We start from the raw sequence: 55784 nt of genomic DNA, 5'->3' as shown, positions 1-55784 counted from the left end.
CGGCAGGCTCACGCACTTCATGCGGCGTGACGAACTGGAAGCGGCCTGGACGTGGGTCGAACCGATCCTCAACGGCTGGAAGGAACTCGGCGACCGTCCGCGCGGCTATACGGCGGGCACCTTCGGGCCGGCGGCATCCAGCGCGCTGATGGCGCGGGAGAACCTGGCCTGGTCAGAAGAGGCCTGATGCAATAAGCATGGCGATGCGGACCGCTTCCGGTCACCGCATCGCCGTGCGCACCGTTCGCTTCTCCCACCAGACGGCACTGGCCGCCATCACGGCGGACAGCACCACGATTCCCCCGAGAATGCCCGCGAGCCGCAACGCGGCGGGCGTCGGGTCGGACGACCAGTGGTGATCCTGCACGAACACCATGATGAAGGCGATGCTGAACTGCCGGCCGACATAGCTCGCACCCAGCGCCCCGGTCTGCACGTGACAGCCGATCCACACGCCAACGCACAGCGCAATCATGCAGAGCCACGGTGAATCGCCGAGCAAGGGCAACAGCGCGAGACTCACCGCCCCTGCCAGCAGGCAGCCGATGAAGCGCTGGATCATGCGCTCCGCAACGGGCTTTCGCGTCGGCTTGCCGAGCGCCGAGGCCGGGAGGATCAGCACGGCGACGGCAGTCACCATGGCCTGCGCGAAGCCGGGCAGGTTCCACGCATAAGCCAGCGCGGCCAGGATCATGACCGCCCATGCGCTCTGCCAGGCGAGCCTCCGGCGCATTTCACGGGCCACCTGCGCGGCGCGTGCAACGTGTGAAGCCGACACGGCCTGCACCGCCTGCGCCGCGTCCGAAGGCATCACGGTGATGGCCTGCGTGCCCGCGCCATCGACGCGATCCACCGTGGACGCCGCCTGCGCGCGCGGCACCGGCGCTGCGCCGCGCCTGCGGCGGAAGTGTTGCAGGCCCGCGTGAAACAGTGCCGACACCGCCACGCACGCGCACGTCCCCACCACCACTTCCGCAACGCGCAACAGCGCGAACGAAGCCGTCGCGGAAGCGGACACGAGCCGATGCGCCTCGAAGGTCACCATCATCGACGTCACCGCGCCCAGGACCCACGCATAGCCCGCATCGGACGCGAGCGCGCGATACACCGAGACGCCCGCGATCACGCCGAGCAGCGGCACGAAGATCCACGGCACGTCGCCGATCACCGGCCCGGCAAGCGCGCCGATGATGGCCCCCGCCACGGTCCCGACCACGCGATGCACGCCGCGTTGAGCGCAGGCCGAGAACTTCGACTGCATGACCGCGAAGCCGCTGATGGCGGCCCACCAGATGTTGGTCAAGTGAAACGCGTAGGCCAATGCGACGGCCAGCGCCACCGAGAGCATGGCCTGTGTCGCGAAGAGTGCGCGCGCGGGCGTCGGGCGGAAGGCGGCGAGTTCGCGTCCCAGCGACACGAAGGCGTCGCGCACCGTGCGCGCGACGTCGGCGCCCAGGGCCATGCTGCGGGACTCGATGGAAGGGGTGCTGCGGGGTGAATCGTCGGTCGGCATCGTGCTCGGGATCCGTCTGGCGTTTAGCTTGAGCGTAGTCGCCAGCGGAGCCGAGCGCAAAACAATTGACGAGAGAATTGCATCGGGCGTTGCAGATGCGCCATCGGCGACGCATCGTAGCCGCGGCGCAGCGAGTCAGGAACGCGATGTCAGAAGACGGATGCCGGCCGCGCCGAACACGAGCGCGAGGCAGCCGTCGAGGCCGCGCTGCATGCGCTGGTAGATGCGTCGCGCGGACGGCATCGAGAACAGCGCGGCATAGCCGCCGAACACGCTCGCGCCGATACACAGGCAGCCCGCCACCACTATAAGCATATGACCGGGCCCCTCACCCGCCGACGAGCCGAGCGCCGCTACCGACATCCACACGAGAATCGCCTTCGGATTCGTGAGATGCAGCAACGCGCCGCGCACATAGAGCGCGCGGCCGCCAAGATCGCGCGCGGGCGCGGCGGAAGAACGCACCGGCGGATGCAGCGCCGCGCGTCCCGACTTGAACGCCAGCCACAACAAGTACAGTCCGCCGCAGATTTTCACGCCCGTGAGAAAGCCCGAATACGCGGTGAGCGCCGCCGACAGCCCGAGCGCCGCGAGCATCGCCCAGAAGCACGAGCCGGACATCACGCCCGCCGCGAACGCGAACGCGGGGCGGCGGCCGGACTGGCTTGCGATCGACATGATCGCAAGATTGCTCGGCCCGGGGCTCGCGGTGCCGACGAAGTACGCCGACCAGGCAATCAGCAGGTTCGCGCTGAACAAGGCGTGAAGGGTCATGGCTTGGGCGTCTCCGTTTCAATGTCGGGTGAATTGTCGCGAAGGCGCGGCGGCGGCGTCCATGCATGCATGGCGCCGGAACCGGCAGGCCAATTTCTACCCCTCGACGTCCAGCTTCACCTCATAGAGCGACTTGCCATTCAGGTCGTGCAGCGAGACGGTCATCGCGCGGCTCACCGGGTCGATCCTCGCGCGGCCATAGAACTGTTGCAGCGCCGCGGGCGAACGGTTCTGCGGATTGTCCTTCGGCACGCTCACATAGCGCAGTTCGGGACCGAAGGTCGTGTCGAGCTCGTTCGGGCCGAAGGTGCCCGCGTTGATCGGCCCGCCGACGAATTCCCAGAACGGCTTGAAGTCGGTGAACTTCGCGCGCGACGGATCGTAGTGCGTTGCCTGGGCATAGTGGACATCGGCCGTGATCCAGACGACGTTTTCGATGTTCTCCTGCTTGATGAAGCGCAGGATCTCCGCCAGCTCCAGTTCGCGGCCGAGCGGTGCGCCGTTGTCGGCGTTGGCCCAGGCTTCGAAGGTGCCTTTCGGGACATCGGGGTTCGCATCCGGCACGACGAGCGAGATGGGCATGTCGCTCGCAATCACCTTCCAAGTCGCGCGCGAAGCCTTCAGCGATGCCTTCAGCCACGCCGTCTGCTGCGAGCCGAGAAACGCGGCGTCCGCATCGAGACGCGTCTGCCGGTTCGGCGAATTGGCGCCGCGATACGAGCGTTCATCGAGCATGAAGACGTCCAGCAACGGACCGAACTGGAAGCCGCGATACACCTGCTCCGGATCCAGTTGATTGATGCGGTACGGGTTGTATTCGAACATCGCCTGCTTCGCGCGGGCTTCGAGCAGATTGATGGCGCGCGTCTGATAGCGCTTCTCCGCCGCGCCAATCTGCTGTCCCGGATACCAGTTGTTGCGCACCTCGTGATCGTCCCATTGCACGAGGAACGGCACCTCGGCGGCGAAGCGGCGCTTGTTGCGGTCGAGCTGGTTATAGGCGAAGGCGGCGCGATAGTCGTCGAGCGTTTGCGCGACGTGCGACTTGCCTTCGGTCACGAGGTTGGTCCACAGCGTGCCGTCCGGCAGTTTGACTTCGGCTTCGATCACGCTGTCCGCGTAGATCTGATCGCCCTGATGAATGAAGAAGTCCGGGGCTTCAAGGCGCATGGCTTCGTAGATGCGATAACCGCCGAAGCGTTCGTTGATGCCCCAGCCCTGCCCGGCTTCATCGCCGGAAAAGACGAAGCAGACCGGCTTGGCCGCATCGAGCGACGAGGTGCGCAGGCGTCCTGTCGCCGGTTCGCTGATGGCCTTGCCATCGACGAGATCCTGGAAGCGCACGCGATAGAACAGGTCCGCGCCCGGCGGCAGGCCGGTCAGGTCGACGCGCGCCGTGAAGTCGCTGCCCTCCAGCGCCGCCGGCCCGATGCGCCGCTGGAAGGTGCTGAAGTTCTCGCTCGTCGAGTACTCGACGATCATGCGCGCCGGCCGGTCCGTGCGGCTCCAGACAATGCCGCTGGTTGCGGTGACGTCGCCGCTCATCACGCCGCCGGGTAGTTGCGGACGCAACTTGTCGGAGGCGATGACGGCGGGCGCGACCCCTTGCGCCAGTGCATCGGCCAGACCCGCGCCGCTGAGCGCGAGTCCGGTGCCGGAGACAAGACCCTTCAACAAGGTGCGTCGGGACGGTTTGACGATGCGATCCGGCATGGCGAGCTTCCTCTCGAACGGTACGATGGGGCAGGGGTGCGCTGCGTCGAACCGGTGATGGTAAAGCGCAATGGTGTCGCTTTTGTTGCAGCAGCCGCGTCGTCAGGCTCGCGGTTCGTCGCGATCAGCACGCGGCGATTGCTGTGACGGCTCACTGCGTCGGCCATGCGCTCCTGCCAGAAGCGCCACGCAAAGGACCGCGCACGGCCGATGACGATCAGGTCCGCGTCGAACTCGCGCGCCGCCTGCGCGATCGTGCGTGCGATCGTCGCGCCGCTAGGCAGGTCGATCGTGACGCACACGCCGTTCACACTCGATGCAAGTATCGCCTGCAACGTGCGCTTCTCGACTTCACGCACCTGTTGCTCGATGCAGGCCATCGACGTGCCGAAGTCGTGTTGCACCGACGAGAGCGCCCAGAACGGCAAGCGGTCCACGACATGAAGCGCCGTCAGGCGCGCATTGCTTTCGCGGGCGCGCGCGATGCCGAGCGCAAGCGCGGCATGGCTGAGACTCGGGCCCACGGCTACCAGGATATGTTGCTGCATGATGTCGCCTCCTTGCAATGACCTGCCTCAGTGGATGAGCCACGCGCGCTTCACGGCATCGAGCACGATCGCCTCGGTGCAGGTGATGTGACCGTCCGCGACGACCGCTGTCTCGCACAGCATGAGCACCTCGCGTCTGATGCGCTCGTCGCGCACGTCCTTCGCAAGTTGTTCGACGACGCGCGCATCGACCCGGCAGGCTTCGTCCCACGTCAGATAGGAAGACTGTGTCAGGTCCTCGCACACCTCTCGCACGACCTCGTGCAGTTCGCCCGAATGCAATCCGAGCCGTCTGTAAAAGCCGCGCCGTTCGAGCGCTTCGATTTCTTTACCGCTGATATGTCCGTCCGCGATCAGCGACATCACGACGATGCGCGCCGCCGCACGCGGGCTGTCCGATGGATAGTGACGCATGGCTCTACTCCTCGATCAAAGTGCTGTAGGAAAGGCCGTACGGATGAGTGGAAGAAGCGCACCGCCTTTGCCTTGCATCGTAGGAACGCAGAATGAGCGGAAGATGAGCGCGATACCCCCACGGTATGGCCTCAGTCCCCATCGGTATTGGACGGCTGGCGCATCGCGCTCTTACTCTCCGGCATGCCAATCACAACGGAGACTTCATGAGACCGCCTCTCGATATCGCGTCGCTGATCGACCGCGAACGCGTCCGTCCTTTCCAGTGGACGATCTTCCTGCTCTGCTTCCTCACCACCTTGTTCGATGGCTTCGATACCCAGGCCATCGCCTATACCGGGCCGGCGATCGTCACGGCATTCGGACTCGCACCCGGCGATCTCGCGCCGATTCTCATCGCGGGCACGCTCGGCATGACCCTTGGCGCGATGACGCTCGGGTTGCTCGGCGACCGCGTCGGAAGGCGTCCTGCGCTGCTCGGCGGCGTCGCGCTGTTCAGCCTTGCTTCGCTCGCGACGGCCTTCGCGAGCGATACCACGCAGATCCTCGCGCTGCGCTTCATCGCCGGGCTTGGCATGGGCGGCTGCACGCCGGTTCTGCTCGCGCTCGCGGCCGAATACGGACCGGCGCGGCATCGTGGCGCCATCATGACCGGCGTGCTGCTCGGGCTGCCGGCCGGCGCGATGCTCGGCGGCCTGCTCGCCGCGCGCATGCTGCCCGTGATCGGCTGGCAGGGTGTGTTCGTCGCGGGCGGCGCGGCGCCGCTCGCGCTGCTTGTCTTGCTCTGGTTCGTGCTGCCCGAGTCGCTCCACTTTCTCGTGACGCGTTCACGCGACGATCATCGCGCCGTTCGTGCGGTGCTGGCGCGCATCGTGTCGCAACCGCTTGCTCCTGATGCGCGCTTTGCCGTGCATGAAGCCGCCGCGCGCGCGAGCGTCGGCGCGCTGTTCCGCGAAGGCAACGCGCGCAACACCGTGGCGATCTGGGCCGTGTACTGCTTCAACTGGATCGCGTGGTTCATGTTCCTTTCGTGGCTGCCGACGGTGCTGAAGGCCTCCGGCCTGCCCGCCGCGCAAGCGCCGCTCGGTACGGTCGTGGTGAACGCGGTGTTTATCGTCTGCGCGATTCCGCTCTCCATCCTGCTACCGAAGATCAGCACGCGGCGCTTGTTGATCGCGCTGCTGGCGCTGGGCATTGCCATTGCGCTCGGCCTGGCCTATGCGGGTACGTCTTGGGGATGGGTGTTCGCGCTCGCGGGCGCGGCGGGGCTTGGCATCGGCGGACAGCAGATCGCGCTGAACTATCTGGTGGTCAGCGCCTATCCGACGACCCTGCGTGCCACCGCCACCGGCTGGGCCATCGGCATGGGGCGTGTGGGGGCGATCGTGGGCTCGGCGGTCGGCGGCATGTTCCTGAACCTGGGCGGACCGAGCGGCTTCTATCTCGTGCTCGCCGTGCCGCTCGCGGCCGCGTTGCTCGCGGTGATCGCGATCCGCACCGGCGAAGGTCAGGCGGATTCATCGATGGCTACAGCGCATTGAGCGACTGTTGGCTGAGGCCGCACAGGCTTAGCGGGTGCGTTGGGCTGCATGAGACAGCACGTTTTCTCGTCTCAAGACGTGAGCCCTGTTGCGCAAGGCTCAAGCGCTTTGCGCGAAGATTGGCACGCCGCATGCATGAGAGATCGCGTCACATCGCGGCTGCCTGCCACTGACGCGATGCGACCGGGCCGGCTGCCTTGCGCACCGGCCCGTTTTTTTTTGCGCTGCGCGTGCAGCACATTGCTGCATCAAAGGCCGGTTCTCGGATCGTAAGGACGCGCCGGATGATGCGCGATGTTCTCGAACTGCGGACGCATTGCATCGCTGAAGGTCTGCTTCTGCTGATTGTTCAGCGAGCCGTAGAAGGTCAGCCATGCCTTCGCCGACTGCCCGGACAAGGGCGCGTCCTGCTGCGCCGTCTTCTGGTCGAGCGCGTGCAGTGCGGAAAGATCGAGGATCGGCTGCTTCAGCAAGGCCTGCATGCGCAACTGCATCTGGTCGGCGTTCATGCGCTCGGCGGCATGACTGTCACGCATGGCATCGAGCGCGGCTTGCCATTGCACTTCCTGATCGGGCGTGAGACTCAGTTGATCATGCAGCGTACGCAGGTTGACCGGCTGCACGTGGATGGCAGTGTCGCTCTCCATCGGCAGCGCTTGCGCATAGACCGGCGCGGAGCCGACCCCGAGTGCAAGCGCAGTGACCACGCTCACGACGGACAGCTTGAGCAGCAATGCGGTACGCGCGCCAAGGTGCGTATGCGCGGCATGTTGTACGTTGACGTTCTGGCTCATGTCGGTTCCCCTTTTCCTCGTTCGATGTTCGGATGGAGTTGCGCGCTTTCGCTGTTGCAACCATGAGGACGAGTGTAGGGAGTGTGAATGAGCGAAGAATGAGGGCTTTGCATTGCCCCCGAAAACCCTCACCTTTGGCCGGTTTGCGGGCGGCGCAAACCCTTTATATAAGGGGCTTTGTTCGAGCGAGTGCGGCCCGATCCCGAATACGCTCACCTTTAGACGTCTGCCAGACGGATAAGACTCAGATCACGTTCAACATCGACAACGCCGTTTCCTGCAACGGCTGCAGCACACGAGCGAGCGCCGCCTCGCGCGTTTCCTTTCCGATCGGCATGTTGGCCGACAGCGCGGCAACCACTTCGCCATGACGGTTCTTCATCGGCACCGCGACGCCGCGCACACCCATCTGCAATTGCTGCTCGATTTCCACATAGCCCTCGACACGCGAATGGCGAATCTTGTCGTAGAGCTGCGCCTTGTTGGTGATCGTGAGCGGCGTGAAGGGTTTGAACTCGGTGTCGTCGAGCCATTGACGCACGGCTGCTTCCTCCCGATACGCAAGCATCGCAATGCCGCCCGACATCAATGCGGCCGGCACGCGCGCGCCGAGCACGAAGCCGGTGGTCATCACGCGCGTGGAGCCGTTGCGCGCGATGATGACGAGGTCCCACTCGTCGAGCACGCTCACGTAGACCGATTCGTGGATCAGCGCGCTCAGCTGTTGCAGATACGGCTGCACGATGCGCGGCAGACGCGCCGACTCGAAGTAGGACCAGCCCATGCGCAAGACGCGCGGCGTGAGACTGAAGAGCTTGCCATCCGTCTGCACATAGCCAAGATGCGCAAGCGTCAGCAGATAGCGGCGCGCGGCCGTGCGCGTGAGGCCGGTGCGCACGGCGGCCTGGGTGGGCGTCATGCGGGCGTGCTGATCGTCGAAGGCTTCGAGGATTGCCAAGCCCTTCTCCAGCCCCGCAATCCAGTCGCGCTTGTCGAGTGCAGGTTTAGTCATGCGGACATGCTTGTTTAGTTATGGAACAACGGCTGTTTCGGACGCAGAGGGTGCGCATTGGCTAGTGCTAACCCCAAAAGCGTTCGATTAACGCACACACGCGTACGATAATCGCGCAAAATCTATCACAGAATGTTGATTGAAAGGGGTTGCGCTCTTATTCTCCAATCACTTTCAGAGCGACGCGTGTTTCAAGACTCGACTCTCCGCCGCTCGGCCAGTTTCCAGGCTCAACTCCATAAACCTATTTCGGAGACATTTCTATGGCTAGCCCGATGGAAGACGCGCACAGCGGCCGCCAGGCGAAAAAAGCGACGGCGAGCGGATGGATCGGCTCGGCGCTCGAGTACTACGACTTCTTCATCTACGCACAAGCGGCAGCACTGATTTTCCCGCAATTGTTCTTCCCGTCGGGCAATCCGAAAGTGGCGATCATCGCGTCGCTGGCGACGTACGGCGTGGGTTACGTGGCGCGTCCGATCGGCGCATTCGTGCTCGGCCATCTGGGCGACACGCACGGCCGCAAGAACGTCCTCTTGATCTGCATGTTCCTGATGGGCTTCTCGACGATGGCCGTCGGTCTCCTGCCGACGTATCACCAGATCGGCATGTTCGCCCCCGCGTTGCTCGTGGTGCTGCGCCTGGTCCAGGGTTTCGCGGTCGCTGGTGAGATCTCGGGTGCAAGCTCGATGATTCTCGAACACGCGCCGTTCGGACGCCGTGGCTACTACGCGAGTTTCACGCTGCAAGGCGTGCAGGCCGGCCAGATTCTCGCGGCCGCCGTGTTCCTGCCGCTCGCCACGTTCATGCCGGAAGACATGTTCAATGCGTGGGGCTGGCGCGTGCCGTTCCTGCTGTCGGCATTCGTGCTGGTGGCCGGCTACATCATCCGCAAGGAAGTGCATGAAACGCCGGCCTTCACGTCCGAAGGCGCGCACGGCGACCTGCCGAAATCGCCGATCAAGGAAGCGTTCGCCAACAGCTCGCCCGACATGGTCCGCGTGGTCTGCATGGCGCTGATGAACGTGATCCCGGTCGTCGCGACGATCTTCGGTGCGGCGTATGCGGTGCAGTCTTCGTACGGCATCGGCTTCCACAAGAGCGTGTATCTGTGGATTCCGGTGGTCGGCAACATCGTTGCGGTGCTGGTGATTCCGTTCGTCGGCAACCTGTCGGACAAGATCGGCCGACGCCCGATGATGATCGGCGGTTCCCTGGTCTCCGGCCTGCTGTCGTTCGGCTATCTGTATGCGATCAGCATCCACAACGTGCCCCTCGCGTTCCTGATGTCGCTGCTGATGTGGGGCGTCGTGTATCAAGGCTATAACGCGATCTTCCCGAGCTTCTACCCGGAACTGTTCCCGACCCGCTCGCGTGTTTCGGCCATGGCGATTGCGCAGAACATCGGCACGACCATCACGGCTCTGCTGCCCGCGCTGTTTGCCGCAGTGGCGCCGCCGGGATCGAACAACATCCCGCTGACGGTCGGCGCGATTGCGTTCGGCGTGACGATCATCGCCGCGATTGCAGCGTACTCGGCACGTGAGACGTATCGCATCCGCCTGAACGATCTGGGCAAGAAGGACGCGGTGCCGATGAGCGAACAGGAGTACGAGCGCCTGCGCGCCGACTCGATGAACGTGGAGAAGGTCGCCAAGGCGCGCCACGCGTAAGACAGGTTGTGCTGGAGTGATTGGACGGGCCCTTGCGTTGCAGGGCCCGTTTTTTTATGCTCAGCGCTCGATTCTCACGCCGGACAGACGCTCGCATTGTTCGATCAGCGCATCCTGCAACGCCTCGTTGCGCGCAGCGGGATCGCAGTCCCGCTCCCGCATGTGGAAGAAGTAGCGGCCCGTCACGCGCGCCGGTTGATCGTCGCTGACCGCGAGCCACGCCTGCGTGCGATGCGCGAGATCCAGATCATCCGGAGCCGATGCGCCGCCCATCTTCGTCGGCACCCATCCCGGTTCGAGCGCATTCGACAACACGCCTGGCCAGTAACGCGCGGCCGCACACGCCAGCAGCACGTCCATGAACTTGCTTTCCGCATAAGCCTGCGCGCCGCGCCAGGGCCGTTGCGTCCAGGCGAGATCACCGAGGTTCGCGCGCGAGCCGTGATGCATGCCCGAACTGAGATACACGAGCCGCGCGGGCTTGTCGATCAACGCCGTCAGCACGTAGGGCGCGAGCACGTTGATGGCGAAGACCTGCGGCAGTCCGTCTTCGGTTTCAACGCGACGCGGTTCGCGGTAACCGATGCCCGCGTTGTGAATCACCGCATCGAAACGTCCGAGTGCGTTCACCTGCGCGGCGACGTCGCGCATGGCGGCAATGCCTGCAAGATCGCCGGTCACGATCGCCTCGGCTTCCGGCATGGCGGCTCGTGCGTCATCGGCGCGCGCCGCATTGCGTGCGTGCAGCACGACTTGATGTCCTTCGTCGAGCAGAAGCCGCGCCGCCATGGCGCCGAGTCCGTCAGTCGATCCTGTGATGAAGATGCGCGCCATGTACTGCCTCCCTTGTTTCAGCCAATTGAACCGAACTCATTCTGCGCGCAATCATCCGGCTTCGCGATAACATGAATGACATAGGGTCAATGACGCGGAGGCATGAATGGCCGGCTTCAATGAACGCATTCTGAACGGCATCAGCGTGTTCGCGGCGATCGTCGATGCGGGCACCTTCGCGGCAGCGGGCGACCGCCTCGGCATGTCGCAGCCCGGCGTGAGCCGTGCCATTGCGCGGCTGGAAGCACGCCTCAAGATCCGCTTGTTCGACCGCACCACGCGCAGCGTCGCGCTCACCGACGACGGCCGGCGTTTCTTCGAACACGTCATGCCGCATCTTGCCGGTCTGGAGGAAGCCGCGGCGATGGCATCGGGCGGCGCGACCCTGGTGCGCGGACGCCTGCGCGTGAATGTGGATCCGATCTTCTCGCGGCTATTGCTCGGACCGAAGCTCGATGCCTTCCTGAAGGCGCACCCGGATCTCGAACTGGAACTCATCACGAGTGACCGGCTCGGCGACATGATCGCGGACGGCTTCGATCTCGCCATCCGTTTCGGCGCGCCGCGTGATTCAAGCCTGATCGGGCGCAAGCTGCTCGATACACCGGTTCGAACGGTCGCCGCGCCGTCCTATCTGAAGCGTCGCGGCAAGCCCGCGACGCCGCAGGCACTCGCCGATGACGCGCACACCTGCATCGAGTTCCGCGATCCTGAAACGGGGCGGCCCTTTGTGTGGGAGTTTCATCGCAAGAAGAAGCGCCTGACGGTCGAGACGCGCGGGCGCCTGACCTTGAACGATCCAGGCACGATGCTGAACACCTTGTTGTCGGGCTATGGCATCGCGCAGATTCTCGCGCTCGGGCATGAACACCTGATCGAGAGCGGCAAGCTGATCGACCTGTTCCCCGACTGGCCCGACGAACGCTTCCCGCTCTATGCATATCATCCGTCGCGGCATCATCCGCCGGCCAAGACCCGCGCGTTTCTCGATCTCGTCGTGGGTCTGACCGGCGCGTGAAGCCGGCTAAAGCGTGACCGGCTTGCCGCTGCGCGCGCTGGCGATGATCGCCGCAAGCGTCGCCGCGTTGTCGAGACTGACTTGCGCGTAATAGTCGATGGCGGCGGTGTCGTGCGTCGCGACCATGCGTGCGAAGCTTTCCGCCGCGAACAGGAATCCGCTGCCCGTTGCTGCCTGCACTGCTTCGAACGGCACCGAGTTCGGAATGCCGCGCCGCACGCGCAACTGGCTCGGCAAATAGCCGACCGCATCGCCGGACGCCTCGTCGCTGGTGTGATTCAGGTACTCGGTATCGATCGTGCCCTGCGTGCCGATGATGCTTGCATAGCGATGATTCGCGGCATCCATCGAACACGACACCTGCGCGCGCCGGCCGTCTTCATAGACGAGCGTCGCCATGAGACTGATATCGACGTTGCTGTCGGCCCACGTTGCCACGGCATCGACACGGCTCGGCGCGCTGCCCATCACGAGTCGAATCAGGCTCAGCGGATAGCTGCCTGCGTCGAGCAGCGCGCCGCCGCCGAGCTCCGGCTTCATGCGGATGTTCGCACCCGGATTGCCCACCGTGAAGCCAAAGCACGCCTGAATGGCGCGCACCTCGCCAACGGCGCCCTCGCCGATCAGCGACATCATCGCGGCCGTCTGCGGCTGGAAGTAGAACGGGAACGCTTCGAGCAGCATCACGCCGTTGCGGTCGGCGGCGTCGAACATGCGTGCGGCTTCATCGCGATCCAGCGCGAGCGGCTTTTCGCACAGGATGTGCTTGCCGTGATTCGCGGCCTTGATCGCCCACTCTGCATGCAGGCTGTTCGGCAAGGGAAGATAAATGGCGTCGATGTCCGGACTGGCAAGCATGGCGTCATAGCTGCCGAACCAGGTATCGATATGGTTGGCTTCGGCGAACGCCTGCGCATTCGCATCGCTGCGGCTCGCGACGGCGACGACGCGCACCGTCTGGCTCGGCTGGACGTCGCGCGTGAACTGACGCGCGATGTTCGCGCCGCCGAGAACGCCAACACGCAACACGGAAGAAGTCGATTGAGATGACACAGCAGGCTCTCCTTATTTGTACGATTCAGTACACGCCCGGCAACGTTATCACAATCGGGTGCGCCTCAGGGCGCGCATGCATCAGGGCGCACCTTTGTGCCACGACGCTCCGGCGGGACATGGCAATTGTCTACGCGTTGCTCGTCGCTGGACTTGTCGCCCAAGCGTTCCTTGAGCGTCTTGGGCTCGGCTGCCGACGCCGCGTCAGGCGCCGAGGCCTGCGTTGCATGCGCCATGCCATGCGAAACAATGCACATGCAGAGGAAAAGCGTAATGGGCTTCATCATCGACGTGCTCCTCAAGCGAGACTAACCAGCATCGCGCTTGCGCAGCACGGACGCACGCCGATTCTTGCGCTCTCGTCCACGCATGCAATCCGCAGACGATAGATTGCCTTCAAGGTGAGCGTTTTCGGGAGCCATGCCAGCACACCGAAGACTTGCGAAAGTTGCACATCGCAACTAATATCCAGCTACGCGAATCCAGTCGCGTGATTCACGGAGCAAGCATGGATATCATCGATACACCCCTTCAGCCGCGCGCGCAGACCATTCTCGAACTGCGCGAATTCTCACGCAAGCTCGTGCGCGAACTGGGCTTCATGCGCCATACGCTCGCCGACAGCGGCCTCGCGCCTTCGGCGGTACACGCGATCATCGAGATCGGCGCGAAGCCCGGCATCCAGGCGCGCGATCTCGCCAGCATTCTCCGTCTCGACAAGTCGAATGCGAGCCGCCAGATCGCGCGGCTAGAAGCGGCCGAACTCGTGATGCGTCAGACATCGAGCGACGACGCCCGCTCGTCCGAGCTCTACCTCACCGCGGCAGGACAGAAACTGCGCCGCAAGATCGACAAGTTCGCAACCGACCAGGTCTCCGACGCCTTGCGCCGCCTCGTGCCTGAAGATCAGCAAACGCTGGTGCGTTCTCTCGCGTTGTATGCGGACGCGCTCGCGCAAGGTCACGAGCGCACGCGCACAGCCGCGCCGCCTGTGAGCAGCGCGCGTATCGTCGATGGCTACCGGCCCGGCTGCATCGGCGATATCGCCAGCCTGCATGCGCGTTTCTATGCGCATCATGCGGGCTTCGGCGTGTACTTCGAGCGCAAGGTCGCCACGGAACTCGCCGCGTTCGCTGAAGGCCTGCCGGCGCCGGGCCGGGCCTTGTGGCTCGTGATGGAAGGCGAACGCACGCTCGGCTCGCTCGCCATCGACGGCGATCTGAAGAAGCGCGTCGCGCATCTGCGCTGGTTCATCGTCGACGGCAGTTTGAGAGGCAGCGGCATGGGACGGCAACTCATGTCGCGCGCGATGACCTTCGTCGATGCGCATTACGACGAAACCTATCTCTGGACCTTCAAGAGTCTCGATGCCGCGCGTCATCTGTACGAGTCGCTCGGCTTCACGCTGGCGGAAGAGGCCGAAGGCACGCAATGGGGCGCCACGGTGACAGAGCAGCGCTTCACGCGGCGCTCGACGTCACCGGGCTGAGTAAGTTCAACGCCTGACGGCGCGCGACGTCGGCCCGAGACGTTGCGCGAAGCGCCGCGCGCATTCGATGCCGAACGCCGTGGGCTTTGCGCCACGGTCGAAGGCCACGTCGAAGCCCATGCGCCACGCAGCGATGCGCTTGCCGTAACAGGTGAGCGTTTCCAGGGACTGCATCACGAAGACGATCTCGGGCAGCACCTCCGCATAACGTGCTTCGGCTTCCTGTTCACGGCCCTCGACAAACGCGGTGTGAATCGCGACCTGATGATCGAACGCATCCGGCGCCACGATCAGGCCGTCGCAACCCGCGCGGAGATTATCGACGAGTTCCTGTCCGCCCCGGCCATTGAACACGGAAAGCGTCTGGCCGAGTGCGTGCAGATGATCGATGGTCGCGCGTATCGTCACGGCGGGCCCTTCGCCCTTGAGCAGACGAAAACCAGGCCGCTCGCCGGCCAGTTGCGCAAGCGCTTGCGGCGACAGGCCCACGCCGAGATATTCCGGCGCGTTCTGGATGCCCGCCTGAGCGCCCGTGCGTTCGAGCACGGCCGCGAAAAAGTCGTAGTAGAACGACTCGGGCTCGCCGCGCTTCGAAGGCGGCTGGAGAATCAGCCAGGAGGCGCCGCGTTCGAGCGCATGGTCGGCGAGCGCGGCTTGTGCATCGACGCTATCGCCTGAAATCGTCACCGCGAGCGGCACGCGGCCGTCGATGTGCGCGGCGCACACATCGATCATCACGCGCTTTTCCTCGTCCGACAGACGATTCACTTCAGTCGCCAGTCCGAGTGTCACGATGGCCGGCGCGCCGGCTGCAAGCGTCGCGTCGATCTGCGCGCGCGTGGCACGCGTGTCGAGTTGGTTGGATGCATCGAAATAGGCGTAGAGCACCGGCCACATGCCGGGCGGAGGCGGAGGCAGCAATGGCGTGGACATGAATCACCCTCCGCTCAATGCGAATCGCGCGGCACCGGCGCGCCGCTCGAACCGACGAGAAAGTCCAGGTCCGCGCCCTGGTCTGCCTGCAACACATGTTCGACGTAGAGACGGTAATAGCCGCGTCGCGGCAGTTCAGGCGCTTGCCATGCGGCGCGGCGTCTCGCCAGTTCTTCGTCCGATACATCGAGATGCAGTCGCCGCGCCGCCACGTCGAGTTCGATCATGTCGCCGGTTTGCACCAGCGCCAGCGGCCCGCCCGCCGCCGCCTCGGGCGACACGTGCAGTACCACCGCGCCATAGGCCGTGCCGCTCATGCGGCCGTCCGAGATGCGGACCATGTCCGTGATGCCTTTCTGCAGCACCTTGCGCGGCAGCGGCATGTTGCCCACTTCCGCGAAGCCCGGATAGCCCTTCGGCCCCGCGCCCTTCAACACCATGATGCAATGCTCGTCGATGTCGAGCGCGTCGTCGTCCACCTTCGCGTGCAGTTCCTCGACGTTCTCGAAGACCACCGCGCGGCCGCGATGTTTCAACAGCGACTGCGTTGCCGCCGAAGGCTTGATCACCGCGCCGTTCGGCGCAAGATTACCCTTCAGCACCGCGATGCCGGCATGCGGCTTGAACGGCTGCGCAAATGAGGTGATGACCTTTTCGTCGTAGTTGGGCGCGTCGCTCACGTTGTCCCAGAGCGTGCGGCCGTTCACCGTGAGCGCGTCGCGATGCAGCAGTCCCTGCTCGCCCAGCTGACGCAGCACCGCGGGCAGTCCGCCCGCGTAGTAGAAGTCTTCCATCAGGAATTCGCCCGATGGCTGGAGGTTCACCAGACACGGCACCTCGCTGCCAAGCTCCCAGTCTTCGAGCGTCAGTTCAACCCCGATGCGCTTCGCCAGCGCGATCAGATGCACGACCGCATTTGTCGAACCGCCGATGGCCGCATTGGTGCGAATCGCATTCTCGAAGGCCTCGCGCGTGAGGATGCGGTCCATCGTGAGATCGTCCCTGACCATGTCCACGATGCGCCGCCCCGCCATGTGAGCCAGCACCTGGCGGCGAGCGTCGACAGCGGGAATCGCCGCGTTGTGCGGCAGACCCATGCCGAGCGATTCGACCATCGAAGCCATCGTCGATGCCGTGCCCATCGTCATGCAATGGCCGCGGGAGCGGTTCATGCACGACTCGGCGTCGACGAACTCCTCCTGCGTCATGCGGCCCGCGCGCACTTCCTCCGACATCTGCCACACGCCGGTGCCGGAGCCGATCGTGCCGCCGCGAAAGCGTCCGTTGAGCATCGGTCCGCCCGACACCGCGAGCGCAGGCAGGTTGCACGACGCGGCGCCCATCAGCAGCGCGGGCGTGGTCTTGTCGCAGCCGACCAGCAGAATGACGCCATCGATGGGATTGCCGCGAATCGATTCCTCGACGTCCATCGACGCGAGATTGCGAAACAGCATGGCCGTGGGCCGCAGATTGGATTCGCCGAGCGACATCACCGGAAACTCCAGCGGCAAGCCGCCCGCCTCGCGCACGCCGCGCTTCACGTATTCGGCCAGTTCACGGAAGTGCGCGTTGCAGGGCGTCAGTTCGGACCACGTGTTGCAGATGCCGATCACCGGACGGCCATCGAATTCGTCGTGCGGAATGCCCTGGTTCTTCATCCACGAACGATGGATGAACGCGTCCTTGTCGTTGCCGCCAAACCAGCTTTGCGAACGCAGCTTGCGCATGGATGTCCCCTTTTCTTGTTGGCCTGCTTCATTGGCCTGTTTCAGGATGTGGGGTCCAGCGTCAAGGGCTCGCGTGCGCCGGACAGGTCGAGTTATACACCTCGTTCGCCTGTCCGGTCCGGATTGCGGCGCGACGATCCACGCTCAGTCGAGCGTCTCCCGTGAACGCTCGCGCATGCAGGCCACCGCAATCACGGAGAGCGCGCCGCAGCCCATCACGTACCACGCCGGCGCCATCACGTTCTTCGTGATGAGAATCAGCGAGGTGACGAAGAACTGCGCGAAGCCTCCGAAGATCGCGACGCCGAGGCTGTAGACAATGGCCGCGCCCGTTGCGCGCACGGAACGCGGGAAGAGTTCACCGAGCATCGCGCCAGTCGGGCCGACATTGAGCGAATGCACGATGGACAGCACCGTGACGACGGCGAGCAAGGTACCGGTGGTCGGCACTTGGTTGAGCAGCACGAAGGCCGGCCAGATCGCGATCATCAGCACGATGCGGGTGGTTTGCGCCAGCCGGTTGCGGCCGATGCAGTCCGACAGATAACCGCCGATCGGCGCGACGACGAAGAGAATCGCGCCCGATACGCAGCCTGACAGCATCGACGTCCAGCCCGGCAGACCGAGCGTCTTCACGCCGTAGATGGACAAATAGAACACGATGATGAAGTGCGCCGCAGTGCCGCCGATCGTCAGACCGAGGCCATTGAGCACGGCGCGGCCATGTTCGCGCAACACCGTCACGAGCGGAAGCTTCGCCGTCTTTGGCGCGGCTTCGAGGGGGTTGCGGGGCGCTTCTTCCATCGTGCGGCGCAGCCACCAGCCGACCGGCACGATGGCCGTGCCGATGATGAACGGCACGCGCCAGCCCCAGCTTTCGAGTTGCGCCTGGGTCAGCAAGGCCGTGAGCGCCACGCCGGTCAATGCGCCCGCGAGCGCCGACAAACCCTGGCTGGCGAATTGCCACGACGCATAGAAACCGCGCCGGTTGGCGGGCGCCTGTTCGAGCAGCAGCGTGGTGGATGCGCCCACTTCGCCACCCGCCGAGAATCCCTGGATCAGCCGCGCCAGCACGAGGATGAGCGGCGCGGCGAGGCCGGCCTGCGCGAAGGTCGGCGCGACCGCGATCATCGCGGTGCCGAGCGCCATCAGGCCGAGCGTCAGCAGCATCGCCTTCTTGCGCCCGGCGCGATCCGCATACATGCCGATCAACAAGCCGCCGATCGGACGCGTGAAGAAGCCCACGCCGAAGCTCGCCACGGCCAGCAGCAACTGGCCGACTGGATCGTGCACCGGAAAGAACAGCTTGCCGATGACGAGCGCGAAGAACGCATAGACCGTGAAGTCGTAGAACTCGAGCGCATTGCCGACGGCCGCCGCCGCAACGAGGCGCATGCGCGCCGCCCGGCTGGCGGGGGCCGGTGCAATGGACGAGGAAGTGGCGCTGGCCAGTGTGGACATATTCATCATGAGTTCCGCGATGTCGGACCGAAGGTCAGTCGGCGAGCCAGGCTTCGGCCAGGCGCACCCAGTAGCTCGCGCCCGTCGCGAGGATGTCGTCGTTGAAGTCATAGCCCGGGTTATGGACCATGCAGCCTCCCTTCGACCCGACGCCATTGCCGATCCATGCATACGCGCCCGGGCACGCTTCGAGCATGAAAGCGAAGTCCTCGCTGCCCATCAACGGTTTCGCTGCCGGCTCGACGCGCTGTGTGCCGAGCATCTGCACGGCGACCTCGGTGGCGAAGGCGGTTGGTGCTTCGTGATTCACGAGCACGGGATAGCCGAGCTCGTAGTCGATTTCGGCCGTGCAGCCGTAGGACAGTGCCTGCGCGTGAACGAGCGCGGTAATGCGTTCCTGCAGCAGCGCGCGCACGCCTGCATCGAGCGCCCGTACCGAAAGCTTCAACAGCGCGGTTTCGGGAATCACGTTGTTGGCTTCGCCCGCCTGCACGCTGCCGACCGAGACCACGGCGGGCTTCTGCGCATCCACTTCGCGCGCCACGATGCTGTTGAGCCCCAGCATGATCGATGCGACGGCCGGCATCGGATCGCGCGCGGCATGCGGCATCGCGCCATGGCCGCCGACGCCGCGCACCACGATATTCACGCGATCCGACGACGCCATGCCCGGGCCAGGTGTGAAGAACATGTCGCCGGCCGGCAGACCGGGCATGTTGTGCAGGCCGAACACGGCATCGCACGGGAACTGTTCGAAGAGTCCGTCTTCGAGCATGGCGCGCGCACCGGCCTCGCCTTCCTCGGCGGGCTGGAAGATCACGATCAGCGTGCCCGAGAACTGGCGGCTGTCGGCAAGATAGCGCGCGGCGCACAGCAGCATGGCGGTGTGACCGTCGTGTCCGCACGCGTGCATCGTGCGAGCGTGCTGGCTCGTGTACGGCAGCCCGGTGGCTTCCTCGATCGGCAGCGCATCCATGTCCGCGCGCAAGCCGATGCGCTTGCCGCCCTCACCCTGCTTCAGCACCCCCACAATGCCCGTCCGGCCCAGACCGCGATGGACTTCATAGCCCCATTGCGCGAGCAGGCCAGCGACGAGTTCGCTCGTTTGGGTTTCTTCAAAGGCCAGTTCCGGGTGCGCGTGAATGCGCCGGCGTACTTCGACAAATTCCTGCGCGATGGCGGCGATGCCGGGAATGACGGGTTCGACTGACAACATGAAGGCTCCTCCTTGCTCGATGCGATTCGATGTGCGTCAAGCATATAAAGACGAAAAGCCAACTAAAAGACGGTAAATTGAGTGCGTGATTACCGGTAGTTGTCGGTGCTAACCCTAGGGTGTCGCCCATGAGCATGAAGTACCACCAGCTGCGCGCTTTTTTGACGACCGCCGAGCAAGGCAGCATTCGCGCCGCGGCGCGTACTCTGCATTTGTCGCAGGCAGCGCTGACCAAGGCCATCAAGGAACTGGAACAGGATCTGGGCGTGGCGCTCGTGCTGCGCACCGCGCGCGGCGTGCAACTCACCGCGTTCGGTCAACAGTTGCGGGTACGCGCCCATCTGATCGTGAGCGAGATGCGCCGTGCCGAAGACGACATCGCGCAGATGAAGGGCGCCGGCGCGGGCAGTGTCAGCGCTGCCGTCACACCGACCGCCGCGCTCTCGATCCTGCCGCAGGCGTACCGGGCGTTCAGGCGGCAGATGCCGGATGCACGTGTGAGCTTTATCGAGGGCTTTCCCGGCGTGGCGATGCCGCGTCTGCGTGACGGGTCGCTCGACTTCGTCGTGGCGGTGGTCGTGCCGGAGCTTCTCGCTCCCGAATTCGATCACATGGAGCTGTATGAGAGCCGCTCTTCGATTGTCGGGCGCGCGGATCATCCGTTGCGTCATGCCACGTCGCTCGCTGAACTCTCGGAGGCCGAATGGCTGCTGAATCCGTCGCCCGAGAGCTCGACGCAGGCGCTGCTCGATGCCTATGCGAAGCGCGGGCTCGCCGTGCCGCGACGGGTGATCGAATGTCCGAGCTTCATCATCGCGCATGGGCTGTTGCGCGGATCGGATGCGGTGGCGTCGATGCCCGCAGGCTTGCTCGATCATCCGTGGGCGCGTGAAGGGCTCGCGGTGTTTCCGGTGGCGGATCCGTTGCCGGCGGTGTCGGTGCGCGTGATTACGCGGCGCGACAGTCCGCTGACGCCGGCCGCAACGATGTTGGTCGAGTGTCTGAGGGATGCGGCACGGGTGGTGTGAAGGCCAACTGCTTCAATCGTTTTAAAACTTCACCCGCAGCATGAAGCCGAGCGTGAACGGGAGATCGCTCGATGGAATGGGCGGAATCAGGATGATGTTGGCGCCGACCCGCTTGTATTCGAGCATGATGAGCGGCGCGGCCACAGGGCCGACCGTGTGGTTATGGCCGATGCCGTAGCTGCCGTAGTCGTAGCCGGAGATCAGTCCGGCCATGACCGCGAGACGGACATACTGCCAGTGCAGGAAATCCGGTCCCCAGACACCGCCGCCATAGAAAGACGGCTTCGACAGGGAATTGCGGAAGTAGCCGCCCGTCAATGCCCATTGTGGCGCGACCCAGCATTCGACGCCGATTCCCGGGTTGAACTGCTCGAAATCCTTGTCGGGATGCACGTGATGCGATGCGATCATCGCGTCAACCCAGAGACCGTCGCCACACAGGCTTGCGTGAGCCGCGGATGTCCAGCCCGACGCCAGCAGTGTGGCAATGGTCAGCAACACGGAATGAAACGTTCTGAGCCAGGGTAACGACAGACGCATAGGTTCTCCGCCATCGCGCGGCAGCGACGGCGCCTTTTTTTAAGAGAGAGGGCGAGGCGAACTCTACCGGATCGCGTCATTATCGTGTGGGCGCGCGAAATCGACGTGACGGCGGGCATGGGTTTCCGAGGCTTCCGGCGCGATCTTCCAGTTCGTATTTTCCGTATTCGAGGTAGTGAGCGATGAAAGTTTTGAAGACGCTGGTTTCAACCTGTCTTGTCGCGTCGATGGTGGCCTGCACGCCGTTGCAGGTAGTCACGCATCATGTGTCGTCGAGCGAATCGAGCGTTCCGCCAGGACACTATCAACTCGATGCACATCACTGGAATGTGAGTTTCGACGTCGATCATCTTCATTACTCGCGCTTCGTCATTCGATTCGACAAGGCAACGGCGCAACTCGACTGGAATGCGGACGGATTGTCCGCCAGTTCCGTGCGAGCGACCATTAATGCATCGAGTGTCAATACGAATGTACCGCTGCTGGACCGCATGCTGAAGGGACCGGATATGTTCGACGTGGAGCGCTATCCGGAAATCGTATTTGTCAGTACGGGCTTCCAGCGCACCGGTGACGACAAAGGCACGCTGACGGGCGATCTGACCATTCGCGGCACGACACGGCCGGTCAGCCTGAACGTCAGCTTCAACGGCCACGCGGTGGATCCGCTCACAAAGCTGGAAACATTGGGCTTCTCGGCCGATGGACACTTCAACCGCTCGCAGTTTGGACTGACGACGTGGTATCCGGCAGTCGGCGACGATGTGCACGTCGCCATTCAGGCCGAGTTTTCGAAGCCGCGCGCGGACTCGGCGCAGTGAGTGTTCAGACCGCTTCGGCGGTCCAGTCCAGTACTACCTTGCCGCTGTTGCCGGAGAGCATCGTGTCGAACGCGCGTTGATAGTCGTCGACGGGGAAGGTGTGCGTGAGGATGGGTGAGAGATCCAGACCGCTTTGCAGCATCGCGACCATCTTGTACCAGGTCTCGAACATCTCGCGTCCATAGATTCCCTTGATCTCGAGTCCCTTGAAGATCACCTGATTCCAGTCGATGGCGGTCTGTGCCGGCGGGATACCCAGCAGCGCGACCTTGCCGCCGTGATTCATGGCTTCCAGCATCGCCGTGAACGCGCTCGGTACGCCGGACATCTCCAGTCCGACATCGAAGCCTTCGGTCATGCCGAGTTCATTCATCACGTCGCGCAGATTTTCATTCGCCACATTGACGGCACGCGTTGCACCCATCTTGCGCGCGAGTTCGAGCCGGTAGTCGTTCACATCGGTGATCACGACGTTACGTGCGCCGACATGCCGTGCAATCGCCGCCGCCATCACGCCGATGGGTCCGGCGCCGGTAATCAATACGTCCTCGCCAACGAGGTTGAACGAGAGGGCGGTATGGGTTGCGTTGCCGAATGGATCGAAGATCGCGGCGAGATCATCCGAGATGTCCGGAGGAATCTTGAACGCGTTGAAGGCGGGAATGACAAGATACTCGGCAAACGCGCCTTCGCGATTCACTCCGACGCCAACCGTATTGCGGCACAGATGACGCCGCCCTGCGCGACAGTTCCGGCAGAAGCCGCATGTGATGTGACCTTCGCCGGAAACGCGATCGCCGATGGCAAAACCGCGCACCTCCTGTCCCATCTCAACGATCTCGCCAACGTATTCATGTCCGACATGCATCGGCACAGGAATGGTCCGCTGCGCCCATTCGTCCCATTTCCAGATATGGATATCGGTCCCGCAGATCGCGGTCTTGCGAATGCGGATCAGGACATCGTTATGGCCGACTTCGGGCCGCTTCACGCGTGTAAGCGTGAGGCCCGGGGCGCGTTCCAGTTTGGCGAGAGCTTTCATTGCTTTGGGTCCTGACGGTGGTCTTGACGGTTTGTCCTGGCGTCGCGTGCATGATTTTGTGCAGGCTTGTGACCGGGCACGCGTCCAGCGGCGCTTCCGCGGGTGGCCTTGGCCTTTATGCGCATAAAGCCTGCCCCAGTGCTCAGCGGACAACGCCGAGCGTACGTCCGACGCGTGCGAATGCGTCGACTGCGCGATCGATCTGTTCCGGCGTGTGCGCTGCACTCATCTGAGTGCGAATACGGGCGCGCCCCTTGGGTACGACCGGATATGAAAAGCCGATGACATAAACGCCCTCATCGAGCAGTGCATCGGCCATCTTCGACGCAAGTTGTGCATCACCCAACATGACGGGAATGATCGGATGCTCGCCGGGCACGAGATTGAAGCCCAGCAATGTCATCGCCTCGCGGAAACGCCTGCCGTTCTCCTTGACCCGCTTGCGCAATGAAGCACCTTCATCGCTGGCGAGCAGCTCGAGCACTTTCAGCGATGCCGCCGCAATACTTGGCGCCAGCGAGTTCGAGAACAGATACGGCCGACTGCGTTGGCGCAACAAGTCGATGACTTCCTTGCTTGCCGCGACATACCCGCCGGATGCGCCTCCCAACGCTTTACCCAGTGTGCCCGTGATGATGTCCACGCGATCAAGCACGCCGCAGTGTTCGGGCGTACCGCGTCCGTGCTCACCGATGAAACCGACAGCATGTGAGTCGTCAACCATGACGAGCGCCTGATAACGGTCGGCGAGATCGCAGATGCCGGCGAGATTGGCAATGATGCCGTCCATCGAAAATACGCCGTCTGTCGCAATGAGCTTGAAGCGGACGCCCGCCGCGTCGGCTTCCTGCAGACGCGCCTCGAGGTCCGCGAGATCGTTGTTCTTGTAGCGCAACCGCTTGGCCTTTGAAAGGCGTACGCCGTCGATGATGCTCGCATGATTCAACTCGTCGCTGATGATTGCATCCTCTTCGGTCAGCAACGTCTCAAAAAGACCGCCGTTGGCGTCAAAACAGCTGGAATAGAGAATGGCATCGTCGGTCTTCAGAAATCCCGCAATGGCGTGCTCGAGTTCCTTGTGCACCGTCTGCGTACCACAGATGAAGCGAACCGATGCCATGCCGAAGCCATCCTTGTCGAGGCCGTCCTTGGCTGCATCGATCAAGCGGCGGTCGTCCGCAAGTCCGAGATAGTTGTTTGCGCAGAAGTTCAGCACGCCACTTCCGTTTGCGAGGCGAATGTCTGACGACTGCGGGCTGGCGATGACGCGCTCGGTCTTGTGAAAACCGGCTGCTCGAATTTCATCGAGTGTTCCGCGGAGATGACTGAGGTATCGATCGTTCATGGCAAATCCTCGTTCGTGGCGGCCGGCCAAGATTGCACGCAGTCCGACAGACGTGCTCGCGTAACCCATAGCCCTGTTATAGTCCATTCAATACGTTGGACGAGTTCGATATTTCGAACAAAATTCCAATATACCGAACACTCTAAGGGATTGTGGGAGTCATGGCAAGTTCAGGAGCGGAAGGAAAGGCAAGCGAATTCGCCGGTGCGACTCCACCGCGCGTCGGGGAGATGATTCAGCGCTTGCGCAGTGAGCGACAGCTGACACTTGACGACCTGTCTCGCGCGGCGGGGGTGTCGAAATCGATGTTGTCGGAAATCGAACGAGATAAAGCCAATCCAACCATTGCGGTCGCATGGCGACTGACCAACGCGCTCGGCATCAGCCTTGATCAGCTGTTTATGCAACAAAGGCCGGTGGAAGCCATTCGAGTGGCCGGCCCGCACGACATTCCGACTTTGACCGGAGACAACGGTGGCTATCAACTGCGCGTTTGGGGGCCTATCGAGCTTGCTGGAAAATTCGAATGGTATGAATTGACGCTGCAAGCCGGTTCGTCGCTCACCTCGGAAGCACATGAACCCGGCACGCGCGAACATCTCACCGTGCTGAACGGGACCATCGAGATCAAAGCGTCGGGGGCAACGCGTCGACTAAAAGCAGGCGATACCGCACGTTACGCGGCCGATGAAGCGCATGCGATTTGCAACGTCGGACGCGCGGAAGCCAAGGCGCTGCTGATCGTGATTCATGGTTGAGGGCTGCCGGCCCTGCGGCCCTGCGGCCGACAGACTTTATGCGCATAAACGTCTGAGGTATCCCCACCCTGACAAACATAAAAAAGGGACGCTCAACGATGAGCGTCCCGCTTCGAGCAGCGCCAGTGACGCGCCTATGTCAGCCCGATCAGATGCGCTTAGGGATTCTTCTTGACGCTGTCCTTCAGGTCTTCACGTGCGTCACCCACACCCTTTTGCACCTTGCCTGCGGCTTGCTGCATATCGCCCTTGGCTTCCTGGACCTTGTCGCCGGTCATCTTGCCAACGCCTTCGTTGATCTTGCCTTTGACCTGCTTACCAACGCCTTCCACTTGATCCTTATTCATCTCGGTTCTCCCGTGTCTTGCAGCGTGATGGGTGCGCAATGCATTTCACATGTACTCCACCGCTCGCTGCGCACCTCGCCCAGGACCATTCCCAAGCATGACTCCACAGTGCGCTTCGTTGGCAAACACGCATAGCGGCGGATGTCTGAAAGACGCGTAGGCGGAATCGCACATACAGCCGCGACCAGTAGCGCGACGCTAGTTTCATCGCACCGGTACTGTATGTTTATACAGTACAATAAGACCAGCTCGCAAAGGGGTGAATCATGGAGTCGAACGGCGAAAGTCTCAGCAGAAGGCAGTTTGCCCGCGCAGTACATGATCTGGAACGCATCACACGCCAAATCGCCAGTCGCTATATAGAGAAGGGCGTGCCGCTGACCTGGCGTCTCCTGCATGCCATCGAGGCAGAGGCGGTGGCGGATCTGGGCTTCGCCGGGCGGCACGAAGCCACGCTTCGCGAACTCTTCGCGCGACCTGACGATTTCCATTTCCCCGAAACCGACGACGTAGTCGATGTCGCTTCGTCCGATGCCTTACCCGCCGTGTTTGCATTTGCTGTCGATGCCTACGAGCGCGCTGCTCGACATGGCCGACCGCAACTGGCGATCGCCGCGCACTAAGGCGAAGTTTCCCGACACGCGGCACAAGCCGCGTGCCCGACACATCAAGTTGTCGCTAAGGCCGCCCGACGCTTCCACACGATGTTTGCCGAGAAATCGGAGTTCTCTCATCGGTGGTCTATACGGGCACCATCATCGCGTTTGGTCCGCGCAGGCGCCATAGCCTTGGGATCGCCACGGACGAACATTCCGAGAATCATCACACCCGTGCTTGACGTGCGGGACACGAGGCACGACCCTGTCCACAGTGCAACACAGCGAGGCACGCGCTACCGACACCATGCCGAACACTTCCGATCTCTTCGACCAACAGCGCGCTGATTGGCAAGCCGACCCCCACTCCGCCTTCGACGCATGGCTGGCTCAACAGGAGTTTCGAGCATCGTCGGCGGATGTCTACCGTGCGCAATGGGGCAACTTTCTCGAGTGGCTGACGTCCCGTCGCGCGACGCTCAACACCGTGCAGCGGCCCGTTATCGAACAATTCGTGGCGCAGCTGGACATTCGCCGGCCGCAGCGGATGCGCTATCTGAGACTCATCGAGCGCGTGCTCGATCATGTGCGGGAAGTCGAATCGGCGGCAACGAACCCTGCGCGGTTCATCGCTCAGGATGGAGACGCGGCATGGCGCAAGGCCCGTGACAACGAGCCCACCGGCTTTCTCACGCACGACGAGCGTGCCTTGCTCATCGCGCATCTGCACTCGCCCCTGGGCTCGCTGCTGGCGGGCCCGCGCTGGCGGGAGCGGCGCGACCGGGCGCTGGTGGCGGCCTTTCTCGGCGCCGGCGTGAAGACGGGCGAAGCGGCGCAGTTGACCGTCGAGTGTTACGCAGCGGGCGCGCCCTATCTGACCGTGGACGCGGCCAACCCGTTGCTGATTCGACAGGCGCGGCTAGCGCCGTTCGCGCTCGATCTGCTCGACCCGTGGCTGGCAGAACGCAAGACAGCGGGTCATGCCGGTGACCTGCTGTTTCCCGCGGCTTTGTCCGGTCGTTCGATGCACAAGGCGACCATGCTGCGTGCGATCGACGCCGTCGTGGACGCGTCCGGCATTGCGGCCTCGCGCGTCGCCAGGGCTAGTCCGCAAACACTGCGTAACACTTACGCTGCCGAACTATTCGAGAACGGAACAGATCCAGACAGAGTCGGACAGTGGCTCGGGCTTCAGCAGACAGTGTCGGCACACCGTCTTTATCGCGCGTGGCAGGACTGGATGGGTGAGCAAATACGGGAGCGGGATCTCGCGCACGCCCATGAAACCGGCGCCAATGCGTGAGCTCATCATGGCTCGACAACGGTCCCGAAAATCCTCACCTTTGATTTTCGGGCAACTTGTCTTCCTGTCTTTCAGGGATGGCTGACGCGGACGGAGCGGAAAAACTCATCGACTGCCGCGAGTTTCGATGCTACGGCGCCCGACGTCCTTTCGCACTGCGGGCAGGACAGTTCGAACTCATCCTCGTGGCGCTGCATTTCGGGTTCGCCCGAAGCGCAGCCCGGACAGATGATCGGCGTGACGACGTGCATATCGACCTGAGTGCCGAGCCCGGCGATTTCCGTGGTGGTCAGGCGCCCGTCCACCGCCAGTGCTGCAAGCAATTCGCCGATTTCGTTGCTCACGCTCGCCTGGGTATCCCGGATATCGCGCTCGCGCACAAGCGCGTCGATCTCATCGGACTGAACGCGCACTTGGGACTCGAGCCTCTCGACGCGGCTTCTGGCTGCGCTCAGCTGTTGAATGAAGTCGAATTCCTTTTGGCCCGTCTCGCGCATGCCCGTCTGGTACGTGGCCGCCATGCCGCGCAGGGAATCGAGCTCGACGAGCATGGGCCTCACGCGCCGTTCGGCTTCCTTCACGGCATCCTTGATTTGCTGAGCGTAGTGTTCCGCACTCTGACGCATCTCGCTCTGCAACTCGTCAACCCGGTCGTGCAGACGTGCCGCCGTCGACTGCTCCTGTTGCAGACGAACGGAAAGCGCCTCATTTTCCGTCTCCCAACGAGCGACAATCTCGCGCAGGCCCGTCTGGGCTTCCACCCGCTGGCTCCGAAGTGCGTTTAGCTCGGCCTCGAGCACGGCGACACGCGCGACTTCGGCTTCTGCGCGGGCATCGGCCCGTTCTCGCGCCTGCTCGGTCGCTTCGCAGCGAATATCTGCGTCGCGAGCCTGAGACTCGGCCGCTCGTATGGCAGTATCAAGACGGGCCTTGTCCTCTGCCAGCGCACTGCGGGCGTGCTGGAGTGCATCGTCGTAGAGCGCTGCGAACAGCTCGCCGGCGCGATCTCTCAGTGAATCCGGGATCGCGCCGGCATCGAGCCGGGTACGAAGCGAAGACCGCAATTCTGTCCAGAAGGCATCGATATCTCGGGGAATATCGCTCGCGCTGCCGATTTGCGTGATTTCACGGACCGTCGTCACCGACGGCCTGATGCCGAAGTCGAAGAAGAGACGCTTGCAAGCGTGCAAGGAGAGATCTTGCCGGCGCGCGCCGTTGGCTCGCATGGCCTCGATTTCGTCTCTGAGGGTAGTGCGAAAGTCTGGATTCATAGCTTAAAACGCCAAGGTCGAGGTATCGATCATAACGTTTTACGTTCTGTTTGATACTAAATTCAAGTTTTCCGATGGGGATGCATTGGTTTCCACTCACGCTGCACGGATTGCCTCATTTCCAATGGCTCCCGGAATGGCCTATTCGTGAAACATAATGAGCTAAGAGCCTTAACTCTATGTTTTTTATGCATTTTACTCTGGCTCGTTGCGAGCGCTAGTGTTTCACGAAGCGAGATTGTCGTTTGCGTTCATTTTTTTTCTGAAGACTCGGCACCCGTTGAGAGTATTAGAAAGTAAACACCTTTGAACCTTGTTAAAAGCGTTAACGCCTGGCGAAACCCTTGCTGGATAAGGCTCTGCGAGAGGTTGGGTGAGAGCCTCCGGGATGGATGGTGAAGGTCTGCGGGAGTCTGCGGTGATGGGCTTCGGGGAGCATCGTGAGAACCAACAGGAGACATCGTGAGCGGATTCAGGGACCGCCCGTTCTGGTGGGGTGAGACTTTCCGGGAGCTTGGCAGCTCCGATCCGTTGAGGCACGCATTGCTCGTTGTTTGCGGACCCTGCTGATGGGTGAGCGTTTTCGGGACCAGCCAGAATGCTCTGAACGTGGGTTGCAACCGGCAATTTTTACGTATTGGTGAGGCGATTCGGGACTCGAAGGATCATGAGGGTGAGACTTTTCGGGCTGTGAACGGCTCCAGGCTTTGATTTTCACTCGATAAGAGCGGCAAAGGTGAGAGGTTGCAGGAGTCGCTAGGGGCAGATTCACCATCGCCCGCCCCTCTGGAGGCCTTTATTGAGCTTAAGGTGAGACTTTTCGGGGCGTCATAGGCCTGCCAATACGCTCCATTTCGGGGAGAATCCCCATGAGAAAGGTGAGAATTTACGGGACGTAACGCGTTCTCGGCAGTTCTCACATATGAATAGAGTCCGCTCGACTTCATAAAAGTATATTTGAAACAATGGCTTATCGAGCTTGGGATGATTTGCGCTGCGCTAAAGGTGAGAGATTTCAGGAGCTGTCACATCCATCGCTACGACGGCAAGTAGCAGGTAAAGGTGAGGTTCCACGGGAGTGCTCGCACTCGAACGAGCGTGAAGAAAGCGAGATAAGTGCCTGCAAAGACGAGTTTTTTGTTTTGCAGCTATTGAAAGGTGAGGTTTTTCGGGAGATCAGATACGGTCGCTTCGAGGTTTCGCACCACCTGTCTTGACCTAAGGTGAGGCAAATCGGGAGCGAGTCAGGCATGAAGGCAGGCCAACTGAGCGTCGTGAAGCAGCATACATCGAGTCTTTTTGGTGCAAAGGTGAGGTTTTTCAGGAGATGTTCTGCGTCGGACGGGCAAAGAAGTCACTCTGAGCACTCGTCGGCTTCATTCGACACCAGCACATCGTCGGCTGCATGGCCACCACCGGTACGCCGTGTCAGCGCCGCCACAAGGGGCGCCGCGAAAAAATTTTTAACGTGAGCATTTTCGGGAGTCATCAAGCGAGCCATGGAAACCTCAACAAAACGGCGTTCCCCGTTTACCCGCGCGGATACGGCACTGCTTGGATGCGGTCGATTGGTGAGTGGTGAGGGTTTGCGGGATCGCACCGCAGTGAGTGGACGCCCCATACAAGGCTTCACCGCTCTACGGTGAGGTTGACCCTATAGACGTCATTCACCCCAGTCGGTATGCTTCCCGCAACCTCGAATTTGTTTACCGCATGGCAACCAAGCGCGCCAAGAAAACCGACGTCGTCAGCCCAAGCTCGGCGGAGCTACGCAAGGCCGTCGAAGCCATTGCAATTCAGCCGAAAAGCGGAAAGATCACCCTGCTTACTCGCAAGTTGTTCAACGTGCTTCTAGCCGTTGCACAGCAGGCGGACGAGTCCGGCGACACCTATCGCGCGCTGTTGTCGGACATTGTGGCCAACTCTGCATTCGATTCGAATGACACGGCCTTGGTCAAGGAACATTTGCGGCGCATGGTCTCGGTGCAGGTCGAATGGAGTACGGGTACCTCAAGTCAGAAGCCTGGACGCAAATGGGGCATATCCACGCTCATCGCTGACGCTGAAATTCTCGAGGACCCGACGACCCGTCGAGTCTGGGTGGAATTTTCTTTCGCGCCGAAGATCAAGAAAAAGCTGCTCGATCCTGTCCAGTACGCTCGTCTGAGCCTTCAGTTTCAGAGTCAATTGCGCAGCAGCGCCGGCCTCGCGCTGTATGAGATTTGCGTGAGATACCTGACCAATCCCAGCCATCTGACAATGCGCGAGACCTGGGAGTGGTGGCGGCCGATCTTATCCGGTACGCCGGACACGGAAGCGGGCGACGAAGCCAAGCGAGAGTACAAATACTTCAAGCGGGATTACTTGCGTCCGGCCATCGCTGAAGTGAACGCGGTGACGAACATCTTCGTCGAGTTGGTGGAACACAGAGAGGGACGTCGAGTCGCTGAAATCCAGTTTCGCGTGACCGAGCGGAAACAGCCCATGCTGGCGCTGGACGAGCATCCGAATGTCTTCGATAGCACGCTGGTCGATCGGATGGTGAAGATCGGTATCCCGCTCAAGGATGCGCAGACGCTCTACGCGGACAGTGAAGAGAACCGGATTCGCGCGGCCTTGCAGATGACGGAGCAACGCATGCGCAGCACGACGTTGCCGGCGGTTCGGAGCGCCGCTGCCTTGTTCAAGGATGCACTGAAGAAAGGCTACGCGCCCCCCGTGGATACCGTTCCGCCGGTTGCGAACGGTGCCGCGCCGCGTGCAGCCGTGGCCGCGGCGGTCAATGGCGCCGACGATCTCAAGGCGCGCCTGCTGAGCGAGTTCTCGGCTTATCGACGCAAGGAAGCGCGCGTGCTCTACGACGAGCAAGGTGAGGATGAACGGGAAGTCGCGCGGCAGTCGTTCGAAGAAGATGTGCTTCCGGGACTGGGGGCGCATATGCGCGAGGATTGGCGCAAGCGCGGCCTGGATTCGAAGCTGGGCGAGACGTCGTTCTTCGACTGGCTTGCACGAAAGACCTGGGGCGAGCCCACCGATGGAGATCTTCTCTCGTTCACGCTGAGCCAGTCGCGCGCCAGCTGAATCCCGGCGCGGCTGGAGGGAAACCGTCCCGTAGCGTCGTCAGGGCCCAGCCCCGACGACAGGCGACTCTCATTTCTTGAGCTGTCCCGATTCGAGCATCGTCTCGATCTGATGCAGCAGTTCATCGCGCTTTTCACGCGACAAGCCACGCAAACGAAGTTCGAGTCGATCTTCTCCGTAAGACTTCAAATCACCTACCGCGATGCCGTCCAGCTTGATTTCGAGTCGCTGGGCATAGCGCTGACGACTCGGCGTCTTGGAGGCAGCCTGACCGCTTGCGCGTCCTTTTACGATATCGGCCACTTGGCGTGTGCTGAGATCGTCGGATGTGATCTTGTTGATGAGGCGTAGCGTCGCCTCGCTACCCCGCGCGGTATGGTAGCGCGTGATTTGATAGGCCATGTTCGAGCCGAAACGGTCCGGTCGTGTGACCATCTCCTGCATAACGGTCTCGGGTAGCTTGGCGATGGATAAAGCCACGGCGATCGTCGATTCGTCGAGTCCGAGATGCTCGGCCAATTCGCGCTGGCTCTGGAAGTGTTTCTCGTCGAGGAACCGCCGCCATACCACCGCATTGTCGAACACCGTCTGCGAGTCGCGTTGGACGTTCAGATCGTAGCCCAGCTTGTAACTCTCGATGCCGATAGGCAAGTCAACAACCACTGCCTTGACCGTCTCCTTGTTTGCCTCCTTCAGCGCGCGCACGCGACGGCCACCGTCGCTGACGAAAAAGGTTCCTGGGCTGGTGTAGTCAGGGATGACGTGGATAGCCTGTTGCTGCCCTTGCTTCGCGAGGTTGACAGCAAGTTCGGCGATCGACGTCTTCAGATAAAAGTGGCGGGGATTGAATGGACTCGGCTTGATCGACTTGAGCGGCAGCTCGATGATTTGGCCGGTGGTATAGCGGTTCGCTCGTCTCCAGGCTCGATATTCATCGGTTTCGGCGCCGCTGATGGCATCGACGGTGTCGTCAGCAGCAAAGGCGCTGGAGCGGCCGTTTGCAGCGGCCTGGCTTGCCTGCTGGATATCGACAATTCCGTCGATCGCATTGAGGCGGTCAAGTGCCGTGCGCTTCTCGCTGCTCGTGGAATCGGGACGGGCCTTGAAGCCCTTTGCAAACTGGGACGGTTTCATTCAGGGTCCTTTATGCGCATAAATTCAGGAGAGCATGCCGAGAATCTCATCGGCGACGGCGCGAATCTCTATCGCAGCGAGACGTGAACCACGATCGGTCATCTGAAGCACGGTCTGGCCAAGTGCCATCGCCTGCTTGTAGCACTCGCGAGTGGGGATTTGAGTTCTGAGCAAGGGAAAACCAAGCTCTTCGAGGGCTACCTTGAGCTCGCGCGTCAGCATGCGCTTCTCTTCGGTCTTGTTGAGCAGGAAGACGGCGCGCAAATCTTCGTTCATGACTTGCGCTTGCTGGACCAGCTTGACCAGACCTACGCTTGACCAGTAGTCCGCTGGTGAGGAAGACGTCGGAATAACAGCGACGCTCGCTGCAAGTAGAACCACGCCCGAAACCTTCTCTGTGATCGAGGGCGGGCAATCTACCACGATGATGTCGTAGTCATTGATGAACTTCTTGATCTCGCGGTGGATCTGTCCCCCTGCTTCCGACAAATTCACAACAGGAAACGGAATCCCGTGAGCACCGTCTGAGGCAGCGCTGGACCAATGAACCAGTGTGTTTTGACCATCCGCATCCACGACGAGAACTCGCTTCTTCTTCTCGTGAAAAGCTGCCCCCAAGTGCATCGCAATGGTGCTCTTGCCGACCCCGCCCTTCTGCTGCGTGATCGCTATGATTTCCGCTGCCACGTTTTGCTCCGAGTTTTTTGAAGTTCGTTGAATTCTACATTGACGTAGTATTTTTTCCAGTCAAATTAGTGAAACTCGACATGCGCTGGCCTTTTGGCCTAGGTTTATGCGCATAAAGCTTCACTTCTGCCGAAGCTAAGCAAAGAGATTGGGTAGTCACGACGATAGGCGTTGCCGTCGAAGGCGCAACTGCTGCGCGGATGACGGGAATGCGCCCCTGCGTTTCGCAAATGGTGAAGCCGCATGTCCTCACTCGCGGCATTCGACATCTTTATGCGCATAAAGCTTCGTGTCGGATCAGTTGACCCGGATTGAGTCTGCGGCTGGCTACGACATGCTCGAGCTTTACTCTGGTCTGCGCGAGCGTTGATGTTTTGATTGATCGAAGGCAAGGCAACGCTTTGACTCTTGCTTGCAATAAGCAGCGACGGCTTCACACGAGACAAAACTTCCGCCTAGCCTCTCGCTGCATAACAGACATAGCGTCCATGCGCGCTCCAGTGACCGCGCGCTCTATGCGCATAAAGGCGCAGTGCCCCGTTTCACAAACGATATGAAAACGAGCACGGTGGCGTTCCTCAACGATCCCAGGGGTGGCTTTATGCGCATAAAGCCACCGTTCGCGACCCTCCTAGGTGGTCCATACCATCCAGCGAAATCGCCTATCCTTGATCGCTCTATTGCACGCACTGACGCTGGAGTTGCCATGACCGTTCGCAATCTCGACACACTGTTCGGACCGAAGTCGATCGCTGTGGTCGGTGCATCATCACGGACGGGAAGTATTGGAGAGATGGTCTGGACCCGCGCGCTGTGTGGTGGATTCACCGGATCGCTCTGGCCCGTCAACATGAAGTATCAAACGCTGAACGACGCCCATGTCTATCCAACTGTTACCGCGTTGCCCGAGTGCGCTGACGTCGCAATACTTTGTACTCGCCCCGAGACCTGGCCGGCTCTCATCGAGGAACTGGGCAAACGAGGAACCAAAGCGGTAGTGATCGTCGGTGAGGCCGATCGGCAAGGGAGATGCTCCACGGCCACGCAACAAGATCAGCGGATAGCAGCAAGCCCTGGCAATCAAGAGTGGACCGCACGGGCTCTCGCTGCCGCCCGTCCTTTCTTGATGCGCATCATCGGACCATCCAGTCTAGGGGTCGTGACACCCGCCATCGGCGCGTGCCTTGGAGCTCCTGCCTGCAACGTGAAACCGGGTGGGGTTGCGTGGGTATCCGGATCGAATGCGCTAACGAACGGCGTTCTCGGTTGGGCGAAAGCGCGCGGGCTCGGTTTCTCGAAAGTCATCGCCCTGGGAGACGAGGCCGACGTTGACTCCGGTGACATTCTCGATTTCCTCGCGAGCGATCCCTCCACACGGGCGATCCTGCTTGCCATCGAGAGAGTGACTTCGGCTCGCAAGTTCATTTCCGCGGCCCGCGCTGCCGCGCGTAATAAACCCGTGCTGGTCCTGCGTACCGGTCGCGACGATCCGTTCGATCGACTCTACGGCGCCGTATTTCGCCGCGCGGGTCTGGTGCGCGTCGATTCGCTCGATGATCTGCTCGACGAAGTCGAAACGCTGGGTATTGGACGGGTCGCGTCGAGTGACGTTGCCACGTTGATCACGAGCGATCGTGGTGTCGCCGCGCTTGCGCAGGATGCGTTCAGCAGCGCGGGCGATGATCTCGCTCACTGGCCTTCCGCCACGCGCGATGCCATCGCGGCGGCTCTTCCCCGCGCGCATGCCGGCAATCCGCTGCTCCTTGGCGACGACGCCACCCCCGCTGACTTCAGTTCTGCCATCCGGGCGCTTGCAAGTCATCGCGAGTCCGGCACCGCTTTTGTCGTGCATGCGCCGACGCACAGTGCGCCCGTAGCGGACGTCGCACGCGCGCTCATTGAAGAGCGCCATCACGCCTATCGCGGATTGCTGGCGTGCTTTTTCGGTTGCGCGGATTCCGCGACGCGCGACGCGCTGCACGCGAACGGCATTCCGGTCCATACGACGCCGCATCGGCTGGCGCGTGCCTTTGCCCGGCTCGTCGACTTTCGCCAGGGACGCGAACTGCTGATGCAAACGCCCGATGGTCAGCCGGCCGAACTTCCGCGAGATCTTCACGCCGCTCAGACCGACATACGTGCTGCGTTGGCGAACGGCGTAGCCGAACTGGATGGCGAAAGAGCCGCACGCACGTTGGAACGCTTCGGGATTTCGGTCAAACCCGGACCGTCGAATGCGTTGGCGAGCGACGCTGTCGAGATTCAGACTCGCTTACTCAACCATCGTGTGTTCGGTCCTGTGTTCGAGTTCAAGGCCGAGGGCGCACTGGGCCTGGCAGATGCGCTGCACGAATTCGCGCTCCCGCCGCTCAATCCAGTGTTGTCGCGGGATCTAGTCATGCGCACGCCGCGCTCGCGCGAATTGCCTGCGGAGTTGCTGCTCGCGGCGCTCACCGCGCTTTCGCAACTGGTTTGCCATATCGAGGAAATCGTCGCATTTCGCCTGGTTTTGCGCGTGACGCGGGATTCTGTTTCCGCGCACGAAGCGCAGCTCACACTCGGTGTGCATCGCAGGCCGTTGGCGATCGTCCCCTATCCGCGTTGCCTCGAGGAGACGCTCGACTGGCGCGGCATGCGCATTACGGTACGTCCGATCCGACCTGAAGACGAGGACGCCCATCGCGCCTTCGTTGCGGCCAATACCGCGGAAGACTTGCGTCTTCGCTTCTTCGGTGCAGTGCGTAGCTTCGATCACTCGCAACTCGCCCGCATGACGCAGATCGATTACGACCGGGAAATGGCGTTGATCGTCACTCGCATCGACGATGCGGGCACAGGCGAAACGCTCGCTGTCGCGCGCGCGATTGCCGATCCGGACAACGAGACCGCCGAATTCGCCGTGGCGGCGCGCTCGGACATGAAAGGCAGGGGGTTAGGCGGACTCTTGCTGTCGCGCATCATCGACTACGAGAGAAAGCGCGGCACGCGCTGGCTGGTCGGCGAGGCGTTGCGTGAGAATGCCGGCATGATCGCGCTTGCGCGTCGTGCCGGCTTCGAGGTGACGAAGACCGAGGATCCGGGCGTCGTCGGTTTCAAGATGCGGCTGGGCGTTAAGCCGAATCAGCCGCCTTCGAACTAGGCCGCCAACTTGTCTCGTGCGTCATCGACCTGCGCGCGCGAAATCGAGAGCTCGTCGAGCAATGCTTCGGCATACGAATTTCCTGTTTCCTTCTCGAGGCGCGCAATGGTCAACGCGCAGCGCGATGTGTCCTTGAGCGTCGCGATGAACGGCTTGACCGACTGTCCCGAGACGAACGCATCGAAGAGCGGCGCGCGAATCTCCTCGGGCAGTGCACGCGAGGTCCACTGATACGGCTTGCCGTTGTGCGTCAACTGCGGCGGCAATGCGCGTTCTTTTTTTGCGGCCGGAATGAGGCCGAAGGTACGCGCCGCTTCGCCGATCTGCTCAGCCGAGAAGAGTTCGTCCGGCGAGATGTCGAACTGCGCGATGTAGGTTTCGATCGACTGCATCGCGGCCGCGCGATCGTCGCGCTTTTTCTGTGCGCGAGCGACAATCTCGCGCAGCTCGTCCGCTTCGTCGGACGTGATGGTGAAGCTGGCCTGTTTTTGCTGGAGCTCGGAGAAGCGCAGGAATTCGGTATCGGAAAGGAGTTTCGCCATCGGAAATGCGTCGGGTTGACCACGGCAATGCGCCGTCATGACGCCTTGCCTTTTAGAAGGGTCGCCATTCTAACGCGTCGCGTACGGTCCTCAGTCACGCGTCATTGAAAGCGAGTTCGACGCGTCATTCAGCAAGGCACTGACTTCTTCAATGGACGGCGCCACGTAGTCGTCGATGCGCCGTATATACGGACAGGTGAGGGCGGCAATCGCCTCGCCGGAAGGTCCGAATAACGGAAACGTCACGTCCGTCACGCCGAAAGTCTGTTGGCTGTCCTTCCTCGAAAAGCCCGCCTCGCGGATTCGCGGGTAGTCGGCTTCCAGAACTGCGCGGTCCACCGTCATTTCACCCTTGACCTTCGTATGTTCGGCAAGCATGTGTTCGCGTTGCTCGTCCGTCTGAAAGGCAAGCATCACGCGGCCCGAGCCGGTATCGATCAGACCGACGCGCGCGCCAAGCCGCACCGATATGCCCCACGTCCCGGGCCCATCCACTTGGGCGATCACCAGCAGATTGCCGCGCTCGTACGCCACGAGGTGCACGGACTGCTCGGCGGCGTCGGCGAAACGCTGCATTGCCGGAAGGGCCGCCGCAATCAGCCGGTTCATCGGCGGATGACGATGCGCCAGTGCGTACAGCTTGAGGCTCAGCGAGTAACGATCGCCTTCCGGCGATCGCACGACGTACTGACGCGCAACCAGCCTTTCCAGCATCCGATACATCTCGCTCGCATTGCGCCCAAGCAGCTTCGTGATTTCCGCGCGCGTCAGCCCTGACTTTTGCTCGGACAGCAGTTCGAGGATGTCGAGCCCTTTGTCGAGCGCAGGTGCGCGGTAGCGGTCGGCATCGCCGTCCTGCTCTATCAGTTCGGAAGGCATTCTCAGTATGAGTGGGTTTTTTGTGTGTCTGGCGTGTCAGTGTAGGCCGCGTTGAGCGTTCACATTCCTTGCGCGTCCGGGAAACTACTTGCGCTTCAGACGCACGGCTTCCTTGACTTCGCGTCGTGCGAATATGAATATTACGTTCACTGATGAATAAACGCACCGAAAAGTGATGTCTGACAGAGCGCTTGCATGTGCACCCGTAGATCCATTGGCGAACACGCGCCCACACAGCTTCAGGAGGTCATGAGTGCTTCCAGAACGTTGATGCAGTGTCAGGATTTGTCGCGCGCTGTCGGAGCGAAAGGCGTTTGCACTGCCGTGGCGGCGACGAATACGGCTAAATGCCCGCATCGCCTCCAGGCAGAGTTCACCACAAACTTTCGCGACACCGTCCACGCCTTCGATTTCGTGGATCTCTTCGACGGGCAGTTGCCCCTATCACCACCGCCCCAACGGATGCGATCTCGACCCACTCGCAGTTCGAACGTCGCAAGCAGCCCCCGACGACGGATTACTCGTACGGTCCGGGCCCGCGAGTTTGCGGGGCGAAGCGCGACAGGTTACTGTGGCGTCTCGCACGGCGGAGAGCGCTTCATATTGAAGGAAACCACCGAGGCTTGCACATGACCGGAGACACCCAGGCTGTTTCGCGCCGACGCAAGATTGGCCGCACGCCCCTCGAAGTGAGCGCGCTGTCGCTTGGTACCGCGCCGCTCGGAGGCCTGTATCACGAGCTCACCGAAGAAGCAGCGCGCTCGACGGTCGACGCCGCGTGGCAAGCCGGCATTCGTTTCTTTGACACGGCGCCGCACTACGGCCACACCAAGGCGGAACATCGTCTCGGCGATGCACTGCGACGCTATCCGCGTGAAGACTTTGTGCTGTCTACCAAAGTCGGGCGCCGCTTCGTTCCACGCACAACGCCCGACGACGGCAGCGAAGGCTGGGCCGCGCCGCTCCCGTTCCAAGCCATCTACGACTACACCTTCGACGGCATCCTGCGTTCCTTCGAGGACAGCCAGATGCGCCTTGGAATGAAGGACATCGATATCGTGTTGATTCACGACATCGGCCGTGTCACCCATGGCGCAGACAACGCACATTACTGGAAGCAACTGACTAACGAAGGCGGCTTTCGCGCGCTCGACGAGTTGAAGCACTCCCGCGGAGTGAAGGCTGTTGGACTCGGCGTGAATGAAGGCGCCGCTGTGCGCGAGATGATGGCCGAGTACGACATCGACTGCGCGCTGCTCGCGGGACGATACACGTTGCTTGAACAGAACACCCTCGACGATCTCCTGCCCGAATGCGAAAAACGCGGCGTCAGCATTCTGCTGGGCGGCGCGTTCAACTCAGGCATTCTTGCACGTGGTCTCGATCATCAAGCGCATGGCGATCTCAAGTTCAATTACGGCGATGCGCCGAAGGACATTGTCGAGCGCGTCGGCAAACTGGAGCGCGTGTGTCGGGAGCACGGCGTAGCGCTGTCGACCGCCGCCATCCAGTTTCCTTATGCGCATAAAGTTGTGGCCACGGTGCTGATGGGTGCCCGCAATCCGGATGAAGTGCGTCAGAACGCGGCATCCTTTGCGACACCGGTTCCGCCAGGCCTATGGGATGCATTGCGCGCCGAAGGTCTGCTGCATGCGAATGCGCCGGTGCCGCGATGAACATCGACGCCCATCAACACTATTGGGATCCTGCGCGAGGCGATTACGGCTGGCTCACGCCGGACATGAAGCCGCTCTATCGCGTCTTCGCACCCGATGACCTCGCGCCCTTGCGACAAGCAACCGGTATCGCTCGAACGGTCGTCGTGCAGGCCGCGCCGACCGTCGATGAAACGCGCTATCTGCTCGATCTCGCCCGTACCGACGATTCGATTGCCGGCGTGGTCGGCTGGGTGCCGCTCGACTCACCCGATGCCGTGCAGATGATCGACACATTCGCTCGCGAGCCGAAGTTCAAGGCCGTGCGACCGATGCTGCAGGATCTGCCCGACGACGCATGGATCGCACACGCGCCGCACCCGGCCGCGATCCATCGATTGATCGATCTCGACCTCGCCTTCGATGCACTCATCTTCACGCGGCATATTCCGTCGCTGATCGAGTTCGTCGCGCGCTATCCGACATTGAGAGTCGTCGTCGATCATGCGGCCAAACCGCCGATCCGCGATGGCATCCAATCCGGCTGGCAGCCTTGGGCCGATGGCATCGCGAGACTGGCCGCATTGCCGCAGCAACTTCACTGCAAGATCTCCGGTCTCGCGACTGAAGCCAACGCAGGCTGGACCGAAGCGACGCTGAAACCCTATGTCGCGCATCTGATCGAACAGTTCGGGTCCGCACGGCTGATGTGGGGCAGCGACTGGCCGGTGCTCAACCTCAATGGCGACTATGCCGCGTGGCACGCCACGGCAACGAGTCTCACCGCGCATCTCGAACAAGCCGCGCAAGACGCGATATTCGGCGCAAATGCCCAAAAGTTTTATCGACTTTGAAGCGATTCAAAAAACCCCCGATCCGGCTCTTATAGCCAAGATGTCTCAAAAACAACTTCGACTGGAGCAGTAGATGGTACAAAGACTGGCAGGCAAGACGGCGCTCATCACGGCGGCGGGACAAGGCATCGGACTCGCGACGGCCGAGCTCTTCGCAAAAGAGGGCGCACGCGTCATCGCCACTGACATCCGCACGGAGTCGCTTGACGGCAAGCCCTTCGACGTGCGCAGGCTCGACGTCCGCGACTCGCAGGCGGTCAACGCGCTCGCGCAGGAAATCGGTGCGGTCGACGTGCTGTTCAACTGCGCGGGTTACGTGCACGCCGGCTCGATTCTCGAAGCGAGTGAGGAAGACTGGGAGTTCGCCTTCGACCTGAACGCCAAGGCCATGTATCGTACGATTCGCGCGTTCTTGCCGAAGATGCTGGAGAAGGGCGGAGGGTCGATCATCAACATGTCGTCGGCGGCGTCGAGCGTGAAGGGCGTGCCGAACCGCTTCGTGTACGGCGCATCGAAGGCCGCTGTGATCGGCCTGACCAAGTCCGTCGCCGCCGATTTCGTCACGCGCGGCATCCGTTGCAACGCAATCTGTCCCGGCACGGTGGAGTCGCCGTCGCTCAAGGACCGCATCGCGGAACAGGCGAAGGCGCAGGGCGCTACCGTCGACCAGGTGCAGGCCGCTTTCGTCTCCCGCCAGCCGATGGGACGCGTCGGCCGCGCCGAGGAAATCGCCGCGCTCGCGCTGTATCTGGGCTCGGACGACTCGTCGTTCACGACGGGTCAGATTCACATCATCGATGGTGGCTGGTCGAACTGACCGGTCATCGTTCTTTTTCGGAACCAGGAGGAACAACTCAGATGAAGCTGCTTCGTTACGGCCCCAAGGGTCAGGAAAAACCGGGTCTGCTGGACGCCGAGGGCCGGATTCGCGATCTGTCGAAGGTCGTCGATGACATCACCGGCGCAACGCTGACCGAGGCGAGCCTGGCGAAACTGCGCGCGACGGATGTCGCGACGCTGCCGGTCGTCGACGGCAATCCGCGCATCGGACCGTGCGTCGGCCGGATTGGCAAGTTCGTCTGCATCGGGCTGAATTACGCGGATCACGCGGCCGAGTCGAACCTGCCGGTGCCCACCGAGCCGGTCATCTTCAACAAGTGGACCAGCGCGATCTGCGGTCCGGACGACGACGTCGAAATCCCGCGCAACTCGGTCAAGACCGACTGGGAAGTCGAGCTGGGCGTGGTGATCGGCAAGGAAGCGAAGTATGTCGATGAAGCCAGCGCGCTCGATTACGTCGCGGGCTATTGCGTGATCAACGACGTCTCCGAGCGCGAATGGCAGCTCGAGCACGGCACGCAATGGGACAAAGGCAAGGGTTTCGATACCTTCGGCCCGATCGGACCGTGGGTCGTCACGAAGGACGAAATCGCCGATCCGCAGAAGCTCGACCTGTGGCTCGAAGTCGACGGCAAGCGCTATCAGAACGGCAACACGAAGACGATGGTCTTCACGGTCGCGCAACTGGTGGCGTATCTGTCGAAGGTGATGAGCCTGCAGCCGGGCGATGTCATCTCCACCGGCACGCCGCCGGGCGTCGGCATGGGTGTGAAGCCGAACGCGGTGTACCTGAAGGCCGGTCAGACGATGAAGCTGGGTATTCAAGGGCTCGGCGAGCAGACGCAGAAGACCGTCGCGGCGAAGTAAGCTCGGTGGCTCAACGAAAAAAACCTCGCTGCGGCGAGGTTTTTTTCTGGACGACGGGATGAGAGAAGAAAGCGGCTCAGGCGTGATAAAGCGGCTCGCTCGCGACGCCTTCACTGATGCGCGTGATCGTCCCCTGTGCAACGGCGACGAGCCGTTCGGCGCCGCCATCGGTGACGAACACATCGCACTGGCAGGTGGCCTGCGTCATGCCGGCATGTACGACGCGCGCGCGGGCCATCAGCGTGCCGCTGACTGCCGGGCGCAGGTAGTTGATCTTGTATTCGCCCGTCACGACCTTCGGGCCCAGCCGCAGCGCACCGGCGAAGGTCAGCGCGTTGTCCACGAGATAACTCACCACCCCGCCGTGTACGAAGCCATGTTGTTGCCTGAGTTCATCCCTGATGGTCAGACACAGCGTGAGACTCGCTGAATCGACCTGCATCAGTTTGGTACCAAGCAAGGCGCTGAACGGTTGCGCATTCAGCGCACCGCGCGCGATATCGACTATTTCGGCCATTCGGACACTCCTTGGGTGGGTTCGGTGCCGTCCTGCAAAGACAATAGAAAGCGATCGCGCGCACTGCAAGAAACTCCTGCAAATATTGTGCAATGGAGCGTTCGGGCCGCGTGATGCGCAGCTTCGGCGATGCCCTGTCAAAGCCGCGCGAATCTCCGCATTCGCGTAGACAGCCGGTTCCGCAAACGATTCAAGCTTTCTGAAGGCATTGCCGTAAACCCTCACTGTTCCCGCTCGGGCGGGTGTAATTTCGCAAATTCGGAGTGCGGGTGATGTTCGCAAGGATCAAGGTTTCAACGGGTTTGCTGGCGGTATTGGTGGTGTTTTGTCTTTTTCAGCTGGTCACCGAAGGACTTGGTTTCTGGTCCCTCTCACGCACGCACGACGATGTCGGCAATCTTTCCGACATCGCGCTCAAGCAGGTCAATGCAGTCAATCAGACGACGCAGCATCTGATGGATGCGCGTATCAACCTGTCCCGCGCCGGCACCCGCATGGTGCGCGGCGGCAGCGAACCGACGGACATCGTGCAGCACGCGCGCGAGCAGATCGCTGCGGCGGACAAGTCCTTCACCGCATTCCTGAATGCACCCAAGACAGGCGAGGAGAACGTCGCGCACTCGACCGCGCTGCAAGGCAAGTACGCGGAATATTCGAAGGCGCTGGCGGAACTCGTCCAGTATCTCGACGCGGGCAACATCCAGGCGTTCCTGGATCAACCGACGCAAGGTTTCCAGGACCGCTATCTCGCGGAGCAGCAGAACTTCGTCAATTTCGGCGATGAAGCCGGGCGCGCCTATCTCGCGTCGATCGACACACGCTATGCATGGTTTCGCGCGGTCGGTATCGTGATTGTGGTGGCGCTCGTGGCCGGCATCGCGCTGACGCACGTGGCGCTGCGCCGTGGCGTGATCGCGCCGCTGGAGGAAGCGGGACGGCACTTCGAACGCATCGCGAACGGGCGTCTGGATGAACGCATCGAGCGCGGCGGCAGCAACGAGATCGGCCGGCTGTTCGCCGGACTCGCGACGATGCAGGCGAGCGTCGCGAGCACGGTGAAGGCGGTGCGCGCCACGTCCGACTCGATCAACCTCGGCGCCGACGAAATCGCGAGCGGCAACGCCGATCTGTCCGCGCGCACGGAAAACCAGGCGGCCTCGCTGGAAGAAACGGCATCGAGCATGGAAGAACTGACCGCCACGGTGCGGCAGAACGCCGAGCACGCGCGCGAGGCCAACACGCTGGCGGGCGAAGCACTCCAGGCAACCTCGCGCGGCTCGAACGTCGTGGATGACGTCGTCGAGAAGATGCGCGGCATCGCGGCCAGCTCGGACAAGATCGCGGAGATCATTTCCGTTATCGACGGCATCGCGTTCCAGACCAACATCCTCGCGCTGAATGCGGCCGTCGAGGCGGCGCGCGCGGGCGAACAGGGGCGCGGTTTCGCGGTCGTGGCGGGAGAAGTGCGCGGCCTCGCGCAGCGCTCCGCGCAATCGGCGAAGGAAATCAAGGCGCTGATCGGCGAGTCGGTGGCGCAGGTGAGCGATGGCTCGGTGCTCGTCGAACGCGCTGGCACGGCGATGCGCGACGTATCGGCGTCGATTTCACGCGTGACGCAGATGATGGCGGAGATCAGCGCGTCGTCGCTCGAACAGAGCGTCGGGATCGAGCAGGTCAATCAGGCCGTCACGCAGATGGACGAGATGACCCAGCAGAACGCTGCGCTCGTCGAGCAGGCGGCGGCCGCTGCGTCGTCGCTGCATGAGCAGACGCGGCAGCTCAAGGCGGCGGTGTCGGTGTTCCAGCTCGGCTGAACCTGCGCCAAAAGCAAAACCCGGAACTGACCCCGCCTGTCAGGCAGGCAAGGCCGCGTACGACGTCGCGAGGTGATACGGCGTCGTCGACGGCATCTCGGCGCGAACGATATCTCCCTGCGCCGAGCGCGCTTCCACCCAGCCCTTGTCATGCAGGAAGCGCTCTCCAAAGCGCGCGATCTGTGCGCCGGGTGCATCGCCGCGCGTGACCAGCGCGCGCAGATATTCGGTCTGGGCCCAGATGCGCTGGGTACCGTCGATCACGCGGCCGCTTTCGTCGATCGCCGCGCACACGCCGCCCGTCTCCGGGTCCACACCGTGACGTTGTGCGAATTCGAAGGCGCGCACGAGTCCTTCGTTGAGCCCGGCCGCCTCGAACGCCTCGTGCCGGCTTCCCAGCGCCAGAAAATACCATTCGAATTGATGCCCCGGCTCCAGCCGGTTGCCCGGCGCGCCCATCGGCAATTCGGCGATCGAGCCGCTCGGCGCGTGCACGAACGCATCCGCGACTGAACGTGCGAGTTGCAGCAGCCGCCGGTCGTAGGCGGCGTCGCCGGTGGCTTCACGCGCGGCGAGCCATGCTTCCGCGAGATGCATCAGCGGATTCTGCAACGGCGTTTCGAGCGTGGTGCCGAAGTCCTCGGCGAGCACCGCGTTCAGCAGATCGCCGCCGCTCGAAAAGCGCGCTTCGATCAGCCGTGAGGTTTCGTCGAGCAGCGCGAATGCGTCGGACGAGCCGCTGCGCTTGGCGTAGTGCGCGCACGCGAACACCACGAAAGCATGGGTATAGAGATCCTTCTGGCGCTCCAGCGGCGCGCCGTGCGCGTCGACGCTATAGAACCATCCCCCGTTTTGCCGGTCCAGAAAATAGTGCCGCAGCGATTCGAACAGCGTGGCGGCATGCGCGAGGTCGCCGGCGTCCGTGAAAGCGAACAATTGCCGGGCGCAGGCCATCGCGCGATAACGCCTGGGCGGCAGCGGCGCATGGTCGTGCGGCGCGACGGCCTCGAACGCCAGGCCGAGCGCGGCGTTGAAGCCGGGACCGCGCCATATCGGCAACACGACGTCCGCATAATGCGCGCGCAGCGCGGCGGCGGAATCCGGGCGCACCGCTTGCAGCGGCAATTGAGCGTGGGATTGAGCGTTGGTTGGCTGATCCTGCATGGATAGACTCGGATGGACCCAGGGGACGCGCCCTTGTGCCCGGGGCGCGCAGCACGGAAGCATAACAAACCAGCCTGGCGCCGACCGGTTCCTGAGGCGGCTCGCCGGGCTTTCGACCCGAGGACTACAAGATGTTGGGAAATCTGGAAATCATCTCGCGGCTCGTGATGGCGGCGGCGCTTGGCAGCGTGATCGGCTTCGAGCGTGAACGGCTCTCGTGGGCAGCGGGGTTGCGTACGCATATGCTCGTGTGCGTCGGCTCGGCGCTGATCATGATCGTGTCGGCCTATGGTTTCGAGGAAGCCTTGAAGGGCGATCACGTCGTGCTCGATCCATCGCGGGTCGCGGCGCAGGTGGTGTCGGGCATCGGCTTTCTCGGCGCAGGCTCGATTCTCCTGCGCGGCGAGATCGTGCGCGGACTGACGACGGCGGCGAGCCTGTGGTCGGTTGCGGCCATCGGGCTGGCGGTGGGCGGCGGCCTGTACACGGCGTCGATCGCGGCGACGGCAATCATCCTCGTCATTCTCGCGGGCATCAAGCCGCTGGAGCGGCGTTTCATCAGCGTCAAGCAGCGCCGGCAACTGACGATGCTGGTCGACCGCGGCGGGCTGACTTTTCATGGGCTGCACGAGGCGCTCGGGCCCGGCAGCGTGCGCGTGAAGCAGTTCGTCGTCCAGCAGAGCGATGACTCGCCCGAGCTGGACGAAGTGCGCGTGGAACTGTCGCGCGCATCGGCGATGGAATATCAGGCGATCTGCGAGCGTCTGCGGCATCTCGACGTCGTACGCGAATTTCGCGAGGACGATGCCAGCTGAATTTGCCTGAGGGATACGGGTGGCGCCCCGCCGCGTGAGACAATGCGGCCTCTCGAAGCATTCGCCGCGACCGCCGGACCACCTCGCGTCCAGGGTCGCGGCCGCGGCCTTTCGAACCTATGCCAGATTCCGCTGCAAACAAAACGCCTGACACGCTCCCGGGCGACACCGTCGCACTTGCTCCTGTGCGACCGGAGCCCGAACCGCCGGCCCGGCAGGACGGCGTCGACACCGAAAAGAAACTCGCGCGCGCGGCGCGCTCCGCGCAGCGTCTCGCGCAACCGAGCGACGACGCGCGCAATGGCGAAACGCTCGACCTCTTCGCCGAAGACGCCGAGCGCGCGCATCTTCAGGCACTGAATACCGACATCCGGCAGGGCACGTTTGAAGGCTTCGAGCTGCCTGAGGTGTTTCTTGCTGCGGTGCAGTCGAGTCAAGCCGCGCCGTCGTCCGAGGCGAAACGGGCGTTGAAGGCCCATGTGGCGCCGGCTGAACCCGTGCAAGGGCTGTTTCAGGACGAAGCGCCGCTGTCTCCCTCCGGCGATGGCGATGGCGCCGAGCCCCCGAAATCCTGCGCGCTCGCCGCCGCTGTGCCGCGCGCGGCGAGCATCAGTTGCGTCGCGCTCGACGGGCATGGCGCCGAGGTGGCGTCGCCGCCGGCGGAACCCTCCGAAGCGCTTGGCGAGGTATCGCCAGAAGTCAATGCCGGCGCCGCACCCGAGCTCGACGGCGCGCGTGCCGCGGCGTTTGCCGACACGGTGGAAACGCTCCACGCCGTCATGATCGAGCAGCGCATGTCCGCGACCGCGCACGCGCGCCGCATGAAGGCGATGTTGTCGATCATCGTGTGCGCGATGCTCGCGACTGTGGCAACCGGTATTGCGCAGACCGTGTTGCTGGTGCACATGGGCCGCGACGGCAAATTGCAGCGGGACCGCATGGAGCAACTGATGCTCAGCCAGCAGGCGACGCTTGCCTCGCTCTTCGACACTGATTCGGACACTGTCAGCCTGCGCCACGCCCCCGATGCGCGAGACCGATACGGTGCCGATGCCTCGCCGGTGCAGCCGGTGAGCGCGGTCAGCCCGGACTATCCGTCTCAAAAGCACGCGCGTTCTGCGCATCGTCACGCCGATTCGGCGGCGCGCTGATCAACCGCCTTCCCGTTTCATCGACACGCGCTGCGGCGGCGTGTCGCGCTTTCGCGCGTCCAGGTGCCGATGAGCGACCGCACGGGCGTTCGCGGGCTGTCCCCACATTCTCGGATGCCAGATCGACCGGCTGAATCGGTAAAATGTAGAAAAACTACAACAAATTTCTCCGAAAATGCTGCGACGCACTAGATTCGAGTCAGGGCAAACCCTATAATGCGTACTAAGGGAAAACCCTTTATCACTAACCGGAGCCAGACATGAGCTACCTCTTCGCCCTGCTGCAAAAATTTGTTTCGCTGTTCGAATCGCCGAACCTTCCGCTGGACAAGGACTATTCGTACCAAGCGCGTTTCCGTGATGCGGAGCGTCAACGCAAGGCACGCGGCACGGCTTTCGGCGTTCGCCTGTAATGCGTCGCTAAAGGCGGCGCGGGAAACACAACACAAGCAATACACGACGGCGCTTGCCGTACGACCCGCCCGCCCAGTCATCTGTTCATGTAGTTTTTCTAGCATTCCCCTGCTGTTCTCTACGCGCCCTTTCGTGCGCGAACGTATTTCCCCTCCTTTCGTTTATCTGACGTCGACCCCGCAACCCGCCTGCATCGTTATCGAGCATCCGGACTTGTCCTGACGCGACACGCCAAAATTCCCGCGCAGTTTCCAGCCGCTGGCCGCAAAGCCTTGTCCAGCAAGGCGCCAACGAGCATGACACGCACACGCCCTTATTCCAGTGTCGTATTTCCACATGTGCCTGTCGCAATTAGTCGGCTGACGTGACTTTTTTCTGGCAACTATGTATGCACAGCGCGGACGCACGTCCGCCCCGCCAGGAGAGACTCGATGAATTCCCCCAAAGTGGTAGTCGAGGGACTGTGCAAGGTGTTCGGCAACAGTCCCAAGCAAGCGCTCGACATGCTGGCCGGCGGTGCGACGAAGGAAGAAGTCTTCAAGCGCACCGGGCAGATCGTCGGCGTCCATAACGTTTCGTTCGACGTCAAGGAAGGCGAAATTTTCGTGCTGATGGGCCTGTCCGGCTCCGGCAAATCGACGCTGATCCGCCTCATCAACCGGCTCGTCGAGCCGACCGCCGGCAAGGTGCTGATCGACGGCCGCGACGTGGCCGCCGTGCGCCGCTCGGAACTCACCGAACTGCGCCGCAAGGACATGAGCATGGTGTTCCAGTCCTTCGCACTGATGCCGCAGCGCACTGTTCTTTCCAACGCCGCATTCGGCCTCGAGGTCGCGGGCGTCGGCAAGAAGGAGCGCGAGACACGGGCGATGACCGTGCTCGAACAAGTCGGCCTCGCGCCGTTCGCCCAGAAGTTGCCTGCGCAACTATCGGGCGGCATGCAGCAGCGCGTCGGACTGGCGCGTGCGCTGGCGGTGAATCCATCGCTGATGATCATGGACGAGGCCTTCTCCGCGCTCGATCCGCTCAAGCGCAAGGAAATGCAGAACGTGCTGCTCGATCTGCAACGCGAACAGCGCCGCACGATCCTGTTCGTGTCGCACGATCTGGAAGAAGCGATGCGCATCGGCACGCGCATCGCGATCATGGAAGGCGGCCGCGTGGTGCAGATCGGCACGCCGCAGGAAATCATCACCAACCCCGCTGACGATTACGTCGAGGCCTTTTTCGAGGGCATCGACACGAGCCGCTATCTGACGGCGGGCGACCTGATGCAGACCGACGCCGTGCCGCTCATCAAGCATGCGCCGCAGATCGACGCGTCGAGCGTTGCGGCGACGCTCAACGGCAGCGCGGACTACGCGTTCGTGATGGACGGCGAGCGCCGCATTCGCGGCTTCGTCGGCCGCGACGGGAATGGCAATGCGGTGCCGCAGATCAATCCCATCGAATGCATCGAGCGCGGCATGGCTCTCGACGATGTCGTGAACCGTGTGGTCGCGAGTCCGGCGCCGCTGCCCGTTGTCGATGCCGACGGCTTCTACTGCGGTTCGATCAACAAGGCCAACGTCCTGAAGGTCCTTACGCACCATCGAGGTTCCCATGTCTGAAATCATTCCGCTTGGCAGTTGGGTGGACCACGGCGTCCACTATCTCCTCGATCACGATGCGAAAACCTTCGACTCGATCGGCAAGGTGATCGAAACCTTCGCCGCGGCGGTCGAGCATGGCCTGCAGGCCATTCCGATGTGGCTGATGATCGCGATCTTCGTGGGCATTGGCCTATGGCGGGTCGGCTGGCGTTTCGCGGCGTTCGTGCTGGCCGCGCTGCTGCTGATCTACGCGACCAACTTCTGGGATCAGATGGTCATCACGCTGGGCCTCACGCTGTCCTCGACCTTCATCAGTCTGCTGCTCGGCATTCCGCTCGGCATCTGGACCTCGAAGAGCAGGACGGTGGAAATGATGGTGCGTCCGGTGCTCGACCTGATGCAGACCATGCCCGCATTTGTCTACCTGATTCCGGCCGCGATGCTGTTCGGCCTGGGCCGCGTGCCGGGGATTCTCGCCACCGTGATCTTCGCGATGCCGCCTGCCGTGCGTCTCACGTCGCTGGGCATCAAGCACGTGAACCGCGAGATCGTGGAAGCCGGCCAGGCCTTCGGCTGCACGCCGTGGCAGTTGCTCTACAAGGTGCAGGTCCCGAACGCGCTGCCGTCCATCATGACCGGCGTGAACCAGACCATCATGATGGCCTTGTCGATGGTGATCATTGCGTCGATGGTGGGCGCGGGTGGTCTCGGCAACGACGTGCTGGCGTCGATCCAGCGCCTCGACATCGGGCTGGGCTTCGAGAGCGGCTTGTCCGTGGTTTTGCTGGCTATCATCCTGGACCGCATCACGGAAAGCTTCGGCCGCTCGCCCGGCATGGCGCGCGCTCCGTTGTTCGCCGGTCTCAAGAGCGTGATGAAAGTGCGCCGCACGCCGGCGACCCAACAAAGCTGAGAGGCTTGTGCATGAAGCGCGACGCGATCGTCCCGGCGGCTGTGGATTCACCGTTGTCCAATCTCGCGCACTTCGGCTTCGTGACGCTGCCGAACTTCTCGATGATCGCGTTCACGAGCGCAGTCGAGGTGTTGCGCATGGCCAATTACGTCGGCCGTGCGCAGCATTATCGATGGTCGATCATCACGCCGGACGGTGAACCCGCGCGCGCGAGCAACGGCATCACCGTCAAGCCGGCCACGACGATCGACGAAGCGGGCATGCCCGATGTGCTGATCGTCTGCGGGGGCTGGCAGGTTGCCGATTACGTCGACGACAAGGTGATCGGCCTTCTGCAACGCGCGCATGAGGCGGGCATTCCGCTGGGCGGCATCTGCACCGGGCCGTACGCCTTGCTGGCTGCGAAGCTGCTGGACGGCTATCGCTGCACGCTGCACTGGGAAGATATGTCACCGGTCAACAAGCGCTTCCCGCACGTGCGTTTCGCCGACGAACTGTTCGTGATCGACCGGGATCGTCTCACGTGCACGGGCGGCACCGCGCCGCTCGACCTGATGCTCAATCTCGTCGGCATGCGGCTGGGACAGGCGCATGCGGCGCAGGTGTCGGAACAGTTTATCGTCGAGCGGATACGCGGCTCGACGGATTACCAGCACATCCCCGTCGATGCCCGCGTGGGTTTCTCGCGCGCCGAACTCGTCGAAGTGGTGCGGCTGATGGAGGCGAACATCGAGGAGCCGCTCTCGCTCGAAGAGCTTGCGCGGCTCGTGCATCTGTCGCAGCGGCACTTGCAGCGCATGTTCAAGATGTTCCTCAGCGTCTCGCCGACGCATTACTACCTCACGCTGCGGCTGCGTCGCGCGCGCGAACTGTTGCGCAACACGGATGCATCGATTGCACGCGTGACGAGTGTGTGCGGGTTTCATTCGCCTTGTCACTTCAGCAAGGCGTATCGCGCGCAGTTCGGGCACGCTCCCAGCGTGGAGCGGCGCCTTTCGGCCTAGCGCGTCCATCGTCTGAAAATCTTCTGTTCCGCGCCGGTTTGTGACGGGCCGCGCGGGCTGACTTGCGTCCTGATGAACCTGAGAGAGAGGAAAAACATGAAGCGTTTGTGGATCGCGTCGCTCGCTGCGGCGATGCTGGCGGGTGTGAGCGTGGCGCACGCGGCCGAGCCTGCGGCGTGCAGGAACGTGCGTTTTGCCGATGTCGGCTGGACCGATATCGCGGCGACGACCGGACTCGCATCGACGATCCTGCAGGGTCTCGGCTACAACCCGACGAAGACGATCGCCTCGGTGCCGATCACGTTCGCGGGCGTGAAAAGCAAGCAGATCGACGTGTTCCTCGGCTACTGGTCGCCGACGATGGACCCGATCATCGATCCGTTCAGGAAGAACAATCAGGTGAAGGTGCTGGCGACGCCGAATCTCACGGGCGCGAAGTACACGCTGGCGGTGCCGGACTATGCGTATCAGGCGGGTATTCGCAACTTCAACGATATTGCGAAGAACTACGACAAGCTCGATGGCAAGATCTACGGTATCGAACCGGGCAACGATGGCAATGCGCTGATCAAGAAAATGATCGATTCGAATCAGTACGGGCTTGGCAAGTTCAAGCTGGTGGAATCGAGCGAGGCGGGCATGCTGGTCGAGGTGAATCGCGCGGTCCGCGAGAAGAAGCCGATTGTATTTTTGGGGTGGGAGCCACACCCGATGAACGTGCAGATGAAGATCGATTATCTCTCGGGTGGCGATGACGTCTTTGGTCCCAACTACGGCGAGGCTAAAGTGCTGACCGTGACGCCCACGGATTACGATTCGCGTTGTCCGAATGTCGCGAAGCTGGTTTCCAATCTGCAGTTCACGACGGATATCGAGAATCACGTGATGCTGCCGATCATGAACAAGACCGATGCGAACAAGGCGGCACGCGAGTGGCTCAAGGCCAATCCGACGGTGCTGGACAAATGGCTTGCGGGTGTGAAGACATTCGACGGGAAGGACGGGCTGCCGGCGGTGAAGGCTTATGTGGCGGGGGCGAATTGAGTCTCAGAAGGCCTTGTTGGCCTTGATGTCGAAGGCGGCAGTGACTGCGCCCATGCTGCCGCCCTGGGCGTTTTGCACGACGTATTCCTGTTTTATCCTTGCGAAGGATAAGCCGACGCTTTCGATGGCGTAGCCGGCGTCGGCGGATGGGTGGACCTTCGTGATCAACACGTCTTCCATGGTGATCCTGAAGTATTCGAGCGCGGTGCCGCCGGCTTTGCGCATGATGAGTTCGGCTTTGGGTATGTGCTTGCCGGTGGCGCTGTAGAGGAACAGATTGGGCGATGCGCGGTCGATCTCGTGCTTGAATTCGAGGCCGGAGAAGGACGCTTTGCCGGAGCCGCCGCCTGAGTTGATGTGCGTGGAGGAGGGTTGGGAGACGGTCCATTCCCAGAAGATGACTTGAATGGCTTTCGGGTGAGCCTTGTCCTGCGATTCGCCGTCGATGCCCTGGAGGTTGAGGAGGATGTCGGAGTGCATGGGGGTGAGTTTTATAGTGAATAGAAGCGTGTTATTGATGTCGGCTGCGGACGACGCGGGTGATCAAGCGGTAGGCCAGCCATAGGGCCAAGGCTGAGAAGATCCAGCTGAGCGCTAGGGCGACGAGGCCGCAGAAGGCGCCGATGGTGTCGGGATCCTTCTCATCGCTATAACCGAATGTATCCAGTCCGAATCTGACGATCCTATAAATCCATAGCGGACACCCTTGAGCGTGAGCATCGATATAACGAAAGACAACGATGCCGAGTTCGTACGGAAGGATGAGCCAGAGTGATATGAGAAGGGCTTGGCGGAGCAAGAGCTTCGTTGTGAGATGGTCAAGCTTGCCCATCGCCAATTTCTGAGCGACTGCGAACAATTCGGATGATCAATCGGTAAACGATCAGCAAGACCATCGCCACGAATATGCAGCAGAGGACTAGCGCGAAGAGGGCACACAAGGCGCCGATAGTCTCAGGCTCCTGCACGTCGTGGTAACCGAAAATCTTGAGCGCAAAACGAACGGTCCATTCAATCCATCCCGGCGCTTCTTCCACGCGCGTGTTGAGGTATCGAAAAAGGACAACACCGAGTTTGTACGAAAGTACTAGCCAGAGCGAGGTCCGAAGGGCTAGCCAGAGGATTCGTTTCATCGAACTTCCACCACACCGTAGGCCTTGTGCAGTGAGCCCGGGATAGAAACAGTCGGTCGACCCGAACGGATGAATTTCCTCAGTCTGTCGAAATCCTTTTCGTCCACAACGGTAATGCACCCCTCACTCAAACCGCCGAAACCGTTTGGATGCAGTCTGAAACTGCCACGCGTGACTCCGTTGACAATTGTCTCGTCGCCGGTTTTACGATTCCACAGGGTGAACCACTTAGCATGGTCGTTGCCAAACCCGTACTTCGCCACTAGGTCACGGGCTCGTCCCAAGCGACCGCCTGCCTGTCGATCGATAATGTAGTAGCGACCTGGCGGAATGGGTCCAATGCCTTGAAGTGCAACCGCGTCAGGATTGTCGCGACCAATGTCTTTTCCCGAATAAGCCTCGATGGTGCCAAAACCTGTGCACGCGAGGTCGGAGGAAACCTGTCGATTGAGTTTGAATACACAGCTGACTGGCATTGATTTTCTAAGCGCGCTTCGTAGAGATAATAAAATCGCGTTCATAACAATAGCGGTTGACTGCTATGCAGTGTGAGAACTTCTGTAATAAATTTTGAAATCGCTTGCCGCCACTACTTAAGAAAATCGAATACGCTTTGAGTTGGCGCCTATAAGAAGAGACTCGTTGCTTGCGCGCATGATTTTCTTGCTGCCTGACAATTTAACGTGCACTAAAAAGGCATGGACGGAGAACGCACGTGTGTCAGCGGTTGCGAATCAATCGGGCAATCAATCCATATCCAATCAGCAAGACCATCGCGACGAATATCCAGCAGAGCACTAGCGCGAACAGGCCACAAGCGGCGCCGACCGTTTCGGGATCCCGCACGTCACTGTAGCCGAATGAATCGAGTGCAAAACGCACGCTCCGTTCGATCCATTCCGGGCACGCTTCAATATGGGCATCGATATAACGGAGAAGGAAGATGCCCAGCTTGTAGGAAAGAAAGAACCATAGCGAAATCAAGCCTATCGTCTTGAAATTGCGCATTCTTTTCATGCCGCTTATTCGATTCTCTTTTTTTGACTGACACCCGAAATCCCTTTTGTAAAAGCGAACAACGCCAGCGCAGTGAGGAAGACGTGCCAGCCCCAGAGATTGAATATGCCGTCGATTCGGGCGAGTGTGGGTGATCTCGTGTCGTAGCGCACCGTCACCTGATCGCCCACCCGGAACTTGCACCACGTACTGCTTCCTGCGACCGAAAGACGGTCGCCGGTGACGGTGGTAAATGCAACATCGGGCTTATGATTTCCCGCGCGCAGACGAAGTACCACTCCCTCAGCAGTTTGCGAATGCCGAAACCAGTCGATTTCCGGCTGCAGAAATGGCAGTTGCATGAGCAGTACGACTGCTCCCGCAAGCAATGGCCCGAATCGAAGGCGTCTTGCGGTCACGCCGCTGCCCGCCCGAGAAAAGATTGGGTGTAATCGAGGATACCGTCTTCAAGCTCCGTGAAGCAGACATAGTTACGATTGACAAAGGGGAGGGTACGGCCACGAGCAACACGAAAGCCACCTCGCCCTCTAACGTTGATAATCCGCATTAGCTGGTAGTTGCTGCCTGCGATGCCAGAATCTGGAAGCCAGTCCATAGGCTGCACTCAACATAACCCCTACCACAATCCAGCTGACGACAAACGTAGCCAGGTTAGCGATCGTGGTTATATCTTCAGGTTCGCTGACGTCCGAATGCGTAAGCTCAATCCCGAATCGAATGGTGTCATCGAGCCAGTCTGGCATTTCCGGCGTCTGCTGGATGAT

Annotated in this window: 55 protein-coding genes (2 of these 55 only partly in view); 24 read left to right on the top strand and 31 right to left on the bottom strand. The window is 62.0% G+C overall.

Annotation, left to right across the window (positions count from 1 at the left end; translation table 11 throughout):
- On the top strand, positions 1 to 187 hold the 3' end of the coding sequence (gene zwf, locus QCE88_RS32040; RefSeq protein WP_309909289.1) for a glucose-6-phosphate dehydrogenase. 1289 nt of this gene lie to the left of the window's left edge; 187 of the gene's 1476 nt are visible here — the last part of the coding sequence; its start codon lies off the left edge, out of view; its stop codon occupies positions 185 to 187.
- Positions 188 to 220: 33 nt separating this feature from the next.
- Here the strand turns inward: zwf and QCE88_RS32035 are convergent, their stop codons facing one another.
- The 5 genes from QCE88_RS32035 to QCE88_RS32015 form a co-directional block, all read right to left on the bottom strand.
- A complete protein-coding gene (locus tag QCE88_RS32035; protein ID WP_309909288.1) occupies positions 221 to 1462 on the bottom strand; it encodes an FUSC family protein in 1242 nt (413 codons plus the stop codon).
- Positions 1463 to 1648: 186 nt separating this feature from the next.
- The gene (locus tag QCE88_RS32030; RefSeq protein WP_309909287.1) at positions 1649 to 2287 is read right to left on the bottom strand and encodes a LysE family translocator; all 639 of its coding nucleotides are present in this window, start codon (positions 2285 to 2287) and stop codon (positions 1649 to 1651) included.
- 96 nt (positions 2288 to 2383) lie between these two features.
- Complete coding sequence (locus QCE88_RS32025) at positions 2384 to 4000, bottom strand: alkaline phosphatase D family protein (RefSeq protein WP_309909286.1); 1617 nt, start codon at positions 3998 to 4000, stop codon at positions 2384 to 2386.
- Positions 3958 to 4548: a universal stress protein gene (locus tag QCE88_RS32020; protein ID WP_309909285.1), complete on the bottom strand. Its 591-nt coding sequence runs from the start codon at positions 4546 to 4548 to the stop codon at positions 3958 to 3960. The genes QCE88_RS32025 and QCE88_RS32020 overlap by 43 nt, the downstream gene beginning before the upstream one ends.
- 27 nt (positions 4549 to 4575) lie before the next feature.
- Complete coding sequence (locus QCE88_RS32015) at positions 4576 to 4962, bottom strand: TerB family tellurite resistance protein (RefSeq protein ID WP_309909284.1); 387 nt, start codon at positions 4960 to 4962, stop codon at positions 4576 to 4578.
- 206 nt (positions 4963 to 5168) lie between these two features.
- Between QCE88_RS32015 and QCE88_RS32010 the strand changes: the two genes are divergently transcribed.
- Positions 5169 to 6503, top strand: a complete 1335-nt coding sequence (locus QCE88_RS32010) for an MFS transporter (protein WP_309909283.1) — start codon at positions 5169 to 5171, stop codon at positions 6501 to 6503.
- Between the two features lie 248 nt (positions 6504 to 6751).
- Here QCE88_RS32010 and QCE88_RS32005 read toward each other — a convergent pair whose 3' ends face one another.
- Positions 6752 to 7297 carry a periplasmic heavy metal sensor gene (locus tag QCE88_RS32005; protein ID WP_309909282.1) on the bottom strand — a complete coding sequence of 182 codons (546 nt, stop codon included), beginning with the start codon at positions 7295 to 7297 and terminating at the stop codon, positions 6752 to 6754.
- 244 nt (positions 7298 to 7541) lie between these two features.
- Positions 7542 to 8309, bottom strand: coding sequence for an IclR family transcriptional regulator C-terminal domain-containing protein (locus QCE88_RS32000; protein ID WP_309909279.1), 768 nt, complete (start codon positions 8307 to 8309; stop codon positions 7542 to 7544).
- A 263-nt stretch (positions 8310 to 8572) separates the two neighbouring features.
- Between QCE88_RS32000 and QCE88_RS31995 the strand changes: the two genes are divergently transcribed.
- Positions 8573 to 9982 (top strand): MFS transporter, encoded by a 1410-nt coding sequence (locus tag QCE88_RS31995; protein ID WP_309909277.1) that lies wholly within the window; start codon positions 8573 to 8575, stop codon positions 9980 to 9982.
- 60 nt (positions 9983 to 10042) lie between these two features.
- Here the strand turns inward: QCE88_RS31995 and QCE88_RS31990 are convergent, their stop codons facing one another.
- A complete protein-coding gene (locus QCE88_RS31990; protein WP_309909275.1) occupies positions 10043 to 10816 on the bottom strand; it encodes an SDR family NAD(P)-dependent oxidoreductase in 774 nt (257 codons plus the stop codon).
- A 106-nt stretch (positions 10817 to 10922) separates the two neighbouring features.
- On the opposite strand from QCE88_RS31990, the gene QCE88_RS31985 reads away from it, so the two are divergent.
- Positions 10923 to 11834, top strand: a complete 912-nt coding sequence (locus QCE88_RS31985; RefSeq protein WP_309909273.1) for a LysR family transcriptional regulator — start codon at positions 10923 to 10925, stop codon at positions 11832 to 11834.
- Between the two features lie 6 nt (positions 11835 to 11840).
- Here QCE88_RS31985 and QCE88_RS31980 read toward each other — a convergent pair whose 3' ends face one another.
- On the bottom strand, positions 11841 to 12887 hold the full coding sequence (locus QCE88_RS31980; RefSeq protein WP_309909272.1) for a Gfo/Idh/MocA family oxidoreductase: 1047 nt from the start codon (positions 12885 to 12887) through the stop codon (positions 11841 to 11843).
- Between the two features lie 508 nt (positions 12888 to 13395).
- Between QCE88_RS31980 and QCE88_RS31975 the strand changes: the two genes are divergently transcribed.
- Positions 13396 to 14376, top strand: coding sequence for a helix-turn-helix domain-containing GNAT family N-acetyltransferase (locus QCE88_RS31975; protein WP_309909270.1), 981 nt, complete (start codon positions 13396 to 13398; stop codon positions 14374 to 14376).
- A 6-nt stretch (positions 14377 to 14382) separates the two neighbouring features.
- On the opposite strand, the gene QCE88_RS31970 is transcribed toward QCE88_RS31975, so the two are convergent.
- The 4 genes from QCE88_RS31970 to QCE88_RS31955 form a co-directional block, all read right to left on the bottom strand.
- Positions 14383 to 15309, bottom strand: coding sequence for a dihydrodipicolinate synthase family protein (locus QCE88_RS31970; protein WP_309909269.1), 927 nt, complete (start codon positions 15307 to 15309; stop codon positions 14383 to 14385).
- A 14-nt stretch (positions 15310 to 15323) separates the two neighbouring features.
- Positions 15324 to 17036, bottom strand: a complete 1713-nt coding sequence (locus tag QCE88_RS31965; RefSeq protein WP_309909268.1) for an IlvD/Edd family dehydratase — start codon at positions 17034 to 17036, stop codon at positions 15324 to 15326.
- 144 nt (positions 17037 to 17180) lie between these two features.
- The gene (locus QCE88_RS31960) at positions 17181 to 18503 is read right to left on the bottom strand and encodes an MFS transporter (RefSeq protein WP_309909267.1); all 1323 of its coding nucleotides are present in this window, start codon (positions 18501 to 18503) and stop codon (positions 17181 to 17183) included.
- A gap of 28 nt (positions 18504 to 18531) precedes the next feature.
- A complete protein-coding gene (locus tag QCE88_RS31955) occupies positions 18532 to 19713 on the bottom strand; it encodes a M20 aminoacylase family protein (RefSeq protein WP_309909265.1) in 1182 nt (393 codons plus the stop codon).
- 134 nt (positions 19714 to 19847) lie between these two features.
- Here QCE88_RS31955 and QCE88_RS31950 point away from each other — a divergent pair, with 134 nt between their 5' ends.
- The gene (locus tag QCE88_RS31950; RefSeq protein ID WP_309910973.1) at positions 19848 to 20741 is read left to right on the top strand and encodes a LysR substrate-binding domain-containing protein; all 894 of its coding nucleotides are present in this window, start codon (positions 19848 to 19850) and stop codon (positions 20739 to 20741) included.
- A 21-nt stretch (positions 20742 to 20762) separates the two neighbouring features.
- Here the strand turns inward: QCE88_RS31950 and QCE88_RS31945 are convergent, their stop codons facing one another.
- Positions 20763 to 21281 carry a hypothetical protein gene (locus tag QCE88_RS31945; protein WP_309909263.1) on the bottom strand — a complete coding sequence of 173 codons (519 nt, stop codon included), beginning with the start codon at positions 21279 to 21281 and terminating at the stop codon, positions 20763 to 20765.
- A 182-nt stretch (positions 21282 to 21463) separates the two neighbouring features.
- Here QCE88_RS31945 and QCE88_RS31940 point away from each other — a divergent pair, with 182 nt between their 5' ends.
- On the top strand, positions 21464 to 22102 hold the full coding sequence (locus QCE88_RS31940; protein ID WP_309909261.1) for a YceI family protein: 639 nt from the start codon (positions 21464 to 21466) through the stop codon (positions 22100 to 22102).
- A gap of 4 nt (positions 22103 to 22106) precedes the next feature.
- Here QCE88_RS31940 and tdh read toward each other — a convergent pair whose 3' ends face one another.
- Positions 22107 to 23144 carry an L-threonine 3-dehydrogenase gene (gene tdh / locus QCE88_RS31935; protein WP_309839133.1) on the bottom strand — a complete coding sequence of 346 codons (1038 nt, stop codon included), beginning with the start codon at positions 23142 to 23144 and terminating at the stop codon, positions 22107 to 22109.
- Positions 23145 to 23286: 142 nt separating this feature from the next.
- Entirely contained in the window at positions 23287 to 24489 is a 1203-nt protein-coding gene (locus QCE88_RS31930; RefSeq protein ID WP_309910971.1) for a glycine C-acetyltransferase, read from the bottom strand.
- A gap of 161 nt (positions 24490 to 24650) precedes the next feature.
- On the opposite strand from QCE88_RS31930, the gene QCE88_RS31925 reads away from it, so the two are divergent.
- A complete protein-coding gene (locus QCE88_RS31925) occupies positions 24651 to 25247 on the top strand; it encodes an XRE family transcriptional regulator (RefSeq protein WP_309909260.1) in 597 nt (198 codons plus the stop codon).
- Positions 25248 to 25405: 158 nt separating this feature from the next.
- Here the strand turns inward: QCE88_RS31925 and QCE88_RS31920 are convergent, their stop codons facing one another.
- A complete protein-coding gene (locus QCE88_RS31920) occupies positions 25406 to 25594 on the bottom strand; it encodes a CsbD family protein (protein ID WP_309909258.1) in 189 nt (62 codons plus the stop codon).
- Between the two features lie 266 nt (positions 25595 to 25860).
- Here QCE88_RS31920 and QCE88_RS31915 point away from each other — a divergent pair, with 266 nt between their 5' ends.
- Both QCE88_RS31915 and QCE88_RS31910 read left to right on the top strand, forming a co-directional pair.
- The gene (locus QCE88_RS31915) at positions 25861 to 26217 is read left to right on the top strand and encodes a DUF2471 family protein (protein WP_309909256.1); all 357 of its coding nucleotides are present in this window, start codon (positions 25861 to 25863) and stop codon (positions 26215 to 26217) included.
- Positions 26218 to 26497: 280 nt separating this feature from the next.
- Complete coding sequence (locus QCE88_RS31910) at positions 26498 to 27493, top strand: tyrosine-type recombinase/integrase (RefSeq protein ID WP_309909254.1); 996 nt, start codon at positions 26498 to 26500, stop codon at positions 27491 to 27493.
- A gap of 71 nt (positions 27494 to 27564) precedes the next feature.
- Here the strand turns inward: QCE88_RS31910 and QCE88_RS31905 are convergent, their stop codons facing one another.
- Positions 27565 to 28764, bottom strand: coding sequence for a DNA-binding protein (locus QCE88_RS31905; protein WP_409018257.1), 1200 nt, complete (start codon positions 28762 to 28764; stop codon positions 27565 to 27567).
- Positions 28765 to 30477: 1713 nt separating this feature from the next.
- Between QCE88_RS31905 and QCE88_RS31900 the strand changes: the two genes are divergently transcribed.
- A complete protein-coding gene (locus QCE88_RS31900; RefSeq protein WP_309909250.1) occupies positions 30478 to 31845 on the top strand; it encodes a replication initiation protein in 1368 nt (455 codons plus the stop codon).
- Positions 31846 to 31914: 69 nt separating this feature from the next.
- On the opposite strand, the gene QCE88_RS31895 is transcribed toward QCE88_RS31900, so the two are convergent.
- The gene (locus QCE88_RS31895; RefSeq protein WP_309909249.1) at positions 31915 to 32979 is read right to left on the bottom strand and encodes a ParB/RepB/Spo0J family partition protein; all 1065 of its coding nucleotides are present in this window, start codon (positions 32977 to 32979) and stop codon (positions 31915 to 31917) included.
- A gap of 24 nt (positions 32980 to 33003) precedes the next feature.
- On the bottom strand, positions 33004 to 33666 hold the full coding sequence (parA, locus tag QCE88_RS31890; RefSeq protein ID WP_309909248.1) for a ParA family partition ATPase: 663 nt from the start codon (positions 33664 to 33666) through the stop codon (positions 33004 to 33006).
- 706 nt (positions 33667 to 34372) lie between these two features.
- On the opposite strand from parA, the gene QCE88_RS31885 reads away from it, so the two are divergent.
- Positions 34373 to 36805, top strand: a complete 2433-nt coding sequence (locus QCE88_RS31885; protein WP_309910969.1) for a GNAT family N-acetyltransferase — start codon at positions 34373 to 34375, stop codon at positions 36803 to 36805.
- On the opposite strand, the gene QCE88_RS31880 is transcribed toward QCE88_RS31885, so the two are convergent.
- Both QCE88_RS31880 and QCE88_RS31875 read right to left on the bottom strand, forming a co-directional pair.
- Positions 36802 to 37347 (bottom strand): hypothetical protein, encoded by a 546-nt coding sequence (locus QCE88_RS31880; RefSeq protein WP_309909247.1) that lies wholly within the window; start codon positions 37345 to 37347, stop codon positions 36802 to 36804. The genes QCE88_RS31885 and QCE88_RS31880 overlap by 4 nt on opposite strands.
- 90 nt (positions 37348 to 37437) lie before the next feature.
- Positions 37438 to 38226 carry an IclR family transcriptional regulator gene (locus QCE88_RS31875; RefSeq protein WP_309909246.1) on the bottom strand — a complete coding sequence of 263 codons (789 nt, stop codon included), beginning with the start codon at positions 38224 to 38226 and terminating at the stop codon, positions 37438 to 37440.
- 629 nt (positions 38227 to 38855) lie between these two features.
- Here QCE88_RS31875 and QCE88_RS31870 point away from each other — a divergent pair.
- From QCE88_RS31870 to QCE88_RS31855, 4 genes are all read left to right on the top strand, one after another.
- A complete protein-coding gene (locus QCE88_RS31870) occupies positions 38856 to 39902 on the top strand; it encodes an aldo/keto reductase (protein ID WP_309910967.1) in 1047 nt (348 codons plus the stop codon).
- The gene (locus tag QCE88_RS31865; RefSeq protein WP_309909245.1) at positions 39899 to 40735 is read left to right on the top strand and encodes an amidohydrolase family protein; all 837 of its coding nucleotides are present in this window, start codon (positions 39899 to 39901) and stop codon (positions 40733 to 40735) included. Before QCE88_RS31870 ends, QCE88_RS31865 begins: the two co-directional genes overlap by 4 nt.
- A gap of 73 nt (positions 40736 to 40808) precedes the next feature.
- Positions 40809 to 41552: an SDR family oxidoreductase gene (locus QCE88_RS31860; RefSeq protein WP_309909244.1), complete on the top strand. Its 744-nt coding sequence runs from the start codon at positions 40809 to 40811 to the stop codon at positions 41550 to 41552.
- A gap of 41 nt (positions 41553 to 41593) precedes the next feature.
- Positions 41594 to 42442, top strand: coding sequence for an ureidoglycolate lyase (locus tag QCE88_RS31855; protein ID WP_309909243.1), 849 nt, complete (start codon positions 41594 to 41596; stop codon positions 42440 to 42442).
- 76 nt (positions 42443 to 42518) lie between these two features.
- Here QCE88_RS31855 and QCE88_RS31850 read toward each other — a convergent pair whose 3' ends face one another.
- Positions 42519 to 42959, bottom strand: a complete 441-nt coding sequence (locus QCE88_RS31850; protein ID WP_309909242.1) for a PaaI family thioesterase — start codon at positions 42957 to 42959, stop codon at positions 42519 to 42521.
- A 272-nt stretch (positions 42960 to 43231) separates the two neighbouring features.
- On the opposite strand from QCE88_RS31850, the gene QCE88_RS31845 reads away from it, so the two are divergent.
- Positions 43232 to 44773, top strand: coding sequence for a methyl-accepting chemotaxis protein (locus tag QCE88_RS31845; RefSeq protein WP_309909241.1), 1542 nt, complete (start codon positions 43232 to 43234; stop codon positions 44771 to 44773).
- Positions 44774 to 44812: 39 nt separating this feature from the next.
- On the opposite strand, the gene QCE88_RS31840 is transcribed toward QCE88_RS31845, so the two are convergent.
- Positions 44813 to 45937 (bottom strand): AGE family epimerase/isomerase, encoded by a 1125-nt coding sequence (locus tag QCE88_RS31840; protein WP_309909239.1) that lies wholly within the window; start codon positions 45935 to 45937, stop codon positions 44813 to 44815.
- 131 nt (positions 45938 to 46068) lie between these two features.
- Here QCE88_RS31840 and QCE88_RS31835 point away from each other — a divergent pair, with 131 nt between their 5' ends.
- The 7 genes from QCE88_RS31835 (at position 46069) to QCE88_RS31805 (ending at position 52870) form a co-directional block, all read left to right on the top strand.
- Positions 46069 to 46752, top strand: coding sequence for an MgtC/SapB family protein (locus tag QCE88_RS31835; RefSeq protein ID WP_309909238.1), 684 nt, complete (start codon positions 46069 to 46071; stop codon positions 46750 to 46752).
- Between the two features lie 185 nt (positions 46753 to 46937).
- Complete coding sequence (locus QCE88_RS31830) at positions 46938 to 47903, top strand: hypothetical protein (RefSeq protein WP_309909237.1); 966 nt, start codon at positions 46938 to 46940, stop codon at positions 47901 to 47903.
- A gap of 260 nt (positions 47904 to 48163) precedes the next feature.
- A complete protein-coding gene (locus tag QCE88_RS31825) occupies positions 48164 to 48316 on the top strand; it encodes a hypothetical protein (protein ID WP_309909235.1) in 153 nt (50 codons plus the stop codon).
- A gap of 432 nt (positions 48317 to 48748) precedes the next feature.
- Entirely contained in the window at positions 48749 to 49927 is a 1179-nt protein-coding gene (locus tag QCE88_RS31820) for a glycine betaine/L-proline ABC transporter ATP-binding protein (RefSeq protein WP_309909234.1), read from the top strand.
- A complete protein-coding gene (choW, locus tag QCE88_RS31815) occupies positions 49920 to 50822 on the top strand; it encodes a choline ABC transporter permease subunit (RefSeq protein WP_309909233.1) in 903 nt (300 codons plus the stop codon). The genes QCE88_RS31820 and choW overlap by 8 nt, the downstream gene beginning before the upstream one ends.
- An 11-nt stretch (positions 50823 to 50833) precedes the next feature.
- On the top strand, positions 50834 to 51826 hold the full coding sequence (locus QCE88_RS31810; RefSeq protein ID WP_309909231.1) for a GlxA family transcriptional regulator: 993 nt from the start codon (positions 50834 to 50836) through the stop codon (positions 51824 to 51826).
- A 96-nt stretch (positions 51827 to 51922) separates the two neighbouring features.
- Positions 51923 to 52870: a choline ABC transporter substrate-binding protein gene (locus QCE88_RS31805; RefSeq protein ID WP_309909229.1), complete on the top strand. Its 948-nt coding sequence runs from the start codon at positions 51923 to 51925 to the stop codon at positions 52868 to 52870.
- 3 nt (positions 52871 to 52873) lie between these two features.
- On the opposite strand, the gene QCE88_RS31800 is transcribed toward QCE88_RS31805, so the two are convergent.
- The 7 genes from QCE88_RS31800 to QCE88_RS31770 all read right to left on the bottom strand — a co-directional run.
- Positions 52874 to 53350: a type VI secretion system tube protein Hcp gene (locus QCE88_RS31800; protein ID WP_309909228.1), complete on the bottom strand. Its 477-nt coding sequence runs from the start codon at positions 53348 to 53350 to the stop codon at positions 52874 to 52876.
- A gap of 31 nt (positions 53351 to 53381) precedes the next feature.
- The gene (locus tag QCE88_RS31795) at positions 53382 to 53702 is read right to left on the bottom strand and encodes a hypothetical protein (RefSeq protein WP_309909227.1); all 321 of its coding nucleotides are present in this window, start codon (positions 53700 to 53702) and stop codon (positions 53382 to 53384) included.
- A complete protein-coding gene (locus tag QCE88_RS31790) occupies positions 53689 to 54003 on the bottom strand; it encodes a hypothetical protein (protein WP_309909226.1) in 315 nt (104 codons plus the stop codon). The genes QCE88_RS31795 and QCE88_RS31790 overlap by 14 nt, the downstream gene beginning before the upstream one ends.
- Positions 54000 to 54524, bottom strand: coding sequence for a DUF2778 domain-containing protein (locus QCE88_RS31785; RefSeq protein ID WP_409018256.1), 525 nt, complete (start codon positions 54522 to 54524; stop codon positions 54000 to 54002). The genes QCE88_RS31790 and QCE88_RS31785 overlap by 4 nt, the downstream gene beginning before the upstream one ends.
- A 199-nt stretch (positions 54525 to 54723) precedes the next feature.
- Positions 54724 to 55020 carry a hypothetical protein gene (locus tag QCE88_RS31780; RefSeq protein WP_309909224.1) on the bottom strand — a complete coding sequence of 99 codons (297 nt, stop codon included), beginning with the start codon at positions 55018 to 55020 and terminating at the stop codon, positions 54724 to 54726.
- Between the two features lie 5 nt (positions 55021 to 55025).
- Positions 55026 to 55418: a DUF3592 domain-containing protein gene (locus QCE88_RS31775; protein ID WP_309909223.1), complete on the bottom strand. Its 393-nt coding sequence runs from the start codon at positions 55416 to 55418 to the stop codon at positions 55026 to 55028.
- Between the two features lie 129 nt (positions 55419 to 55547).
- Positions 55548 to 55784, bottom strand: the 3' portion of a protein-coding gene (locus tag QCE88_RS31770; RefSeq protein WP_309909221.1) for a hypothetical protein. It continues 84 nt past the right edge of the window; 237 of the gene's 321 nt are visible here — the last part of the coding sequence; the start codon falls outside the window, past its right edge — the gene reads right to left on this strand; it ends in the stop codon at positions 55548 to 55550.

Origin of the sequence: Caballeronia sp. LZ035, from assembly GCF_031451175.1 — a bacterium.
GTDB lineage: Bacteria > Pseudomonadota > Gammaproteobacteria > Burkholderiales > Burkholderiaceae > Caballeronia.
Note: the sequence above shows the minus strand (reverse complement) of the source record. Positions and strands in the feature narration are given on the sequence as shown.

Bases quoted from the DNA above. Each gene is read 5' to 3' on its own strand.
- QCE88_RS31905 (WP_409018257.1), bottom strand. From the start codon at position 28,764: ATGAATCCAGACTTTCGCACTACCCTCAGAGACGAAATCGAGGCCATG.
- QCE88_RS31945 (WP_309909263.1), bottom strand. From the start codon at position 21,281: ATGCGTCTGTCGTTACCCTGGCTCAGAACGTTTCATTCCGTGTTGCTG.
- QCE88_RS31785 (WP_409018256.1), bottom strand. From the start codon at position 54,524: ATGAACGCGATTTTATTATCTCTACGAAGCGCGCTTAGAAAATCAATG.
- QCE88_RS31960 (WP_309909267.1), bottom strand. From the start codon at position 18,503: ATGAATATGTCCACACTGGCCAGCGCCACTTCCTCGTCCATTGCACCG.
- QCE88_RS31930 (WP_309910971.1), bottom strand. From the start codon at position 24,489: ATGAACGATCGATACCTCAGTCATCTCCGCGGAACACTCGATGAAATT.
- QCE88_RS31970 (WP_309909269.1), bottom strand. From the start codon at position 15,309: ATGTCCACGCCATTGCTGCCTCCGCCTCCGCCCGGCATGTGGCCGGTG.
- QCE88_RS32000 (WP_309909279.1), bottom strand. From the start codon at position 8,309: ATGACTAAACCTGCACTCGACAAGCGCGACTGGATTGCGGGGCTGGAG.
- QCE88_RS31915 (WP_309909256.1), top strand. From the start codon at position 25,861: ATGGAGTCGAACGGCGAAAGTCTCAGCAGAAGGCAGTTTGCCCGCGCA.
- QCE88_RS32015 (WP_309909284.1), bottom strand. From the start codon at position 4,962: ATGCGTCACTATCCATCGGACAGCCCGCGTGCGGCGGCGCGCATCGTC.
- QCE88_RS31820 (WP_309909234.1), top strand. From the start codon at position 48,749: ATGAATTCCCCCAAAGTGGTAGTCGAGGGACTGTGCAAGGTGTTCGGC.
- QCE88_RS31865 (WP_309909245.1), top strand. From the start codon at position 39,899: ATGAACATCGACGCCCATCAACACTATTGGGATCCTGCGCGAGGCGAT.
- QCE88_RS31985 (WP_309909273.1), top strand. From the start codon at position 10,923: ATGGCCGGCTTCAATGAACGCATTCTGAACGGCATCAGCGTGTTCGCG.
- QCE88_RS31880 (WP_309909247.1), bottom strand. From the start codon at position 37,347: ATGGCGAAACTCCTTTCCGATACCGAATTCCTGCGCTTCTCCGAGCTC.
- QCE88_RS31955 (WP_309909265.1), bottom strand. From the start codon at position 19,713: ATGTTGTCAGTCGAACCCGTCATTCCCGGCATCGCCGCCATCGCGCAG.
- QCE88_RS31800 (WP_309909228.1), bottom strand. From the start codon at position 53,350: ATGCACTCCGACATCCTCCTCAACCTCCAGGGCATCGACGGCGAATCG.
- QCE88_RS31855 (WP_309909243.1), top strand. From the start codon at position 41,594: ATGAAGCTGCTTCGTTACGGCCCCAAGGGTCAGGAAAAACCGGGTCTG.
- QCE88_RS31780 (WP_309909224.1), bottom strand. From the start codon at position 55,020: ATGAAAAGAATGCGCAATTTCAAGACGATAGGCTTGATTTCGCTATGG.
- QCE88_RS31950 (WP_309910973.1), top strand. From the start codon at position 19,848: ATGAAGTACCACCAGCTGCGCGCTTTTTTGACGACCGCCGAGCAAGGC.
- QCE88_RS31940 (WP_309909261.1), top strand. From the start codon at position 21,464: ATGAAAGTTTTGAAGACGCTGGTTTCAACCTGTCTTGTCGCGTCGATG.
- QCE88_RS31975 (WP_309909270.1), top strand. From the start codon at position 13,396: ATGGATATCATCGATACACCCCTTCAGCCGCGCGCGCAGACCATTCTC.
- QCE88_RS32010 (WP_309909283.1), top strand. From the start codon at position 5,169: ATGAGACCGCCTCTCGATATCGCGTCGCTGATCGACCGCGAACGCGTC.
- QCE88_RS31825 (WP_309909235.1), top strand. From the start codon at position 48,164: ATGAGCTACCTCTTCGCCCTGCTGCAAAAATTTGTTTCGCTGTTCGAA.
- QCE88_RS31805 (WP_309909229.1), top strand. From the start codon at position 51,923: ATGAAGCGTTTGTGGATCGCGTCGCTCGCTGCGGCGATGCTGGCGGGT.
- QCE88_RS31795 (WP_309909227.1), bottom strand. From the start codon at position 53,702: ATGGGCAAGCTTGACCATCTCACAACGAAGCTCTTGCTCCGCCAAGCC.
- QCE88_RS32025 (WP_309909286.1), bottom strand. From the start codon at position 4,000: ATGCCGGATCGCATCGTCAAACCGTCCCGACGCACCTTGTTGAAGGGT.
- QCE88_RS31860 (WP_309909244.1), top strand. From the start codon at position 40,809: ATGGTACAAAGACTGGCAGGCAAGACGGCGCTCATCACGGCGGCGGGA.
- QCE88_RS31875 (WP_309909246.1), bottom strand. From the start codon at position 38,226: ATGCCTTCCGAACTGATAGAGCAGGACGGCGATGCCGACCGCTACCGC.
- QCE88_RS31910 (WP_309909254.1), top strand. From the start codon at position 26,498: ATGCCGAACACTTCCGATCTCTTCGACCAACAGCGCGCTGATTGGCAA.
- QCE88_RS31995 (WP_309909277.1), top strand. From the start codon at position 8,573: ATGGCTAGCCCGATGGAAGACGCGCACAGCGGCCGCCAGGCGAAAAAA.
- QCE88_RS32030 (WP_309909287.1), bottom strand. From the start codon at position 2,287: ATGACCCTTCACGCCTTGTTCAGCGCGAACCTGCTGATTGCCTGGTCG.
- QCE88_RS31885 (WP_309910969.1), top strand. From the start codon at position 34,373: ATGACCGTTCGCAATCTCGACACACTGTTCGGACCGAAGTCGATCGCT.
- QCE88_RS31965 (WP_309909268.1), bottom strand. From the start codon at position 17,036: ATGCGCAAGCTGCGTTCGCAAAGCTGGTTTGGCGGCAACGACAAGGAC.
- QCE88_RS31895 (WP_309909249.1), bottom strand. From the start codon at position 32,979: ATGAAACCGTCCCAGTTTGCAAAGGGCTTCAAGGCCCGTCCCGATTCC.
- QCE88_RS31790 (WP_309909226.1), bottom strand. From the start codon at position 54,003: ATGAAACGAATCCTCTGGCTAGCCCTTCGGACCTCGCTCTGGCTAGTA.
- QCE88_RS32005 (WP_309909282.1), bottom strand. From the start codon at position 7,297: ATGAGCCAGAACGTCAACGTACAACATGCCGCGCATACGCACCTTGGC.
- QCE88_RS31810 (WP_309909231.1), top strand. From the start codon at position 50,834: ATGAAGCGCGACGCGATCGTCCCGGCGGCTGTGGATTCACCGTTGTCC.
- QCE88_RS32020 (WP_309909285.1), bottom strand. From the start codon at position 4,548: ATGCAGCAACATATCCTGGTAGCCGTGGGCCCGAGTCTCAGCCATGCC.
- QCE88_RS31990 (WP_309909275.1), bottom strand. From the start codon at position 10,816: ATGGCGCGCATCTTCATCACAGGATCGACTGACGGACTCGGCGCCATG.
- QCE88_RS31835 (WP_309909238.1), top strand. From the start codon at position 46,069: ATGTTGGGAAATCTGGAAATCATCTCGCGGCTCGTGATGGCGGCGGCG.
- QCE88_RS31850 (WP_309909242.1), bottom strand. From the start codon at position 42,959: ATGGCCGAAATAGTCGATATCGCGCGCGGTGCGCTGAATGCGCAACCG.
- tdh (WP_309839133.1), bottom strand. From the start codon at position 23,144: ATGAAAGCTCTCGCCAAACTGGAACGCGCCCCGGGCCTCACGCTTACA.
- QCE88_RS31920 (WP_309909258.1), bottom strand. From the start codon at position 25,594: ATGAATAAGGATCAAGTGGAAGGCGTTGGTAAGCAGGTCAAAGGCAAG.
- QCE88_RS31900 (WP_309909250.1), top strand. From the start codon at position 30,478: ATGGCAACCAAGCGCGCCAAGAAAACCGACGTCGTCAGCCCAAGCTCG.
- choW (WP_309909233.1), top strand. From the start codon at position 49,920: ATGTCTGAAATCATTCCGCTTGGCAGTTGGGTGGACCACGGCGTCCAC.
- QCE88_RS31870 (WP_309910967.1), top strand. From the start codon at position 38,856: ATGACCGGAGACACCCAGGCTGTTTCGCGCCGACGCAAGATTGGCCGC.
- QCE88_RS31840 (WP_309909239.1), bottom strand. From the start codon at position 45,937: ATGCAGGATCAGCCAACCAACGCTCAATCCCACGCTCAATTGCCGCTG.
- QCE88_RS32035 (WP_309909288.1), bottom strand. From the start codon at position 1,462: ATGGCCCTGGGCGCCGACGTCGCGCGCACGGTGCGCGACGCCTTCGTG.
- QCE88_RS31925 (WP_309909260.1), top strand. From the start codon at position 24,651: ATGGCAAGTTCAGGAGCGGAAGGAAAGGCAAGCGAATTCGCCGGTGCG.
- QCE88_RS31845 (WP_309909241.1), top strand. From the start codon at position 43,232: ATGTTCGCAAGGATCAAGGTTTCAACGGGTTTGCTGGCGGTATTGGTG.